General features: G+C 67.6%; 45 protein-coding genes and 1 riboswitch (1 of these 46 running past the window's edge). Of the genes, 15 read left to right on the top strand and 30 right to left on the bottom strand.

The genetic code is table 11. The features are described from left to right. The 7 genes from uvrD to AC5P99_RS12075 form a co-directional block, all read right to left on the bottom strand. On the bottom strand, window positions 1-393 hold the 5' end (the start) of the coding sequence (gene uvrD / locus AC5P99_RS12105; RefSeq protein WP_049448186.1) for a DNA helicase II. It extends 1,800 nt beyond the left edge of the window; the window shows 393 of its 2,193 coding nt (coding positions 1-393); its start codon is at window positions 391-393; its stop codon lies off the left edge, out of view. 9 nt (window positions 394-402) lie between these two features. Continuing rightward, window positions 403-1,824 (bottom strand): FAD/NAD(P)-binding protein, encoded by a 1,422-nt coding sequence (locus tag AC5P99_RS12100; protein ID WP_495213191.1) that lies wholly within the window; start codon window positions 1,822-1,824, stop codon window positions 403-405. Between the two features lie 45 nt (window positions 1,825-1,869). Next, complete coding sequence (gene cls, locus AC5P99_RS12095) at window positions 1,870-3,288, bottom strand: cardiolipin synthase (protein ID WP_049403632.1); 1,419 nt, start codon at window positions 3,286-3,288, stop codon at window positions 1,870-1,872. Between the two features lie 233 nt (window positions 3,289-3,521). Beyond that, the gene (rpmG, locus tag AC5P99_RS12090) at window positions 3,522-3,689 is read right to left on the bottom strand and encodes a 50S ribosomal protein L33 (RefSeq protein WP_169411268.1); all 168 of its coding nucleotides are present in this window, start codon (window positions 3,687-3,689) and stop codon (window positions 3,522-3,524) included. A 10-nt stretch (window positions 3,690-3,699) separates the two neighbouring features. Then, window positions 3,700-3,936 (bottom strand): 50S ribosomal protein L28, encoded by a 237-nt coding sequence (rpmB, locus tag AC5P99_RS12085; RefSeq protein ID WP_005411638.1) that lies wholly within the window; start codon window positions 3,934-3,936, stop codon window positions 3,700-3,702. Between the two features lie 223 nt (window positions 3,937-4,159). Continuing rightward, the gene (locus tag AC5P99_RS12080; RefSeq protein WP_014038960.1) at window positions 4,160-4,609 is read right to left on the bottom strand and encodes a hypothetical protein; all 450 of its coding nucleotides are present in this window, start codon (window positions 4,607-4,609) and stop codon (window positions 4,160-4,162) included. A gap of 66 nt (window positions 4,610-4,675) precedes the next feature. After that, window positions 4,676-5,593: a LysR family transcriptional regulator gene (locus tag AC5P99_RS12075; RefSeq protein ID WP_495213190.1), complete on the bottom strand. Its 918-nt coding sequence runs from the start codon at window positions 5,591-5,593 to the stop codon at window positions 4,676-4,678. 108 nt (window positions 5,594-5,701) lie between these two features. On the opposite strand from AC5P99_RS12075, the gene AC5P99_RS12070 reads away from it, so the two are divergent. From AC5P99_RS12070 to AC5P99_RS12050, 5 genes are all read left to right on the top strand, one after another. Next, window positions 5,702-6,100: a RidA family protein gene (locus AC5P99_RS12070; protein WP_012481624.1), complete on the top strand. Its 399-nt coding sequence runs from the start codon at window positions 5,702-5,704 to the stop codon at window positions 6,098-6,100. Between the two features lie 161 nt (window positions 6,101-6,261). Then, window positions 6,262-6,594: a hypothetical protein gene (locus AC5P99_RS12065; RefSeq protein ID WP_169449050.1), complete on the top strand. Its 333-nt coding sequence runs from the start codon at window positions 6,262-6,264 to the stop codon at window positions 6,592-6,594. A gap of 56 nt (window positions 6,595-6,650) precedes the next feature. After that, entirely contained in the window at window positions 6,651-7,904 is a 1,254-nt protein-coding gene (locus AC5P99_RS12060) for a TolC family protein (protein ID WP_108270106.1), read from the top strand. Beyond that, window positions 7,901-9,106, top strand: coding sequence for an efflux RND transporter periplasmic adaptor subunit (locus AC5P99_RS12055; protein WP_169449051.1), 1,206 nt, complete (start codon window positions 7,901-7,903; stop codon window positions 9,104-9,106). The genes AC5P99_RS12060 and AC5P99_RS12055 overlap by 4 nt, the downstream gene beginning before the upstream one ends. 10 nt (window positions 9,107-9,116) lie before the next feature. Further along, window positions 9,117-12,326, top strand: coding sequence for an efflux RND transporter permease subunit (locus AC5P99_RS12050; protein WP_495213189.1), 3,210 nt, complete (start codon window positions 9,117-9,119; stop codon window positions 12,324-12,326). A gap of 133 nt (window positions 12,327-12,459) precedes the next feature. Here the strand turns inward: AC5P99_RS12050 and AC5P99_RS12045 are convergent, their stop codons facing one another. From AC5P99_RS12045 to AC5P99_RS12005, 9 genes are all read right to left on the bottom strand, one after another. Continuing rightward, on the bottom strand, window positions 12,460-14,232 hold the full coding sequence (locus AC5P99_RS12045) for a DUF885 domain-containing protein (protein WP_005411647.1): 1,773 nt from the start codon (window positions 14,230-14,232) through the stop codon (window positions 12,460-12,462). 986 nt (window positions 14,233-15,218) lie between these two features. Then, window positions 15,219-15,566 carry a lipid-A-disaccharide synthase N-terminal domain-containing protein gene (locus tag AC5P99_RS12040; protein WP_005414908.1) on the bottom strand — a complete coding sequence of 116 codons (348 nt, stop codon included), beginning with the start codon at window positions 15,564-15,566 and terminating at the stop codon, window positions 15,219-15,221. Continuing rightward, a complete protein-coding gene (locus tag AC5P99_RS12035; protein WP_010482377.1) occupies window positions 15,566-16,288 on the bottom strand; it encodes a glycosyltransferase family 2 protein in 723 nt (240 codons plus the stop codon). Before AC5P99_RS12035 ends, AC5P99_RS12040 begins: the two co-directional genes overlap by 1 nt. Window positions 16,289-16,377: 89 nt before the next feature. Then, window positions 16,378-17,343 carry an NAD-dependent epimerase/dehydratase family protein gene (locus AC5P99_RS12030; RefSeq protein WP_049449876.1) on the bottom strand — a complete coding sequence of 322 codons (966 nt, stop codon included), beginning with the start codon at window positions 17,341-17,343 and terminating at the stop codon, window positions 16,378-16,380. 45 nt (window positions 17,344-17,388) lie between these two features. Further along, window positions 17,389-18,123, bottom strand: coding sequence for a suppressor of fused domain protein (locus AC5P99_RS12025; protein ID WP_285311710.1), 735 nt, complete (start codon window positions 18,121-18,123; stop codon window positions 17,389-17,391). Between the two features lie 125 nt (window positions 18,124-18,248). Continuing rightward, complete coding sequence (locus tag AC5P99_RS12020) at window positions 18,249-19,172, bottom strand: ParB/RepB/Spo0J family partition protein (RefSeq protein ID WP_005411652.1); 924 nt, start codon at window positions 19,170-19,172, stop codon at window positions 18,249-18,251. After that, on the bottom strand, window positions 19,172-19,969 hold the full coding sequence (locus AC5P99_RS12015; protein WP_005411653.1) for a ParA family protein: 798 nt from the start codon (window positions 19,967-19,969) through the stop codon (window positions 19,172-19,174). The genes AC5P99_RS12020 and AC5P99_RS12015 overlap by 1 nt, the downstream gene beginning before the upstream one ends. A gap of 113 nt (window positions 19,970-20,082) precedes the next feature. Beyond that, window positions 20,083-20,721: a 16S rRNA (guanine(527)-N(7))-methyltransferase RsmG gene (rsmG, locus tag AC5P99_RS12010; RefSeq protein WP_012481632.1), complete on the bottom strand. Its 639-nt coding sequence runs from the start codon at window positions 20,719-20,721 to the stop codon at window positions 20,083-20,085. A 39-nt stretch (window positions 20,722-20,760) separates the two neighbouring features. Next, on the bottom strand, window positions 20,761-21,360 hold the full coding sequence (locus tag AC5P99_RS12005) for a 4'-phosphopantetheinyl transferase family protein (protein WP_033835351.1): 600 nt from the start codon (window positions 21,358-21,360) through the stop codon (window positions 20,761-20,763). Window positions 21,361-21,444: 84 nt separating this feature from the next. Here AC5P99_RS12005 and AC5P99_RS12000 point away from each other — a divergent pair, with 84 nt between their 5' ends. Next, window positions 21,445-21,696, top strand: coding sequence for a GlsB/YeaQ/YmgE family stress response membrane protein (locus AC5P99_RS12000; protein WP_005411656.1), 252 nt, complete (start codon window positions 21,445-21,447; stop codon window positions 21,694-21,696). A gap of 72 nt (window positions 21,697-21,768) precedes the next feature. Here the strand turns inward: AC5P99_RS12000 and xth are convergent, their stop codons facing one another. The 4 genes from xth to AC5P99_RS11980 form a co-directional block, all read right to left on the bottom strand. After that, window positions 21,769-22,536 (bottom strand): exodeoxyribonuclease III, encoded by a 768-nt coding sequence (gene xth / locus AC5P99_RS11995; RefSeq protein ID WP_049449879.1) that lies wholly within the window; start codon window positions 22,534-22,536, stop codon window positions 21,769-21,771. A 161-nt stretch (window positions 22,537-22,697) separates the two neighbouring features. Then, complete coding sequence (locus AC5P99_RS11990) at window positions 22,698-24,107, bottom strand: coniferyl aldehyde dehydrogenase (protein WP_088437078.1); 1,410 nt, start codon at window positions 24,105-24,107, stop codon at window positions 22,698-22,700. 213 nt (window positions 24,108-24,320) lie between these two features. After that, complete coding sequence (locus AC5P99_RS11985) at window positions 24,321-25,982, bottom strand: MFS transporter (RefSeq protein WP_057494016.1); 1,662 nt, start codon at window positions 25,980-25,982, stop codon at window positions 24,321-24,323. A gap of 194 nt (window positions 25,983-26,176) precedes the next feature. Continuing rightward, window positions 26,177-27,604 carry a DcaP family trimeric outer membrane transporter gene (locus tag AC5P99_RS11980; RefSeq protein WP_005411660.1) on the bottom strand — a complete coding sequence of 476 codons (1,428 nt, stop codon included), beginning with the start codon at window positions 27,602-27,604 and terminating at the stop codon, window positions 26,177-26,179. 245 nt (window positions 27,605-27,849) lie between these two features. On the opposite strand from AC5P99_RS11980, the gene acs reads away from it, so the two are divergent. From acs to AC5P99_RS11965, 3 genes are all read left to right on the top strand, one after another. Further along, the gene (acs, locus tag AC5P99_RS11975) at window positions 27,850-29,793 is read left to right on the top strand and encodes an acetate--CoA ligase (RefSeq protein WP_495213188.1); all 1,944 of its coding nucleotides are present in this window, start codon (window positions 27,850-27,852) and stop codon (window positions 29,791-29,793) included. A gap of 79 nt (window positions 29,794-29,872) precedes the next feature. Beyond that, a complete protein-coding gene (locus AC5P99_RS11970) occupies window positions 29,873-30,538 on the top strand; it encodes a response regulator transcription factor (RefSeq protein WP_005411662.1) in 666 nt (221 codons plus the stop codon). Between the two features lie 233 nt (window positions 30,539-30,771). Then, a riboswitch (yybP-ykoY riboswitch) is annotated at window positions 30,772-30,861 on the top strand. A gap of 88 nt (window positions 30,862-30,949) precedes the next feature. Continuing rightward, the gene (locus tag AC5P99_RS11965; protein ID WP_049449888.1) at window positions 30,950-31,525 is read left to right on the top strand and encodes a manganese efflux pump MntP; all 576 of its coding nucleotides are present in this window, start codon (window positions 30,950-30,952) and stop codon (window positions 31,523-31,525) included. 156 nt (window positions 31,526-31,681) lie between these two features. Here the strand turns inward: AC5P99_RS11965 and AC5P99_RS11960 are convergent, their stop codons facing one another. From AC5P99_RS11960 to glyQ, 6 genes are all read right to left on the bottom strand, one after another. Beyond that, window positions 31,682-35,128 (bottom strand): hybrid sensor histidine kinase/response regulator, encoded by a 3,447-nt coding sequence (locus AC5P99_RS11960; RefSeq protein ID WP_033835356.1) that lies wholly within the window; start codon window positions 35,126-35,128, stop codon window positions 31,682-31,684. 207 nt (window positions 35,129-35,335) lie between these two features. Next, window positions 35,336-37,483 (bottom strand): S46 family peptidase, encoded by a 2,148-nt coding sequence (locus tag AC5P99_RS11955; protein ID WP_099605349.1) that lies wholly within the window; start codon window positions 37,481-37,483, stop codon window positions 35,336-35,338. A 185-nt stretch (window positions 37,484-37,668) separates the two neighbouring features. Then, the gene (locus tag AC5P99_RS11950; protein WP_495213187.1) at window positions 37,669-41,526 is read right to left on the bottom strand and encodes a translocation/assembly module TamB domain-containing protein; all 3,858 of its coding nucleotides are present in this window, start codon (window positions 41,524-41,526) and stop codon (window positions 37,669-37,671) included. Beyond that, window positions 41,523-43,319: an autotransporter assembly complex protein TamA gene (locus tag AC5P99_RS11945; protein ID WP_005414924.1), complete on the bottom strand. Its 1,797-nt coding sequence runs from the start codon at window positions 43,317-43,319 to the stop codon at window positions 41,523-41,525. Before AC5P99_RS11945 ends, AC5P99_RS11950 begins: the two co-directional genes overlap by 4 nt. A 256-nt stretch (window positions 43,320-43,575) precedes the next feature. Continuing rightward, window positions 43,576-45,651, bottom strand: coding sequence for a glycine--tRNA ligase subunit beta (glyS, locus tag AC5P99_RS11940; protein WP_049449891.1), 2,076 nt, complete (start codon window positions 45,649-45,651; stop codon window positions 43,576-43,578). Window positions 45,652-45,738: 87 nt separating this feature from the next. Continuing rightward, window positions 45,739-46,650 (bottom strand): glycine--tRNA ligase subunit alpha, encoded by a 912-nt coding sequence (gene glyQ / locus AC5P99_RS11935; RefSeq protein WP_005414927.1) that lies wholly within the window; start codon window positions 46,648-46,650, stop codon window positions 45,739-45,741. Between the two features lie 83 nt (window positions 46,651-46,733). Here glyQ and AC5P99_RS11930 point away from each other — a divergent pair, with 83 nt between their 5' ends. From AC5P99_RS11930 to AC5P99_RS11920, 3 genes are read left to right on the top strand one after another with little or no spacing between them, the layout of a single operon-like run. Beyond that, the gene (locus tag AC5P99_RS11930) at window positions 46,734-48,569 is read left to right on the top strand and encodes a GspE/PulE family protein (protein ID WP_049449893.1); all 1,836 of its coding nucleotides are present in this window, start codon (window positions 46,734-46,736) and stop codon (window positions 48,567-48,569) included. Further along, on the top strand, window positions 48,541-49,287 hold the full coding sequence (locus AC5P99_RS11925) for a glutamine amidotransferase (protein WP_012481650.1): 747 nt from the start codon (window positions 48,541-48,543) through the stop codon (window positions 49,285-49,287). The genes AC5P99_RS11930 and AC5P99_RS11925 overlap by 29 nt, the downstream gene beginning before the upstream one ends. Before the next feature lie 50 nt (window positions 49,288-49,337). Further along, a complete protein-coding gene (locus AC5P99_RS11920) occupies window positions 49,338-50,249 on the top strand; it encodes a BPSS1780 family membrane protein (RefSeq protein ID WP_005411674.1) in 912 nt (303 codons plus the stop codon). 107 nt (window positions 50,250-50,356) lie between these two features. Here AC5P99_RS11920 and tatC read toward each other — a convergent pair whose 3' ends face one another. The 4 genes from tatC to AC5P99_RS11900 all read right to left on the bottom strand — a co-directional run bounded on the left by tatC (window position 50,357) and on the right by AC5P99_RS11900 (window position 52,776). Continuing rightward, the gene (tatC, locus tag AC5P99_RS11915; RefSeq protein ID WP_005411675.1) at window positions 50,357-51,106 is read right to left on the bottom strand and encodes a twin-arginine translocase subunit TatC; all 750 of its coding nucleotides are present in this window, start codon (window positions 51,104-51,106) and stop codon (window positions 50,357-50,359) included. Then, window positions 51,103-51,564, bottom strand: coding sequence for a Sec-independent protein translocase protein TatB (gene tatB, locus AC5P99_RS11910; protein WP_088435999.1), 462 nt, complete (start codon window positions 51,562-51,564; stop codon window positions 51,103-51,105). The genes tatC and tatB overlap by 4 nt, the downstream gene beginning before the upstream one ends. A 15-nt stretch (window positions 51,565-51,579) precedes the next feature. After that, window positions 51,580-51,807: a Sec-independent protein translocase subunit TatA gene (tatA, locus tag AC5P99_RS11905; protein ID WP_005420453.1), complete on the bottom strand. Its 228-nt coding sequence runs from the start codon at window positions 51,805-51,807 to the stop codon at window positions 51,580-51,582. Between the two features lie 75 nt (window positions 51,808-51,882). After that, window positions 51,883-52,776, bottom strand: a complete 894-nt coding sequence (locus AC5P99_RS11900; protein WP_005411678.1) for a lipid-binding SYLF domain-containing protein — start codon at window positions 52,774-52,776, stop codon at window positions 51,883-51,885. A 165-nt stretch (window positions 52,777-52,941) separates the two neighbouring features. Here AC5P99_RS11900 and hemH point away from each other — a divergent pair, with 165 nt between their 5' ends. The 3 genes from hemH (at window position 52,942) to AC5P99_RS11885 (ending at window position 57,151) form a co-directional block, all read left to right on the top strand. After that, the gene (gene hemH / locus AC5P99_RS11895) at window positions 52,942-53,904 is read left to right on the top strand and encodes a ferrochelatase (RefSeq protein ID WP_012481653.1); all 963 of its coding nucleotides are present in this window, start codon (window positions 52,942-52,944) and stop codon (window positions 53,902-53,904) included. Beyond that, complete coding sequence (locus AC5P99_RS11890) at window positions 53,901-54,755, top strand: alpha/beta fold hydrolase (protein ID WP_164222691.1); 855 nt, start codon at window positions 53,901-53,903, stop codon at window positions 54,753-54,755. Before hemH ends, AC5P99_RS11890 begins: the two co-directional genes overlap by 4 nt. 290 nt (window positions 54,756-55,045) lie before the next feature. Then, a complete protein-coding gene (locus tag AC5P99_RS11885) occupies window positions 55,046-57,151 on the top strand; it encodes a methyl-accepting chemotaxis protein (protein WP_495213186.1) in 2,106 nt (701 codons plus the stop codon). The last annotated feature ends 520 nt before the right edge of the window (window positions 57,152-57,671 follow it).

Here is a 57,671-nt window from a genome sequence, read left to right as displayed (position 1 = left end):
CTCCAGCGCCTGCACCACACGCTTGACCAGCCGCAGCTGGTCGTCCGAATCCATCACCTGGAAGCCTTCGGGCAGCTTCGCGTCCTGCCAGTGCAGGCGCAGCAGGCGGTTGGCCAGGCCGTGGAAGGTACCGATCCACATGCCACGGCTGCCATGGGGCAGCTGGGCATCGATGCGGTGGCGCATCTCGCCGGCCGCCTTGTTGGTGAAGGTCACCGCGAAAATGCCGTGGGTCGGCACGCCGTCGACTTCATGCAGCCAGGCGATGCGGTGGGTGAGTACGCGGGTCTTGCCGGAACCGGCACCGGCCAGCACCAGGTGGTGGCCGGGGGGAGCGGAGACGGCTTCGCGCTGGGCCGGGTTCAGGCCATCAAGCAGGTGGGAGACATCCATGCCCCCATTTTACGGCATCGCCGTCGCGGCTCCTGCGACCACCTGGGTGGCCAGTGCCTGCGCCTGCTGACGCAGTTCAGGCACCGCCAGGCTTTCCCACAGGCTGCCGATGCGCAGGCTGCCAAGTACGCCCAGCCGTGCCTGCGACTGGCCACCGGCCGCACGCAGGCGGTCGCCCGGCACCGTGCTGTCCAGGCCCAGCCCATGCGGGCCGGGGCGGGCCAGGCCATCGGCCTGCAGCTGCTGCAGCAGCGGATTGCGCAGCGCGCTGGCGCGGGTTTCCACACCGGTGGCGTTGATCACCCCGCTGATCGTCCAGTGCTGTTCATTGCCGTTGGCATCGCGACCCGACAGCCGCAGGGCATCGCCTTCGCGGCCGACGGATTGCAGGCGGGACCGGTGAATGCGCAGTTGGCCGCTGTCCTGCAGGGACTGCAGCTGCGCGTCCACCTCTTCGGCGATGCGGTGGCGATGCACGTCCCAGTAGCGCACCACATGGCGCAGGAAACGACGCTGGTCGGCCTCATCGAGGCTGCACCACAGCGCCTGCCCGTGTGGACGGATGCGGTCCATCACGCCCTGCCACGGCAGGCCATCGGCCTGCGCCTGGCGTGCGAACCCGCGTAGCGCGCGCAGGCGCTGGCGCAGGTTCATCGGCAGCAGCGCAGCCGGGTCGAACGTGGGCAGGCCACCATGCGCATGCGGCAACGGCAGCAGGCCGTGGCGCGAGATCACATGCAGCGGGCCGGTGTGGCCGGCGGCGACCAATGCCAACACGCTGTCGGCCATGCTCAGGCCGGAGCCGACGATGGCCACAGCCTGCTCGCCGGCCAGGCTGCGTACGCCGTCGTAGTCCCAGGCCTCGATCACGTCATCGGCGGGCAGTGTCTCGGCACCGGCCACCGGCGGCGGCCGCATGCTGTTGCCGGTGGCCAGCACCGCCTGCGCGGCGTGCAGTGTGCTGCCATCGCCGAGTGTCAGCTGGTAGCCGTGGTCACCCGGCTGCAGGCCCAGCACCGGCTGCGCGATCACCTGCAGCTGTGCCGGGCTGGTCGCAGCGGCCTCCTGCAGGCACTGCTGCAGGTAGGCAGCAAAGTAGTGGCGGCACACGTAGCGCTCGCCCAGCGCCTCGCGCGCCTCGCCCGGGTAGGCATTGGCGGCCATCAGGTAGTCGAGGAAATCGCCGGGCTGGTCGGCAAACGCACTCATCTTCGCCGCCGGCACGTTCAGCAGGTGCTCCGGCCACGGCGTGGCATAGGCGATGCCCTGGGCCAGCTGCGAGGCGGGTTCGAAGATGGCCAGCGCCAGCGGCGCATTCGCCTGGCGCAATACCTGGATCGCCACCAGCACCCCGGCCGCACCACCACCGATGATCGCCAGGTCCAGTTCGCCATTACGCGGTGAATCAGTCATGTGCCAATTGTAGGCCATCGGCGATGACAGGCCGGATTGCCGGAATGGGCGGCCGGCATTGCCTCACATCAACGCATCGGCCAGCCGTGCAATACCCTCGCGGCTGCGCCGCCACGCAGGGCGGCTGCGCCACTGCTGCAGGTCCAGCTGCCGCGACTCGCGCAGGTAGCCATCCTCGATCGCGCACAGCTGCTGCACCAGCGCGCGGTCGTAGCAGATCAGGCCGATCTCGGCATTCAGCGCGAACGAGCGGATATCCATGTTGATGGAGCCGAGCACGGCGATGTCCTCATCCACGCTCATGTGCTTGGCGTGCAGGAACTGCGGCTCGTACAGCGCGATGCGCACGCCACAGCGCAGCAGTTCATCGTAGTAGGCCTCCTGCGCCCACGACGTCAGCCGCTGGTTGTTGCTGGCCGACAGGATCAGCTGCACCTGCACGCCGGACAATGCGGCGATACGCAGCGCACTCAGCGTGGCTTCGTCAGGCACGAAGTACGGGGTGACCATCACCAGCCGGCGCCGTGCGAGGTGGATCAGCGCGGCTACCGCGTCGCGCGCGTTGCTGTACGGGTAGGCCGGGCCGCTGGGCAGCAGCTGGGTGGCGATGTCGTCGCCGCATTCGGGCACATCGGTGATCACATCCAGGCGCTGGCCGGTCTCCATGTACCAGTCGCTGGCGAATACGGCTTCCAGATGCGCCACCGCCGGGCCGCGCACGCGCGCCACCAGCTCGCGGTTCGGGTGGCCCGGCACGAACTGCGGGCCCGCCAGATTCTGCGAACCGACATAGGCCACTTCGTTGTCGATCACCGCGATCTTGCGGTGGTTGCGCAGGTCCATGCGCCCGCTGCGGCGCCAGCGCAGGCCACCGGGCAGCATCGCGCGCACTTCGATGTCGCGCGCCTGCAGGCGCTTGCGATAGGCGCGCAGGCCACGCTTGGCGCCCACCGCATCGAGCAGCACGCGGCACTGCACGCCACGCGCGGCGGCACGCTGCAAGGCCTCGACAATGGCCTCGCCGACCGCGTCATCGAACATCAGGTAGTACAGCAGGTGCACGCGGTCTTCGGCCTGGTCGATGTCGGCGATCAGCGTGTGCAGCGACTCGTCGTAGTCGGTAAGCAGATCGACGGCGTTGCCGTGCACCGGCATGAAATCGCCCTGGCGCTGCACCAGCGGCACGATCTCGGCGCTGGCGGTGTCGGGCTGTGGGGTCCAGCGCAGGCGATGCTGCAGCGCCTGTTCCTCGCGGATGACCTGCGAGGCCTCGGCCTGGCGGCGGATGCGCTCGCGCGACAGCCACGGGTGGCCGAACAGCAGGTACAGCGGCAGGCCCAGCAGCGGTACGAAGCCGACCAGCAGCAGCCAGCTGCGCGCCGCGCCGGGCGTGGTGCGGGTGGGAATCCAGCACAGCGCGACCAGCCGGATCAGCCAGTCGATCAGCAGCAGGTAGGAACCCAGCAACCACTCGAACAGCATCGTGTCGCCCGTCGGGAGGTGATGGGCCATTCTGCCCACCGGCCTTTGTAGAGTCGAGCCGCGCTCGACTGCGTTGAAGCAGCGTGCCAACCAAGGTTGGCACCTACCGGGGGCGGGGAGGGAGTGTGCCGACCAACGGTCGGCACCCACAGGCACCCACCACGGGAACATCGGGCATGAAAAAACCCGCCACAAGGGCGGGTTTCTTCGCGGGGACCAGCAATCCTTGCGGATTACTTGATCTTGCCTTCCTTGTACAGGACGTGCTTGCGCACGACCGGATCGTACTTCAGGAATTCCATCTTCCCCGGGGTGTTCTTCTTGTTCTTGTCGGTCGTGTAGAAGTGGCCGGTACCGGCCGAGGAAATCATACGGACCTTATCGCGCTTGCCTGCCATGATGCTTTACTCCTCAGACCTTTTCGCCGCGCGCACGCAGCTCAGCCAGAACGGAATCGATGCCGTTCTTGTCGATGGTGCGCAGTGCATGCGCGGAAACACGAAGCTTGACCCAGCGGTTCTCGCTGGCCACCCAGAAACGGCGCTCGTGCAGATTCGGCAGGAAACGACGACGGGTCTTGTTGTTGGCGTGCGAGACGTTGTTACCCGTCTGCACTCGCTTGCCGGAAACCTGGCATACGCGGGACATTGCGCACCTCGATAGTAGTAGTTGTCAGCCCGTAGCCCGGGAGACGGCGGCCTCGATGGTTGCCCACCACACGTCAAGAGAATCAAAGGGTTACGCTGGCGTTGGGCGGCCGGGGACGTGCTCCCGGGGGCGCCGCCCGGTAGAAAACCGGACACAGCGAGCCGCGCATTATGCACGGGTTCAAGCACTTGCGCAAGTTACCCACAGGCTGGGGACGGACGATTCAGGCTTGGCCCTGGCTGAAGTCGAACTGCTGGCCAAACACCTGGCTGAACAGATCGGACTTCAGCTTCTCAAAGAACTGGTTGGTGGCAGTCAAACCGAAGCCCTTGGCCGACGTGCCGCCGGACTGCTTCTGCCACCACCATCGGTCGATCCCATCCAGATGCTCCCTCACAGGTGGGAAGTTGTCCGGCAGGGTCAGCGCCACCAGCGATAGGATGCGTTTGCGAAGACGTTGGCGTTCTTGCGGCGAGGCATCACTTTGATCTCGATAGGCGATGTGGACGTACGAGTCGATGGCTTCGATCAACTCCCTGGCGGTCTCGCGGCGCACCTTTTCCCGTTCGGCGCGCTGGTTCGCCTCAATCTGGTGACGGGCAACCTTGCTCGCGATCAGTCCACCGATAGCGGCGGCAATCAAGGTTGCTGTGATGTTCGGCCAGTCAATCATCGATATCCATTCCTACAACGTATCCTTGCCACGTTAGCGGCGTCGGCTCGGCGGTCTTTAGGCCCATCAGGCCAGATATGGCGCGTTCTCGTGCCCCAACGCCTCCACCACCCAATCAATGAACACCCGCAGCCGCTGGCTCATGTGCCGGTTCGGCGGGAACATCACATGCATCGGCATCGGCGGCAGCTGCCAGTCCTGCAACACCGGCAGCAGCTCGCCGCGCGCCATGTGCGGCTCGGCCATGTAGCTGGGCAGCGCCACCACGCCCAACCCCGCCAACGCAGCGGCCAGATAGGCGTTTCCATCATCGAAGCCGACCGTATAGCGGCCCTGCACCTCAACGCGCTCATCGCCGCGCTGTGCAACGAACACGCGTGCGCGGCCACTGCGCGGGCTGAGGAAGCCGACCATGTGGTGATCGGGGCCTTCCAGCGCGCGCGGATCGGTCGGCAGGCCGAAACGCTGCACATAGCCGGGGCTGGCGTGGAAGCCGATCGGCAGGGCGCCGAGCGGTCGCGCCACCAGTGCCGGGTCGGTCGGGGTGCCACCCCGGATCACGCAATCGACGTTGTCTGCGATGACGTCGACCTCGCGGTCGCTGACGCCGATGTCCAGCTGGATCTCCGGGTAGCGCGCCTGGAAGTCCGGCAGCGCCGGCACCAGCCGCAGTCGCGCGTAGGGTCCGGGCACATCCACGCGCAGCCGCCCGCGTGGCTGGTTGGCCGCGTCGCCCAGCCCGCCCTCCACTTCTTCCAGCTCGGCCAGCAGACGGGCGATGCGCGGGTAGTAGGCCGCGCCGTCGGCGGTGACGCTGACCCGGCGCGTGGTGCGGTTGAGCAGGCGCAGCCGCAGGTGTGCCTCCAGCTGCTGCACCAGCTGGGTGACCGTGGTTCGGCTGATCTGCAGCGTGTGCGCGGCGCGGGTGAAGCTTCCGGTTTCCACAACCCGGGCAAACGCCCGCATCGCCTCGAAACGGTCCATGGCGGGCCATGATTGTTTGGAATTGGCAATCAATCTAGGCTGATCATCGCGGTTTATCCAGACAGCACTGGCGCGGAGGATGGCGTTCTCTCCCACGGGATCTTCCCCATGTCACAGCGTGATGTCGTTTTCCCCGCCGGCCGCCAGGCCCTGTACGAGCGCAACCGCTACTCGCCGGCGATCCGATCCAATGGCTTCCTGTTCGTCTCCGGCCAGGTCGGCAGCCGCGAGGACGGCTCGCCCGAGCCGGATTTCGAAACCCAAGTGCGCCGCGCGTTCGAGAATCTCAATGCGGTGCTGGCTGCTGCGGGCTGCACGTTCGATGACGTGATCGACGTGACCGTGTTCCTGGTCGATCCGGAAACCAACTTCGAGAAGGCCTGGGCGATCGTGCCCGAGTACTGGGGCGAGGCGCCGCACCCGACCCTGACCGGCATCGGCGTGACCTGGCTGTACGGGTTCCAGTTCGAGATCAAGGTGATCGCGAAGCTGCCTGCAGACCGGTAGTGCCGGCCGCTGGCCGGCAGCAAGGTGTCGGGGTCAGAGCCCTTTCCGGCGGAAAGGGATCCGACCCCGCGCCCGGCCCACCTGAACGGGAGATTCCGACGTATTCCCGAAGCGGCCATTGATATTGTATCCGGCGAAAACCGCTTGCTAGCCTCCCTTCCATGCGCCGGATCTCCCGCCACCTTCGCTCGTACCTGCTGATGCTGCTGATGGCGGCATTCGTGGTCGTGCCGGTGGCCGACGCGCTGGCCTGCACGGTGGAACCGCACGCCAGCACGGTGCACGTGGAGTCCGCACCGGATTCCGATGGCGATACCGACGGCAAGCGTGTTGGTGCCTGTGGCCACAACCACTGCCACCACTCCAACCTGAGCCTGCCGGCCAGTACCCTCGCCGCCTTCGGTGCGCCACTGCCGGCGCGCTGGATGAATGCCGGCGACGCGGCGACCTATGCGGTCGCTCAGGATGAATTGACGCGTCCCCCCCGGGCGTGAGTTGAGCGCGTCCCGCGATTGCGGGCTCCCGTTTCACTCACAACCGGAATCCCCCTATGTCGATCCTGACACCTCGGTCGCCGCGCGCGGCCGGGCTGGTCGTCGCCGTGTTGCTGGGCCTGGCCCCGGCAATGCAGGCGTCGGCGCAAGCCGCCCCTTCCTACGACACCCTGCTTGAACGCCTGGACCAGCTGCCGGGTACCCGCGTGGGTACGGCACTGGCCGAGGCCGCCGATGCGCGCGCCGACCAGGCGCGTGCGTTGCCCAATCCTTCCCTCTCCTATTCCGCCGAAAACGCCTGGGGCACCGGCTCCTATGGCGGCATGGGCAAGGCCGATACCGTGCTCACTTTGTCCCAGCCGCTGGAGGTCTGGGGCCAGCGTGGCGCGCGCGTCCGTGCCGCCCGGGCCGAAGCACAGGCCGCCAACCTGCGTGGTGCCCAAAGCCGCAGCGACGTGGCCAGCCAGCTGGCGGTGGTCTACGCACAGGCGGAAAGTGCACTGCGCCGCTACACCCTGGCCGAAGAAGCACTGACCCTCACCCGCGCTGACGCCAACGCCGTCAACGCGTTGGTCAAGCAGGGCCGCGAACCGCAGCTGCGTGCGGTGCAGGCGCAGAGCGAGGTGGCCAACGCCAGCGCCGCGTTGGATGAAGCGCAGGCGTTCCGCGATGCCGCGCTGGCCCGCCTGGCCGGTGCTGCACTGCTGGATGCACCGGTGCAGTCGATCAACGACAGCCTGCTCGACCGTGCGCCGCCGCTACCGCGTGGCGCCACCGACGTGGCACTGGCGGTGCGCATCGCCGAAGCCGAAGCCGATGCGGCGGGCAAGCTGGTCGAGGTGGAGCGCAAGCGTGCCCTGCCCGACCTCAGTGTCACCGCCGCGCAGACCCGCTTCCGCGAAGGCGGCGAGCGTGCCTACAACCTCGGGGTCAGCCTCAGCATCCCGCTGTTCGACCGCAACCGCGGTGGCATCCGCGCCGCCAATGCCGACCAGCGCGCGGCCGAAGCGCGCCTGGACCAGCAGCGCCGCGACAGCGAGGCCGAGCGCCTCTCTGCGGTGGCCGGGTTGAAGGCCGCCAGCAGCCGTACCCGCGCCGCCGATGAAAGCGTGGTCGCCGCCGAAGAGGCGTATCGCCTGGCCCGCATTGGCTTCGACGCCGGACGCATCTCGCAGCTGGAACTGCGCAGCACGCGCAGCGCCCTCATCGCCGCCCGCGGCACCGCCGTGGATGCGCGCCTGTCGCGCGTCGCCGCGGAAATCGATCTTGCCCGCCTGGAAGGGCGCGCACCCTTTGTGGAGGCTCCATGACTCTCTCCCGTACTTTCCCGCTGATCGGCGGCGTACTGCTGACCGTCCTGCTGGCTGGCTGCGCCGGCAACGCGCAGACGCCTGCCAATGAAAACCCCGCTGCGGCCAAGGCCGGCACCGACGATGGCCACGGCCATGCCGCCGGCAGCAAGGAAGCCAAGGCAGAAACCGCGAAGGCACCTGCTGACGCCGACGAAGGCGTGGTGCAGCTGACCCCGGAGCAGATCAAGGCCTCCGGTATCGAAGTGGTCGCGATCGGTCGCGGTGGCGGTGGCTCCACGCGCCTGTCCGGCCGGGTCGAACCGTCGGTCGGTGCACGCGCCTCGGTGGCGTCGACCGTGACCGGCCGCGTCGAACGCGTTCTGGTCGCACCGGGCACCGCGGTGAAGCAGAACCAGGCACTGGCGATCGTGGTCAGCGGCGAAGCGGCGGTGTTCCGCGCCAATGCGCTGGCCGCAGCGGCCGAAGCCGAAGCCGCGCGGCTGGCCTATGGCCGCGACAAGGCGCTGGTCGACCAGGGCGTGGTCGCCCGCCAGGAGATGGAAGCCTCCCGTGCACGTTCGCTGGCGGCACAGGCCCAGGCTGCTGCCGCGCAGGCCCAGGCCGCCGCCAACGGTGCGCCCGATGCCAGCGGTCGCGTGCGCATCACCAGCCCGGTGGCCGGCATCGTCGGCAACGTGCAGGTCACCCCGGGCGGCGTGGTCGCCGCCGGCAGCGCGGTGGCCGACGTCGCCGACCCGACGATGAACGAGCTGGTGTTCACCGCACCGCCGGCGCTGGCCGCGCAGGTCACGCCGGGCATGAAGCTGGAAGTGAGCGTACCGGGTGGCAGCTTCACCGCCACCGTCACCGGTTCGGCCGCCGATGTGCGCCAGCAGGGCGGCGTCGCGGTCATCCGTGCCACGCCGGTGGATGCCTCGTTGCCGCCGGCAGGTTCGCCGGTATCGGCGGTGGTGGTCACCGAAGGCCAGGACGACTCGCTCAGCGTCCCGGCCGATGCAGTGCAGAACGTCGATGGCAGCAGCGCGGTGTTCGTCGCCGTCGAAGGCGGCTTCAAGGCGCAGCCGGTGCTGGCTGGGCGCCGTGCCGGTGACCGCATCGAGATCCTCGGTGGCCTGACCGGCAGCGAGCGCATCGTTGGCAGCAACGCCTTCCTGCTCAAGGCCGAACTGGCCAAGGGCGAAGCCGAGCACGGCCACTGAGGAAGCGACCATGTTCAAGCTGATCATTGAAACAGCGGTGCGCCACCGCTGGCTGGTGGTGTTCCTGGCGGCGCTGATTGCTGCGATGGGCCTGTTCCAGCTGGGCAAGCTGCCGATCGACGCGGTGCCGGACATCACCAACCGCCAGGTGCAGATCAACACGGTGGCACCGGCGCTGACACCGGAGCAGATCGAGCGGCAGGTGACCTATCCGCTGGAAACCGCGCTGGCCGGCATTCCCGGCCTGACCACCACGCGTTCACTGTCGCGCAATGGCTTCTCGCAGGTGACCGCGATCTTCACCGATGCGACCGACATCTACTTCGCCCGCCAGCAGGTGGCCGAACGCATGCGCGAGGCATCGGAAGACCTGCCCGATGGCGCGTCGCCGATGCTGTCGCCGGTCACCACCGGCCTCGGCGAAGTGCTGATGTGGACCGTGGACTTCACCGCGTTCGATCCGGCCAGCCTGGCCAAGCCGGGTGAAGCCGGCTGGCAGGCCGGCGAGGTCTACCGCACGCCGGAAGGCAATCTGCTGCGTACACCGGAAGAACGTGCGACCTACCTGCGCACCGTGCAGGACTGGATCATCGCGCCGCAGATGCGTTCCAGCCCGGGGCTGGCCGGCGTCGATACGGTCGGTGGCTACGTCAAGGAATATGGCGTGCATCCGGACAGCGCCCGGCTGGCCGCGCACGGCCTCGGCCTGGCCGATCTGGTCACCGCCCTGCAGCGTTCCAACGTGCAGGCCGGTGCCGGTTTCGTGCAGCGCGCCGGCGAAGGACTGGTGGTGCGTGCCGATGGCCTGGCGCTGACCACCGAGGATCTGGCACAGGCCCCGGTGGCGACCCGCAATGGCGTGGTGGTGCGCGTGGCCGATGTGGCCGAGGTCGAGCTGAGCCGCGCGCCGCGCCTGGGTGCGGCCAGCCGCAACGGCCATGAAGCCGTGCTGGGTACCGCGCTGATGATTGCCGGTGGCAACAGCCGCACCGTGGCGCAGGCCGCTGCGGCGCGCCTGGAACAGGTGAACAAATCGCTGCCGGCCGACATCGTGGCGGCACCGGTGCTGGACCGCAGCGTGCTGGTCAATTCCACCATCAAGACCGTGGCCAGGAACCTCACCGAGGGCGCGCTGCTGGTGGTGGTGGTGCTGTTCCTGCTGCTGGGCAACCTGCGTGCAGCGACGATCACCGCGCTGGTGATTCCGCTGTCGTTCCTGTTCGCAGTAATCGGCATGAACCGCTTCGGGATCAGCGGCAACCTGATGAGCCTGGGTGCGCTGGACTTTGGCATCCTGGTGGACGGTGCGGTGATCGTGGTCGAATCGACCCTGCTGATGCTGGGCCAGCGCCGCGCCGAACTGGGCCGTGCGTTGACCGCGATGGAGCGGCTGCGCGTGGCCGCCGATTCGGCGATGAAGATGGCGCGCCCTGCGGCCTTCGGCCAGCTGATCATCCTGCTGGTGTTCGCGCCGATCCTCACGCTGGAAGGTGTGGAGGGCAAGACGTTCCACCCGATGGCGGCGACCTTCATGCTGGCCCTGGTCGGTGCCTTCCTGTTCTCCTTCACCTTCGTTCCGGCGATGGCCGCGCTGCTGGTGCGCGAGCCAAAGGTAAAGGACGGCGATACGCATGCCGAAGGTGGCGAGCACGAGACGAAGCTGATCCGCGTGCTGCGTGCACGCATCGAACCGGTGGTGCGCAAGGCCGTGGCGCATCCGCGCACGGTGCTGGCCGGTGCGGTGATGATGGTGGTGGTGGGCATCGGCGCGTTCTCGCTGCTGGGCCGCGAGTTCATGCCGACGCTGGACGAAGGCAACGTGGCGATGCAGGCCCTGCGCGTGCCCTCGACCTCGCTGGAGCAGTCGCTGGCGATGCAGCTGGCTTTGGAAAAAGCAATTGCCAAGCAGCCGGAAGTGGAAACCGTATTCTCGCGTACCGGTACCGCCGAGGCGGCCATCGACCCGATGCCGACCAACATCTCCGACAGTGTGATCGTGCTGAAGCCGCGCAAGGACTGGCCCGATCCGAAGCTGGCCAAGGACGCACTGGTGGCGCGCTTCGAAAAGCTGGCCGGGCAGCAGCTGGGCAACAGCTTCGAGTTCAGCCAGCCGATCGAACTGCGCTTCAACGAGCTGATTTCCGGCGTGCGTACCGACCTGGCGGTGATGATCTTCGGCGATGACTTCAGCCAGCTGCAGAAGGTGGCCGACCAGGTGGCGCTGAAGCTGCGTGCGGTGAACGGCGCGGCCGACGTGCGGGTGGAACAGATCTCCGGCCTGCCTACGCTCAACGTGGCGATCGACCACGTGGCGGCGGCGCAGTACGGCATGACTGCCGCAGACGTCAGTGATGCACTGTCCACCGGCATTGGCGGCACGGCGGCCGGCAAGATCTTCGAAGGTGATCGCCGCTTCAACGTGGTGGTGCGCCTGGACGATGCCTCGCGCAACGATCCGGACCAGCTGGCCTCGCTGCCGATCGCCACGCCTTCGGGGCTGGTGATTCCGCTGTCGTCAGTGGCGCGCATCACGGTGAGCGAAGGGCCGAACCAGATCAGCCGCAACAACGGCAGCCGCCGCGTGGTGGTGCAGGCCAACGTGCGCGGTCGCGACCTGGGCGGCTTCGTCGGCGAGGCACAGGCCGCGGTGGCCGACGTGGCGCTGCCGCCGGGTGCCTACCTGACCTGGGGTGGCCAGTTCGAGAACCTGCAGCGCGCGGAGAAGCGGCTGGCGACGGTGGTGCCGGTGGTGTTCCTGCTGATCGGCAGCCTGCTGTTCATGGCCCTGCGCAGCGGCAAGGAAGCCATTCTGGTGTTCAGCTGCGTGCCGCTGGCGCTGGTCGGCGGCATCCTCGCGCTGCTGCTGCGTGGCATGCCGTTCTCGGTGTCAGCGGCGGTCGGCTTCATCGCCGTCTCCGGCGTGGCGACCTTGAACGGCCTGGTGCTGATGCAGGCGATCCGCGAACGCCTGGATGCCGGTGACCTGCCGCTGCAGGCAGCGATCAACGGTGCCTCCAGCCGCATCCGCGCGGTGCTGACCACGGCGCTGGTGGCGATCGTCGGCTTCATTCCGATGGCGATTGCCAGCGGTTCCGGTGCGGAAGTGCAGAAGCCGTTGGCGACGGTGGTGATCGGTGGCTTGATCACCGCCACCGTGCTGACCCTGCTGGTGCTGCCGACCTTCGCGGCTCGGGTAGCCAAGCCGCGGGCGGTGGGGTGAAAGACCACGGGGTCGGATCCTGTGATCCGACCCCGTTTCCCGGTCCGAGGTAGTGCCGGCCGCTGGCCGGCAATGTCGAACGATCGCGGTGCGTGCAGGTTGCCGGCCAGCGGCCGGCACTACCCGGTAGCGGTCAGGCCTTCTTGCGCTCGGCGATGTAGGCCTGGATCTGCTGTTCCAGCACCGGCAGCGGCACCGAGCCCTGCTTGAGCAGGGTGTCGTGGAAGCCCTTGATGTCGAACTTGTCGCCCAGTTCCTTCTCGGCCTGCGCGCGCAGGCGCACGATGGCGATCTCGCCCAGCTTGTAGCTCAGTGCCTGGCCCGGCCAGGAGATGTAGCGGTCCACTTCGGTGGTCACTTCATGCTCGCTCAGCGCGGTGTGGTCACGCAGGTAGGCCAGCGCCTGCTCGCGGGTCCAGCCCTTGCTGTGCACGCCGGTGTCGATCACCAGGCGCGCGGCGCGCCACATCTCATAGGTCAGGCGGCCGAAATCCTCGTACGGGGTTTCGTAGATGCCCATCTCCACGCCCAGCTTCTCGCAGTACAGCGCCCAGCCTTCGCCATAGGCGGAGATGTAGGCGTTGCGGCGGAACTCGGGCAGGTTCTTCTGTTCGGCGGCGATCGCGCCCTGCAGCGCGTGGCCCGGATCGGACTCATGCAGCGTCAGTGCTGGCAGGTTGTACAGCGGGCGCGACGGCAGGTTGTAGGTATTGAGCCAGTAGGTGCCCATGCCACCACGGCCGGCGGTCCAGAACGGCGCGATATCCGGCGGCACCGGCACGATGGTGAAGCGGGCGCGCGGCAGCGTCATGTACTTGCCGAGCTGGCCGTCCGCCCGCTTGGAGATCCACGCGGCACGCGACAGCAGCTCTTCCGGCGTCCTGGCATAGAACTGCGGATCGGTACGCAGGAAGGTCAGGAACTCGGCGAAGCTGCCCTTGAACTTCACCTGCTTGATGATGTCGTTCATTTCCTTCTGGATGCGTGCGACTTCATCCAGGCCGATGCGATGGATCTCGTCCGGCGACAGGTCCAGCGTGGTGTATTCGTGGATCTGCTGCTTGTAGTACGCCTTGCCATCAGGCATCGCTTCGGCGGCCAGGGTGGTGCGCGCCTGCGGCACGTACTCGTTGACGAAGAAGGTGCGCAGCTGCTGGAACGCCGGCACCACCTTGCCGCTGATCGCTTCACGCGCCTGCGCCTGCAGCCTGGCCTGCTCGGCGGCCGGAATGCTGTTGGGCAGTTTCTTGAACGGCGCGTACAGCGGCGACTCGGTGGGATCCATCAGCTCGGCGACGGTGGCGATGGAGACCTCGCGGCCATCGAGCACGGCACGCGGCACGCTGAAGCCACGCTTCAGGCCGGCACGCATGTTCTCGGTCTGCTGGCCGAAGTATCGCGGCACATCGTTCAGCCGTGCGATGTAGTTCTGGTAGTCCTGCACGGTCTTCATCTCGCGCCGGGCCATGAAGGACAGGTTGGACCAGAACGAGGAGTCGGCGTTGAAGGGCATCTCGTAGCCGCGCAGGCGCGTCTCTTCGGCCAGGTTGAACACCTGGTCGTGGTAGATCGCGTAGTTGACCTGGTTGTCGGGCGACAGGGTCTTCGGGTCGATCTTCTTCAGCGCGGCGAGGGTCTCGTCCCACACCTTCAGGCGCGCCTGCTGCGCGGCCGGGCCGACATCGGGCATGCGGGTGGCATTGGCCGGCGCGTCTTCGTCTTCGCTGGCCTCGCCGCCGCCCTGCTGGCGCCACTTCCATTCCTTCTCGTACAGCGCGCGGAAGGCGGCATCGGCGGGCGATTCGGTGGCCACGCTGGCCGGTGCGGCGGTGGCAGGCGGCACGGCAAGGGCCACGGCGGGCGCGGACAGGGCAATCAGCAGGGCAACGGCAAGACGGGTTTTCACGAGCACAGGTTCCCGGGAAGGCAGACCCCGATGATGGCACCGCCCACGGCCCGTGGCATGGGACGAAGGTCCTGCCTGCGCAGCAGGCAGGACCGGGCCCCGGCCGCAGGTCGGGGCCCCAGCGCCGAAGGCGCGTGGTAGAGCCGACTGTCAGTCGGCTGCTCTTCCGCCACATGCAGCAAACCCCGCGCTCCGCGCGAAAGTCGACTGACAGTCGACTCTACCCACAGCAGGCAGGACCGGGCCCCGGCCGCAGGTCGGGGCCCCAGCGCCGAAGGCGCGTGGTAGAGCCGACGGTCAGTCGGCTGCTCTTCCGCCACATGCAGCAAACCCCGCGCTCCGCGCGAAAGTCGACTGACAGTCGACTCTACCCACAGCAGGCAGGACCGGGCCCCGGCCGCAGGCCGGGGCCCCGGCGCCGAAGGCGCGTGGTAGAGCCGACTGTCAGTCGGCTGCTCTTCCGCCACATGCAGCAAACCCCGCGCTCCGCGCGAAAGTCGACTGACATTCGACTCTACCCACAGCAGGCAGGACCGGGAACCGGCCGCAGGCCGGGGCCCCAGCGCCGAAGGCGCGTGGTAGAGCCGACTGTCAGTCGGCTGCTCTTCCGCCATATGCAGCAAACCCCGCGCTCCGCGCGAAAGTCGACTGACAGTCGACTCTACCCACGGCAGGCAGGACCGGGCCCCGGCCGCAGGCCGGGGCCCCAGCGCCGAAGGCGCGTGGTAGAGCCGACTGTCAGTCGGTTGCTCTTCCGCCATATGCAGCAAACCCGCGCTCCGCGCGAAAGTCGACTGACAGTCGACTCTACCCACGGCAGGCAGGGCCGGGAACCAGCCGCAGGCCGGGGCCCCAACGCCGGAGGCGCGTGGTAGAGCCGACTGTCAGTCGGCTGCTCTTCCGCCATATGCAGCAAACCCCGCGCTCCGCGCGAAAGTCGACTGACAGTCGACTCTACCCACGGCAGACCGCATCCCGGCGCAGCCTCAATGGCTGGCCTTGTCCCGCTTCCAGCCCCGGTGCTTGATGTCCAGCTGCAGGCTGTACAGCGCGGTGAACGCCGGGAACAGGTTCTGCAGCACGCCCACCGAGTCCTGCTTGGCGGAGAACAGGAAGTAGCTCAGCGTCATCAGGCTGCCGACCACGCTCATGTACCAGAACAGGCGCGGGATCACAGGCTTGCCCGCACGCTTGGACGCGATGAACTGGACCAGCCAGCGGCCGCCGAACATCAGCGCGCCGGTGTAGCCGATCAGCTTCCAGCCGGTCACATGCAGGCCGGTCCAGTACAACCAGGTCAGCGGCTGGTCGAGCCAGTGCAGCTCCAGGTCCATCAACGCTCCTCCACTGCGGTGCGCTTGCTGCGGGTGATCAGCCACGCCACGCCGCGCAGGTCGCGGATGCCGACCAGTGCACGGCCCAGGTTGTTGTACTTGGACACGCCGGCGGTACGGTGGCGGTGGTTGACCGGCACGCTGGTGGTCTTCCAGCCGGCACGCTGCATCAGCGCGGGCAGATAGCGGTGCATGTGGTCGAAGTACGGCAGGTCGAGGAACGCGCTGCGCTCGAACAGCTTGATGCCGCAGCCGGTATCGGGCGTATCGTCGCGCAGCATGCGCGCGCGGATGGCGTTGGCCCACTTGCTGGCCCAGCGCTTGCTGCCGCTGTCCTGGCGGTTGACCCGCCAGCCGGCGAACAGCTTCACCTGCGCCTCGGCGGCATCGCGCGCGGCCAGCAGCTTGGGGATATCGGCCGGATCGTTCTGACCATCGCCATCCAGGGTGGCGATCCACGGCGCCCGCGCATGCTTGACACCGGTGCGCACGGCGGTGCTCTGCCCGCTCTGGTCCACGTGGTGCAGCACCCGCAGTTCCGGTGTGGTCGCCTTCAGGCCCTGCAGCACCGCCAGGGTGTCATCGCGCGAGTGATCATCGATGTAGACGATCTCGAACGGCAGCCGGCCACGCAGCGCAGCGGTGATTTCGGCAACCAGCGGGGCGACGTTGTCGCGCTCGTTGAACACCGGGACGACAACGGAAAGCTCGGGTTGGCTCATAAGGCACTCGGCCAAGGGGGGACAAAGACCGCGCATTCTCCGAAACCGAGGTTATCCGAAGATGAACCTGGTGGCGTGAGGATCCGTCCTCAGGCGCGGTCGCCAAAGTACTCGCGGCACCACTGCACGACAGGCGGCAGCCCTTCTTCGATCGGGGTCACCGCGTCGAAGCCGAATGCGTCATGGGCGCGCCGGGTATCGGCCATCGTGCGCACCATGTCACCGGGCTGCATGGGCTTGTAGACCTTCTGCGCGGGGCGGCCGGCGGCCTGCTCGATCACGCTGATGAAGCGCTCCAGCTCGACCGGCGTATGGTTGCCGAGGTTGAACACCCGGTGCGGCACCGGACCGTCGGCCGGATGCGCGAGGGCGCCGAGGATACCCGACACGATGTCGGAAACATGTGTGAAGTCGCGCTGCATGCGGCCTTCGTTGAATACGTCGATCGGCCGCCCGGCCAGCACCGCGCGCGAGAACAGCAGCGGTGCCATGTCCGGCCGGCCCCACGGGCCATACACGGTGAAGAAGCGCAGGCCGGTGGCATGCAGGCGATACAGCTGCGCGTAGGTGTAGGCCATCAGCTCGTTGGCCGCCTTGGTCGCCGCGTACAGCGAGCGCGGCTGGTCCACGCGCTGGTCCTCGGAGAACGGCGGCGTGGCCGAATCGCCGTAGACCGAGCTGCTGGAGGCATAGACCAGGTGCTGCACGCCACGGTGGCGGCACAGTTCGAGCATGTTGACGAAGCCGACCAGGTTGCTGTCGACGTAGGCGTGCGGGTTTTCCAGCGAATAGCGCACGCCGGCCTGCGCGGCCAGGTGGATCACCGCAGTCGGCTTCACCTCGTCGAACAGTGCCGCCAGGCCCTGCTGGTCGGTCAGGTCCAGGGTGCGCAGGTCCAGCGCCGGGCACAGCGCAGCCACGCGGTCGCGCTTGATCTGCGGGTCGTAGTAGTCGTTGAAGTTGTCCAGGCCGACCACGGGCTGGCCGGCCTCGAGCAGCGCGCGGGCGGTGTAGGCACCGATGAAGCCGGCAGCGCCGGTGAGCAGGATGGTCATGACAGGGGCCTGGAAACGAAGTTCAGGCCCCTGATGTTACCGGTCTCAGAACAAACCGAAACGCTTCTTCGCCACGTTGTTGCGGCCGGGTTCGATCACGTCCTGGATGTTCTTCGCATCGAAGCGGTCGAGCAGCGCCTCGGCGCCCTTCCTCAGCTTCAGGTCCATCTCTTCCGGGTACAGCGGAACCAGGCTCATGAAGCTGATGGTCCTGCCGTCCTCCAGCACCAGCGTGGCGAAGTCCTCCGGGGCGGTCACCGGCGACAGCACGATGGCACCATCGAAACCCACGCCCGGCGCGTAGGGCTCGCTGGGATGGCCGTTGGGAATGGTGTGGCCGAAGCCCAGCCAGGTGTCGTACTCGTGCGGCAACCGTGCCATGCCCTTCAGCAGGCGCACCGGCCAGTAATTGCGCTCGTCCTCGAAGGCGTCCTGGGAGATCGGCCAGTCGGCCGGCAGGGTCACCATCAGTTCCATGTAGCGCGGCACGTCCGCGTCCACCTCGGCGGGCACGGTCATCGGCAGGTCGCTCATGCCGGAGGTGACCAGGCGCAGGTACGGGCAGTGGTCATTGGCCGGCACCACGTGCACGTCGATGTGCACCAGGTCGGAGATGATCTCGTGGAAGACACCGGACACCGGGCCCAGATGGCGTTCGAGGTGGGCGCTGATCGCCTCGATGTGCTGTTCTTCGCCGATGGCGGGCACGAAGTCCTTTTCGCGGCGATGTACCAGTATCTGGGTGCCGTCCGGGCTGACGTCCTCGTATTCGTTGCTCATGTCCTGTTCCCTGGATGAGGCCACGGACCGGAGAGCAGTGCATCCCCGGCACGCGCGGCGGTGCGTTCCCTGTCATCTGCAGGACGCGGCGGGAACAGGCCGCACCCCCTGGCGCTGCGCCGGGCTCAGCCCTGGCGCGTACGCAGCTTTTCCAGCACGCCGTCCAGGGTATCCAGGTCGGTGTAGTGGATGATCAGCTTGCCCTTGCCGCCCCGGCCGTGGTTGATCGCCACCTTGGCACCCAGTGCTTCGGACAGTTCGGTTTCCAGCGAGGCGATGTCGGCCTGCTGCACCTTCGGCGTCGCCACCGGGCGGTTGCTCGGCACCTTGCCGGCCGCGAAGGCCTGCGCACGGCGCTCGACCTCGCGCACCGACCAGCCTTCATCGGCCGCTTCCTGCGCCAGCTTGCCAGCCAGCTCGGGAGCCAGGGTCAGCAGCGCGCGGGCGTGGCCCATTTCCAGGCGGCGGGTTTCCAGCAGCAGGCGGATCGCCACCGGCAGCTCCAGCAGGCGCAGCAGGTTGGACACCGCCGCGCGCGAGCGGCCGACGGCCTCGGCGGCCTCGGCATGGGTCAGGGTGAACTCGCTGATCAGGCGCTGCAGCGCCTCGGCTTCTTCCAGCGGGTTGAGGTCTTCGCGCTGGATGTTCTCGATCAGCGCCATCGCGATGACCGTGCGGTCTTCCAGCTCGCGCACCACCACCGGCACTTCGTCCAGGCCGGCCAGCTGCGATGCGCGCCAGCGGCGCTCACCGGCGACGATTTCGTAGTTGCCTGCCGGCAGCTGGCGCACCAGGATCGGTTGGATCACGCCCTGCGACTTGATCGAGTCGGCCAGCTCGGAGAGCTTGCCCTCGTCCATCTCGCGGCGCGGCTGGTACTTGCCCGGCTGCAGCTGGCCGACCGGCAACTTGCGCAGCACTTCACCCGGCAGCGGTTCGATCACCGCAGTGGTGGCCTGCACCTGGCTGACCGCGCCTTTCGGGCCCAGCAGCGCGTCCAGGCCACGGCCGAGGCCTCGCTTCTTGGCTGCCGGCTTGCTGCTGGTCATCAGACGGTCTCCACGGCCTTGGCGGCCTTGTTGCGTTCGTTGTTGCGGCGGATGATCTCGCCGGCCAGGCCCAGGTAGGCCACGCCACCGCGCGAGGCGCGGTCGTAGCCGACGATGCTCTGGCCATGGCTGGGTGCCTCCGCCAGGCGCACGTTGCGCGGCACGATGGTGCGGAACACGCGGTCGCCGAAGTGCTCGGTGAGCTCGGCCGACACTGCGTTGGCCAGGTTGTTGCGCACGTCGAACATGGTGCGCAGCACGCCTTCGATCTCCAGCGCCGGGTTCAGGCTGGTGCGCAGGGCTTCGATGGTTTCCACCAGCGCACTCAGGCCTTCCAGTGCGTAGTACTCGCACTGCATCGGCACGATCACCGAATCGGCGGCGGCCAGCGCGTTGAGCGTCAGCAGCGACAACGCCGGCGGGCAATCGATCAGGATGTAGTCGTACTCGTCGCGGATCGGCGCCAATGCGCGCTTCAGGCGCTGCTCGCGCTCGCTCTGGCCCATCAGCTGGATCTCGGCGGCGGTCAGGTCGATGTTGCCCGGCAGCAGGTCGTAGCCTTCGGCGGTCTGCACGCGCACATCGGCGGCGCTGTTCTCGCCCAGCAGCAGATCGCAGGTGGAGGCCGCCAGCTCACGCTTGTCCACGCCGCTGCCCATGGTCGCGTTGCCCTGCGAGTCCAGGTCGACCAACAGCACGCGCTTGGGTGCGTTGGCCAGGGAAGCGGCCAGGTTGACGGCGGTCGTGGTCTTGCCGACGCCACCCTTCTGGTTGGCGATGGCGATGATGCGGGCCATGCGGGTGTGCCTCGTCGACGGATGGTTGGGACCGGTCATTATGCGTACAACCGGCCCCTTGCGGAAATCGTGGATCGCCAACCCGTTGTTCCACAAAGGGCTGGCGGCGAAAATCAGGGACCTGTAACGGTGACCAGGTGGCGTTCGCCGGCCAGGCCGGGCACGCTCAGCGGGGTCACCTCACGCACCTGCCAGCCAGCCGGCAGTTCCGCGATCTCCTCATGCGGGTAGACGCCCTTCATGGCCAGCAGCACGCCACCGGGGCGCAGCAGATGGCCGCCGACGCGGACGATGCCAGCCAGGGTATCCATTGCGCGCGCGGTCAGCTGGTCGTAACGACCGGCCTCGTCCAGCGCTTCGGCCCGCGATTCGGCCACGCGGGCGTTGCCCAGGCCGAGCTGGCGCACGGCCTCGCGCATGAAGCGCGCCTTCTTGCCGTTGCTCTCCACCAGGGTGACCTGCAGGCCCGGGCAGGCGATCGCCAGCGGGATGCCGGGCAACCCGGGACCGGTACCGAGGTCGGCCAGGCTGCCATCAGCCACGAACGGCTGCATCGCCAGCGAATCGAGCAGGTGGCGGGTAACCATCTCCTGCGGGTCGCGGATGGCGGTGAGGTTGTAGGTGCCGTTCCAGCGGTGCAGCAGGGCCAGGTAGCGCAGCAGCGGCGGCGCCAGCGCGGCGTCCAGGCCCATGCTGGCCAGGCCCTGTTCCAGCGTGGCAGCCACGCTGGCGGGAAGTGGGTGTTCGCTCATGTCGACATTATCGCCGGTTTTGCGCGCTGATTCCCCGCTTCAGTGCGGATACCAGGCCAACGCCGCACGGAACTGGCCGGTGGCCTGCCATTCGTGCAGGTGCCAGCGCGCGGCCTCGCCCAGTTCCGGGTCGCACCAGCGCAGGTGCAGGGCGCCATCGGCCCCCGGCGCCAGCTGCAGGCGGTGCAGGCCGAACGAGATGCCCTGGCCGTGCGCCTTCAGGATGGCTTCCTTGACGCACCACACGCGGAAGAACCAGTGCTCGCGGTCGGCCTCGTCCAGGCGTTCCAGCCAGGCCACCTCCTGCGGGTGGAAGAAGCGCCGCACGATTTCCAGAAGACGCGGCCGCGGCCGCAGCAGTTCCAGGTCTACGCCCAGCCGCACGCCTTCGCCCAGCGCCACCAGCAGCACCTCACCGCTGTGGCTCCAGCCGGTCCCGTAGTGGGCCAACGGGCCGCTCAGCTCCGGCCGGCCCTTGTCGTCACGGACCAGGGGCAGCGTCTGCGGATCGGTGCCCAGCGCCTGCGCCAGTACCTGCCGGGCCTGCGGTTCACCGCGCTGGCCCGGCACGTGCGGACGCCGCCAGACCGTTACCGGACCGAAGCGCCACGGGCCGTCGAGGGTGGCTGGCAGGCTCATCCGCACGCGCCCATCACGCAATTGCACGACGGGTTCACGGCCGTGCGCGTCAACTGGTCACAGTTTCCCACCGGAGGTTCGATCATGGGCATCATCATCTGGCTGATCGTCGGCGGCATCGTAGGCTGGCTGGCCAGCATCATCATGAAGCGCGATGCCCAGCAGGGCATCATCCTCAACATCGTGGTCGGCATCGTCGGCGCGCTGATTTCCGGCTGGCTGTTCGGCGGCGGCATCAACGAAGCGATCACCATCCGCACCTTCCTGTTCTCGCTGATCGGCGCGGTGATCCTGCTGGCGATCGTCAACCTGTTCACCCGCAAGAGCATACGGTGATCCGAGGGTAGCGTCGGCCACTGGCCGGCAGATGTTCCAGAACGGGCCCGGCAATCGTCGGGCCCTGTTCGTTCAACCGATCTGCACCCAGGCCGGCGCATGGTCGCTCGGGCGTTCCCAGGTGCGCGGCGCGCGGTCGATGCCCGAGGCCACCGCGCTGCCCTTCAACGCATCGGAGACCAGGGTCAGGTCGATGCGCAGGCCCAGGTTGCGGCGGAAGCCGGCGGCACGGTAATCCCACCAGCTGAAGGTGCCCGCCTCGTCGTTGTGCAGGCGGAAGCCATCGTGCAGACCCAGCTGCAGCAGCTTGTTGAGCGCGCCGCGCTCGGCGGTGGAGGTCAGGATGTGGTTGTCGTTCCACACCTCCGGGTCGTGCACATCGCGCGCGTCCGGGGCGATGTTGAAGTCACCCATCACGATCAGCTTCGGATGCCGCTGCAGTTCTTCGGCGATCCAGGCATGCACCGCCTCGAGCCAGCGCAGCTTGTAGTCGTACTTGTCGGTGCCGATGTCCTGGCCATTGACCACGTACAGGTTGATTACCCGCAGGTCGCCGAAGGTACCGGCAATGACGCGCTTCTGTTCGTCCTCGAAGCCGGGAATGCCGATCTGCACGTCCTGCGCCGGCTCACGCGACAGCAGCGCCACGCCGTTGTAGGTCTTCTGGCCGGCGAACACGCTGCGGTAGCCGGCGGCGATCAGCGCAGAATCGGGGAACTTGTGGTCCTCCAGCTTGGTTTCCTGGATACCGACGATGTCCGGGCCGAACTCCCTGAGCCACTGCTCCAGGTGCGGCAGGCGGACATTGAGCGAATTGACGTTCCACGAGGCGATCTTCATGCAGGCATTCTACCCGGGCCAGCTTTGGTAGACGCCAGCCTTGGTTGGCGCACGGCCCCCGCGTGCCAACCAAGGCTGGCACCCACCGGTAGTGCCGGTCGCTGGCCGGCAACTGCAGGGTCTTGCCGACGGTCCATGCGGTTGCCGGCCAGCGGCCGGCACTACCGAAGCAGCAGCTTCAACAACCCCGCAATCTTCGAATACGGCGGCCGCAGCCGGTCGCTGGCCGCCCAGCGCGACTGCCACAGCACCGGCAGCCGCTTGCTCATCGCATCGAACCCGGCCCGGCCGTGGTACGCGCCCATGCCGCTGGCCCCTACCCCGCCAAACGGCAGGCCATCGGCGGCGAAGTGCAGCAGCGTGTCATTCACCGTCACCCCGCCGGCCACCACCTGGCCGAGGATGCGCTCCACCGCCGCGCGGTCGTGGCTGAAGGGATAGAGCGCCAGCGGCCGGTCGCGGGACAGCACGTCCGCCAGCGCCGCCTCCAGATCCGGGTAGGCCCGCACCGGAAGGATCGGGCCGAAGACCTCCTCGCGCATCAGGTCCAGGTCGTCCGGCGGGTCCAGCACCACGGTCGGCACCAGCAGGCGCTCGCGGTCGGCGCGCGCGTCATCCACCTGCGCCAACGGAATCACCGGCACCCCGCGTTGCCGCGCCTGTGCCAGATAGCCCTGCAGGCGCCGGTACTGACCTTCATTGATGATGCGGGTGTAGTCGTCGGCATCGCTGAAGTCGCCATAGCGCTCGCGCACCTGCTGCTGCAGCGCCTGTACGAATTCGCGCTGGCGAACGGTATCGATCAGCACGTAATCCGGCGCGATGCAGGTCTGGCCCGCGTTGAACCACTTGCCGGTGGCCAGCCGCGCAGCGGCTTTGTCCAGCGGGAAATCGCGACAGACAATCGCCGGCGACTTGCCGCCCAGCTCCAGCGTGACCGGTACCAGATGCTCAGCCGCGGCGGCCATCACCTTGCGGCCGACCGCCGTCGAACCGGTGAACAACAGATGGTCCAGCGGCAGCGAGGACACCGCCGCCGCCACATCCGCCCCGCCCTGCACCACCGCCACGCGATCGGGCGGGAACACACTGGCCAGCAGATCGGCCAGGAATGCACTGGTGCGTGGTGTGTGTTCCGAAGGCTTCAGCAGTACGTGGTTGCCCGCAGCGATGGCGGTGGCCAAAGGCACCAATGCCAGCGTGACCGGGTAGTTCCAGGGCGAGATCACCCCGACCACGCCCAGCGGCGTCGGCCGCAGCTGCGCGCGCGCTGGCCACAACTTCCATCCCGCCGATGCCCGCTGCGGCTTCGACCAGCGCCGCAGGTGGCGACGCAGGTGGTCGATGGCCGACAGCACGCTCATGCCATCGGCCAGTTTCGATTCAACGCGGGCGCGATGGCCGAAGTCTTCGGCGATGGCCTGGGCCATTTCGTCCAGGCGTGGCTTCAGCGCCTCGCGCAGGCGGCGCAGGTCAGCTTCGCGCTGGTCCAGCGACGGGCGCTGCGACTGCCAGGCGCTGCGCAGGGTGTGCAGGAGGGCGGGGAGGTCTTCCGGCGTAGTGGTGGTCATGGGCCGACTATACGGGGTGCTGCGCAACCCAATGGTAGTGCCGGCCGCTGGCCGGCAACCTCATGAATCTCCGCGGACATAAAGCCGTTCCCGGCCAGCGGCCGGCACTACCGGAATGCGAGCCGAGTGGGCACACCCCACAAACAGAAAGGCCGCGGTCTGCACCGCGGCCCCTGAAACCCGGTGAGTGCCGACCGTTGGTCGGCACACCGGTTACTTGGTGATATCCACGTCCTTGGTCTCACGCAGGAACAGGCCGCCGATCACCACCGACATCAGCGCAATGATGATGGGGTACCACAGGCCGTAGTACAGGTTGCCGGTACCGGCCACCAGCGCGAACGAGATCGCCGGCAGGAAGCCACCGAACCAGCCGTTGCCGATGTGGTACGGCAGCGACATCGAGGTGTAGCGGATGCGGGTCGGGAACAGTTCGACCAGATAAGCGGCAATCGGGCCGTAGACCATGGTCACGTAAAGCACCAGCAGCCACAGCATGAAGATGGTGCCGGCGATGTTGATGCGGGCGCCATCAGCCTTGGCCGGGTAGCCGGCGGTGGTCAGGGCGGTCTTCAGTTCCGCACCGAATGCATCGGCCTTGGCCTTGCCTTCTTCCTTGGTCAGGCCAGCGGCCTCATACGAGGTGACGCTGGCACTGCCCACGTTCACCATCGCCAGCGAACCGGCGGCAGCGGGCTGTACGTCGTACGGCACACCAGCCTTGGTCAGCGCGGCGGTAGCCACGTCGCAGGAGCTGGTGAACTTGCGCAGGCCCACCGGATCGAACTGGAATGAACAGGTGTTCGGATCGGCGACGACCAGGGCCGGCGAACTGCTGCGGGCTTCTTCGATGGCCGGGTTGGCGAAGTGGGTCAGGCCCTTGAAGATCGGGATGTAGGTAACAGCCGCCAGCAGGCAGCCGGCCAGGATGATCTTCTTGCGGCCGATACGGTCGGACAGCCAGCCGAAGAAGATGAAGAACGGCACGCCCAGCGCCAGCGCGGCGGCGATCAGCAGGTAGGAGGTGGTGGCATCGACCTTCAGCATGCTGCTGAGGAAGAACAGCGCGTAGAACTGGCCGCCGTACCAGACCACGGCCTGGCCGGCTGCAGCGCCGAGCAGGACCAGCAGCATCAGCTTCAGGTTGCCGCCCTTCAGGCTGTCACGGAACGGGGTCTTGGAGCCCTTGCCCTCGGACTTCATCTGCTGGAACAGCGGCGACTCGCTCAGCTGCAGGCGGATCCATACGGACACGCCCAGCAGCAGGATCGAGACCAGGAACGGAATGCGCCAGCCCCAGGCTTCGAAGGCCTCATTGCCCAGGAAGTAGCGGCAGGCCAGGATGATCAGCAGCGACATGAACAGGCCGAGCGTGGCGGTGCACTGGATGAAGCTGGTGTACAGGCCGCGCTTGTCATCCGGCGCATGCTCGGCCACGTAGGTGGCGGCACCGCCGTACTCGCCACCCATCGCCAGGCCCTGGGCCAGGCGCAGAATGATCAGGATCACCGGTGCGGCGAAGCCGATCGAGGCGTAGTTGGGCAGCACGCCAACCAGGAAGGTCGAGATGCCCATGATCAGGATGGTGACCAGGAAGGTGTACTTGCGGCCGATGCGGTCGCCGAGGCTGCCGAAGAAGGCCGCGCCGAACGGACGCACGAAGAAGCCGGCGGCAAACGCCAGCAGGGCGAAGATCATGCCCGTGGTTTCATTGACGCCGCTGAAGAACTGCTTGGCGATGATGGCCGCGAGCGAGCCGTACAGGAAGAAGTCATACCACTCGAAGACCGTGCCGAGGCTCGAGGCGAAGATGACCTTCTTGTGGCCCTTGGTCAGGGTGCCCGCTTTATGTGCGGTGCTGGGTGTACTGGACATGGGACGCTTCCCCTCCGAAGCAATCGTTGTTGGTGGGTGCCGACCGTTGGTCGGCACCCCATCTCGGTAGATGCCGACCTTGGCCGGCACTCCATCTCGGTAGGTGCCGACCTTGGCCGGCACCCCATCTCGGTAGATGCCGACCTTGGCCGGCACCCCATCTCGGTAGGTGCCGGCCGCTGGCCGGCACGCTCTTAGAAGCTGTACTTCGTGGTGAACTGCAATCGGGTGATGTCACCCTTGTTGCCGTTCTCCACTTCGCGACGGCCGTACATCAGTTCGGCGCCGATATCGACCTTGGGCAGCGGCGAATAGAAGATGTTGCCGCGGATGCTCTGCACGCTCTTGGTCACCAGCGGGCCGAGGATGCTGTCGTTGTCGTAGTCGCTGCGCGCATAGATCAGGTTGGTGCGCAGCTTCGGTGAGAACGCATGCCGCCAGCCCACGTAGCCGGCCAGCACGCCGGTCGGGTTGAGCTCGTCGCGGGCCACGTCGTAGGCACTGTCGGCGGTGATGCCCAGACCGATGTAGCGGGCGATGCCTTCGCCGCCGGTCAGCTGGTAGTGCAGCGAATCGCTGTCGCCCATCACCCATTTGCCGCCCAGGGTCAGGCCGCCAGCCACCTTGTCGGCCTTGGCGCCGGTGGCCTGGTTGTCGACCTTCAGCTGACGGACGATGCCGCCGACACCGAAGGTGCCCCAGTCACCCTTCCAGCCATAGCGCAGGGTCAGGTCAGGCAGGCTGCCACGGTCGGAGTTGGCGCTGGTGTTGGTCCAGGCGCCGGTGACCGGGTTGCGGGTACCGGTAAGGGTGGTGGTTTCCGGGTTTTCCAGCGCGACGCTGAAGCCACCCTGGGTGTAGCGCACCTGGGCCTGGCGCACGAAGATCACGCCGTCGGTGGGCCCGACGAAGTCGACCGCTTCGGGCAGCGCGGCCGCGTCCATGAAGTTGGACCAGGTCTGGCCGGCCATCCAGTTGTTCCAGTACATGTAGGCATGACGCAGGGTCACGCCGTAGGTATTGGTGGCGGTCTGGTTGCCCAGCGAGTTGCCGAAGAAGTCCATCTCGAAGAACGCACCGGCCTTGTTGCCCGATTCGCTCACGTTGTCGATGCCCAGGTTGAAGCGCGAGAACTTGGCATGGGCGTTGAAGTCGGTGCCCGAACGCTTGCCGCTGCCGCCGGCGCCTTCCACCGGGGTCTGGCCCGGCAGGTATAGCGAGCGGCCGGTGGCGTCGTCGGCCAGCTGACCATCGCTGGTCTGGGTGGCCAGGAAGTCGGCCTTGATGAAGCCACCGATCTTGACCGTGGTGCCCGGCGCCGCGCCCGGGGTGATGGTGGTGACCTGGATCGGCTGCTTGCCGGCCGGCACCGAGGCGACCGGCTTCTGCCCGGCCTGCACCGTGCGCACTTCGGTCACCGCCTGCTGGGTCTGGCTGATCTGGGTCTGTTGTTGTTGCTGCGAAGACAGCAGCAGCTGGACCTGGCGTTCCAGTTCGGCAACGCGTGCTTCCAGCGCTTTCTCTTTGGCGGTCTCAGCGAACGCCATGCCCGGTGCGACCAGGGCGACCAACAGGCAGGCCGCCAAAGGTGTGCGCACGGCTTTCAACGTACGGTGGCTCATGTTGCCCTCTCTCCCAAGTGGCAAGGTGATGCCGCGCGTGGGGCACGGTCGAGCCGAGACTGCGGGGCGATTATGTATAGCGGCTATTCGCCATTGGTCGAACCCGGCCCTGCTGGGCGCTCACTTTCGACCATGGTCTAACCAGAGTGGTGACGCGGCCGGGGGTGGATGGGGCAAACTGAAGGGGATCGGTCGCTGCGATGCTGCGACCGCACATACAAAGTCAACGTGCAAGTGAGGGTGCCATGGCTGATATCTACCCCGTCGATCCGCAATTCGCCGCCAAGGCACGCATCGACAAGACGTCGTACGAACAGCAGTACCAGGCTTCGGTGACCGACCCGGATGGTTTCTGGGGCAAGGCCGCCGAGCGCCTGCAGTGGATGCGCAAGCCGACCAGGATCAAGAACGTCAGCTACGACCTGTCCGACTTCCACATCAAGTGGTTCGAAGATGGCGAGCTCAATGCCAGCGTGAACTGCCTGGACCGCCAGCTGGAAACGCGCGGCGACAAGACCGCCCTGCTGTTCGAGCCGGACGGCCCGGATGCACCGGCCCGGCATGTGACCTATCGCGAGCTGTACGGGCGCACCTGCCGCCTCGGCAACGCGCTGCGCAACCTCGGGGTCAAGAAGGGCGACCGCGTCACCATCTACCTGCCGATGATCGTCGACGCCGCGGTGGCCATGCTGGCCTGCGCGCGCATCGGTGCGATCCACTCGGTGGTGTTCGGTGGCTTCGCACCGAACTCGATCGCCGACCGCGTCAGCGACTGCCAGAGCAAGCTGATCATCACCGCCGACGAGGGCCTGCGTGGTGGTCGAAAGATTCCACTGAAGGCCAACGTCGATGCCGCGCTGAAGCTGCCGGGCACGAACACGGTTGAAACCGTGCTGGTGGTGCGCCACACCGGCGGCGCGGTGGACATGCAGGCCCCGCGCGACCGCTGGTTCCACGATGTGGTGGACAGCCAGCCGTCCACCTGCGAACCGGAACGCATGAACGCGGAAGACCCGCTGTTCATCCTCTACACCTCCGGTTCCACTGGCAAGCCGAAGGGCGTGCTGCACACCACCGGCGGTTACCTGCTGTACGCGGCCTACACCCATGAAGCGGTGTTCGACCTGCGCGAGGACGACATCTACTGGTGCACCGCCGACGTCGGCTGGGTCACCGGCCACAGCTACATCGTGTACGGGCCGCTGGCCAACGGCGCGACCTCGCTGATGTTCGAAGGCGTGCCGAATTACCCGGACACCTCGCGCTTCTGGAACGTCATCGACAAGCACAAGGTCAGCATCTTCTACACCGCCCCGACCGCCATCCGTGCGCTGATGCGCGAGGGCGACGAGCCGGTGAAGAAGACCTCGCGCGCCTCGCTGCGCCTGCTCGGCAGCGTCGGCGAGCCGATCAACCCGGAAGCCTGGCGCTGGTACTACGAGGTGGTTGGCGGCAGCCGCTGCCCGATCGTCGATACCTGGTGGCAGACCGAAACCGGCGGCATCCTGATCTCGCCGCTGGCCGGCGCGATGGATCTCAAGCCGGGATCGGCCACCCTGCCCTTCTTCGGCGTGCAGCCGGCGCTGGTCAATGCCGATGGCGAGATCCAGGACGGCCCGACCGAGGGCAACCTGATCATCCGTGATTCCTGGCCGGGCCAGATGCGCACGGTGTACGGCGACCACCAGCGTTTCATCGATACCTATTTCCGCACCTACCCGGGCAGCTACTTCACCGGTGACGGTTGCCGCCGCGAAGAGGACGGCTATTACTGGATCACCGGCCGCGTCGACGACGTGATCAACGTGTCTGGCCACCGCATCGGCACCGCTGAAGTGGAAAGCGCGCTGGTTTCGCACCCGAAGGTGGCCGAGGCGGCCGTGGTCGGCTTCCCGCACGACGTGAAGGGCCAGGGCATCTACGCCTACGTCACCCTGGTGGCCGAAGAGGCACCGAGCGACGAGCTGCACAAGGAGCTGATCGCCTGGGTGCGCAAGGAGATCGGCCCGATCGCCACGCCCGACCACCTGCAGTGGGCGCCGGGCCTGCCGAAGACCCGTTCGGGCAAGATCATGCGCCGCATCCTGCGCAAGATCGCCGAGAACGCGCCGGACCAGCTCGGCGACACCTCGACCCTGGCTGATCCGTCGGTGGTGGCGTCACTGGTGGACGAGCGCAAGGTGCGCTGATGTACGACCGGGGTCGGATCCCTTTCCGCAATGAAAGGGCTCTGACCCCATCTGCTTTCCCCCACGGTTCCCCCCGACCATGACCACCCTCCTGATTGCCGATGACCACCCGCTGTTCCGCGAAGCCCTGCGCGGCGCCGTGCAGCGGGTCATCCCCGGCGTGCAGCTGTTCGAGGCAGACAGCGTGGAAGCGCTGTATGCGCTGGCCGACCAGCACAACGACGCCGACCTGGTCCTGATGGACCTCAACATGCCTGGCGCACAGGGTTTCAACGCGCTGGTGCACATGCGTTCGCTGCACCCGCACCTGCCGGTGGTGGTGGTGTCCGCGCGCGAAGAAGCCACGGTGATGCGCCGCGCGCTCGACCACGGCGCGCTGGGCTTCATTCCGAAGTCTGCGGATTCGGACACCATCGGCCACGCACTGGGCACCATCCTCGATGGCGAGACCTGGGCGCCGCCGGAAGCGCACAACGTGCCGCCCACCGAGCGCGAGGAACGCGAAGTCGGCCAGCGACTGCGCGAGCTCACCCCGCAGCAGTTCCGCGTGCTGCAGATGCTGGGCGCCGGCCGCTTGAACAAGCAGATCGCCTACGACCTCAATGTCTCCGAAGCGACGATCAAGGCCCACGTCACCGCCATCCTGCGCAAGCTGGGCGTGACCAACCGCACCCAGGCCGTGCTGATGGCCGGCAAGCTGGCGATCGACGACGACGCCATCGTGCTGCCGCCGGAAGAAGATTGAGGTAGTGCCGGCCGCTGGCCGGCAATCGCCTTCAGCCCCTGAAATCACCCGAAACCGCTTCGGTAGGTGCAAAGCTTGCTTTGGCACGCTCTCGCCGTTGCGCATGCCGGCCAGCGGCCGGCACTACCCGGCACCGCTGCGCTCGCGATATAGCCATCGCTATACAAACCAGCCCTGCCTGCGCGTTTCGCTGGAAATGCGCCACGCGCGAATCGCGATGCTAAGCTTCGCGTCCCCTTGGGGAGTAGCCGGATTCCTTCGCAGGAATCGTCCACGTCAACATACTCGGCCAGTGCGCCGTGGCGTGGACAACCATGATGGTTGGCGAGACCAGCGGCCCGCGCGCGCAACGTCAGGTTGGGCGCGAGCGCGAGCCGTGCGTCCGTCCTTGCCCGACCTCAGCCGCTGTCCATGTCCCCCATTTCGATCCTCCTGATCGGCTTTGCCATGTCCACCGATGCCTTTGCCGCCGCGATCGGCAAGGGTGCGGCCATGCGCAAGCCGGTGTTCCGCGATGCACTGCGTGCCGGCATCATCTTCGGCGTCATCGAGGCGATCACGCCCATCATCGGCTGGCTGCTCGGCCGCGCCGCGCTGCAGTACGTCGAAGCCTTCGACCACTGGATCGCCTTCGGCCTGCTCGGCGCGCTGGGCATCCACATGATCTACAACGGCCTGCGCCCGGACAGTGCTGACGAAGACGAAGACCCCTCGCAGCACCACGGCTTCTGGAAGCTGGCGTTGACCGGTTTCGCCACCAGCATCGATGCGATGGCGGTGGGCATCGGCCTGGCCTTCATGGACGTGCATATCGGCGTGATGGCCGCGGTCATCGGCCTGTGCACGCTGACCATGGTCACCGCCGGCATCATGCTCGGCCGCGTGCTGGGCAGCATGGTGGGTAAGCGTGCCGAGATCATCGGTGGCGTGATCCTGGTGATCATCGGCGCGACGATCCTGTACGAGCACCTGCACGGCGTGGGGTAACGCTTCCGCGATTACGTGGTTGCCGGCCAGCGGCCGGCACTACCTGACGTCACATCCACGCATGGCGTGGATCTACTGCCAGGCCGATGAAGCTTGGGTAGATGCCAGGCTTGCCTGGCATGGTTTCACGTCGTGGTTGCCGGCCAGCGGCCGGCACTACTGCGCGTCGCGCAGCGCGCCGAGGAAGGCGCGCAGCGAGGCCGGCTTGATCGGCTTGGTCAGCACGCGATAGCCACGCTCGCGCGCCATCCGCTTCAGCTCGTCGCGACCATCGGCGGTCAGCAGCGCACCCGGCAGCGGGTAACCGGCGGCTTCGCGCAGGGCCACCAGCGCGTCCAGGCCATCCATGCGGTCGTGCAGGTGGTAGTCGACCAGCATCACCTGTGGTCGTTCGGCCACCTTCTCCAACGCCTGATCCACCGTCGATGCCGTGATCACCTGCACCTGCCAACGGCCGAGCAGTGCGCGCATGCCGTCGAGGATCTCCTCGTCGTTGTCCACGCACAGCACGCGCAGGCCCGCCAGCGAATCGCTGCGCACCGGCGCGGCGACGGCCTGTACCGGCGCGGCCAGTTCGGTGTAGCCCGGCAACGGTGCGACCCGCGGCAGGATGATCGAGAACATCGATCCCTTGCCGACCCGGCTGCGCGCATTGAGGCGATGGTCAAGCAGGCGCGAGATGCGCTGGCAGATCGACAGGCCCAGCCCCAACCCCTGCTCACCCCAATCGAACGGTTGCTGGTAGCGGTGGAACTCGTCGAAGATCTGCCGCATGTGGTGCTCGGGAATACCGGGGCCGGTATCCCACACCTGCAGTTCCACCTCGTCGCCACGCTGGCGCACGGCCAGCACGATGCGGCCCTGGCGCGTGTAGCGCAGCGCATTGGCCAGGAAGTTCTGCAGCACGCGGCGCAGCAGGCGGCGATCACTGCGCACCCATGCCGGTCGCGCGAACAGGTCCAGGCGCAGGCCACGGCCGGCGGCGACCGGGGTGTACTGCGCGGCCAGCTCACGCATCAACGCACTCACGTCGAACTCGCCGATCACCGGGTGCAGGCCACCGGCATCCAGCCGAGACACATCCAGCAGGCCATCGAGCAGCTCTTCGGCCGCACGCAACGACGCATCCACACGCTCGGCCAGGTGCTTCTGCTCATCGCTCACGTGATCGCTGTCGCGCAGCGCGGAAGCGAACAGGCGTGCGGCGTTCAGTGGCTGCAGCACGTCATGGCTGATCGCCGCCAGGAAGCGGGTCTTCGACTGCTGCGCGACCTCGGCCTCATGCGAACGCTCGGCCACGCGCTGTTCCAGCGTTTCGTTGGCTTCCAGCAGGGCCTTTTCCGCGTGCTTGTAGTCGGTGATGTCGTTGTAGCTGGTCACGTAACCGCCGCCGGGCAGCGCCTGGCCACGCATCTCGATCACCTTGCCATCGCTGCGGGTGCGCTCGAACACGTGCGGTGACCCCGCGCGCATGTAGCCGATGCGTCGGTTGATCTGCACTTCGATATCACCCTCGCCCAGCTCGCCGCGCTCGGCGTTGTAGCGGATCAGGTCGGCCACAGGGCGACCTACGTAGAGCATGCCGTCGGGGTAGCCGAACATGTCCTGGTAACGACGATTCCATGCGGTCAGCCGCATGTCCGGATCGACCACGCTGACCCCGGCGCTGATGTTCTCCAGCGTGGTCGACAGGATCTCGCGGTTGAAGCGCAGTTCCTGCCCGGCTTCGTCCAGCACCGCCACCACTTCGCCCAGGTCCATGCCCGAGCCGCGCAGCAGGCTGGTCAGCAGCAGGCGCGCCGAGGCCGCACCAATCGACGCGGCCAGCAGGCGTTCGGTGAACTGCACCCACGGCCGGTCGGCCGGCGCCGAGGATTGCAGCTCGCGGCCCAGCGACTGTGCCTGCTCGAAGAACGAACGCCGCGCATGGCGCTCGCCGACCACGCGCGAGGCAAGTGCCAGCAGGTCGCCCACGTGCACATGACCGGGCCAGCCACCGGCCACCGACGGGCGCTCGGCATACGGGTCGAGGAACGGCGCGGCGCGCAGCCGCTCGTCCACACCGGGCCGCCAGCGCGCGGACACCAGCATCATCGTCGCCGCATTGACCAGCAGCGACCAGAACGTGCCATGGGTCAGCGGGTCCCAGCCGGTCATGCCGAACAGCTGCTGCGGGCGCAGCCACTCGATGCCGAACGGGCCGTGCTGCACCCAGCCAGCATCGACCCAGCCGGCCATGGTCATCGCCGGCAGCAGCAGCGTGTACAGCCAGGTGGCGAAGCCCAGCAGCATGCCCACCTCGACACCACGCCGGCTCGCGCCGCGCCAGTACAGGCCGCCGATCAGCCCCGGTGCGAACTGCGCCACCGCTGCGAACGCCATCAGGCCATACGAGGCCAGCGTGCTGTCGTTGCTGCTGGTGCGGTAGTAGCTGTAGGCCATCAGCGCCAGCAGCAGGATCGCCAGGCGGCGGATCCACAGCACGCGCGAGGCGACGTCGGCGGCCTCCTGATGGTCGCCACTGCGACGCAGCAGCACCGGCATCACCAGATCGTTGCTGACCATGGTGGCCAGCGCGATGGACGAGACGATGACCATGCCGGTGGCGGCGGAGAAGCCGCCCACATAGGCGATCAGCGCCAGCGCGTTGCGGCCTTCGGCCAGCGGCAGGGCCAGCACCATCGAGTCGTCGGCGACGCTGCCGCCGGTGCCGAACAGGGTCACGCCGGCGGTGGCGATCGGCAGCACCATGCCCGAGATCAGTACCAGGTAGCCACCGAACATCCAGCGCGCGCGGCGTACGTCGCGCACGTCACCGCACTCGACCACGGCCACGTGGAACTGGCGTGGCAGGCAGATGATGGCCAGGAAGCTGAGCAGGGTCTGCGAGATGAAGCCCACCGGCGGCAGGCCGGTGAACAGCGTATGCACCGACTCGACGACCGCGTCGGTGCGGTTGCTCAGCCACAGGTAGGCGAACACGCCCACGGCCAGCATCGCCAGCAGCTTGATCACCGATTCGAAGGCGATCGCCAGCATCATGCCGTGGTGGTGCTCGGTGGCGTCGACCTGGCGGGTGCCGAACAGGGTGGCGAACAGCGCCATCAGCAGCGCCACGTACAGCGCCGGATCGGTGAAGAAGCCGGTCGGGCCGCTGTTGCCGGTCAGCACCTGCAGGCTCATCGCCACCGCTTTGTACTGCAGGGCCAGGTACGGGATGATGCCGATCAGGGCGATGATCGCCACCAGCGCCGCCAGCCGCCGCGAGCGGCCGAAGCGCGAGGAGATGAAATCGGCGATGGAGACCACGTTCTGGCTGCGGGCGATCAGCGCCAGGCGTTCGATGATGCGCCAGCCGAACAAAAGCAGCAGCAACGGACCGATATAGATCGGCAGGTAGCCGATGCCGTTGCGCACGGCCGTACCCACCGCGCCGTAGAAGGTCCACGACGAGCAGTAAACGGCCAGCGCCAGGCTGTACACCACCGGCCGCAGCCACGGCCGATCGGGATACATCGGCCGGCGGTCACCCCACCACGCCACGCCGAACAGCAGCGCGGCATAGGCAACCGAGACCAGCAGCAGGATCCAGCTGGAGACCACGCGTGCATTTCCGTCGGAACAGGGGCCAGTAGATCACGACCGTTGGTCGTGAGGGTAGGTCATGGTGGTGGGTCACGACCGTTGGTCCGTCTGGTGGGTCACGACCGTTGGTCGTGACGGGGACATCCGTGCCCACTGACAGTGGGCACCTACCGGGAATCAATGGGCACCCACCAGGAAGCGGTGGGCACCTGCCAGGTACCGGCGTTATTGGGCCGGCACGCCCATTTCCTTCAGCAGCTCGGGCGCCGGGTAGACCTTGGCCAGCAGCCAGCGCAGGTAGCGCATGTCCACGTGCACGGCGCGCTTGTAGCGCGGGTCGAACCACCAGCTGGCGCTGACCGATTCCCAGTTGCTGTCGAAGTTCAGGCCGATCAGTTCGCCATTGGCGTTGAGCACCGGCGAGCCGGAGTTGCCGCCGGTGGTATCCAGGTTGGTCAGGAAGTTGACCGTCTGGGTCTTCAGCGCCGGGTCGCCGGTGCTGCCGAAGTCACCCTTGGCAATCGCCGCCAGCAGCGGCTTGGGTGCATCGAACGGATAGGCGTTGGTGTTCTTCTCGACAATGCCGGCCACGGTGGTCACCGGCGAGTAGGTCACGCCGTCGCGCGGGTGCAGCGCCTCCACCTTGCCGTAGCTGATGCGCAGGGTGCGGTTGGCATCCGGGTACACGGCGCGGCCCTGCTTGGCACGCCAGGCGAACAGCGCCTGCATGTAGGCCGGGCGCAGGCGCAGCTGCTCGCCTTCGCGGGTCTTGCTCTCGTTCTCGATGCGCAGCTGCGCGGCCACCAGCGGGCCGGCCACGGCGATCAGCGGATCGGCGGCCAGCGCCTTGCCTTCGCGTGCGGCAGCGAAGCGCGACAGGCGCTGCGCCTCGTCACCCAGCTGGGTGCCCGCATACAGGGTATCCAGCGCCTTGGCCAGCTGCTGCGGGGTACGGCCAAAGGCCGCGTCGAACTCGGCCACGCGCTGCGCGTCCGGCAGCTGCTGGTAGCGGGTCAGCAGGGTGGTCAGCAGCGCCTTCTCGACCTCCGGTGCGTAACGGCGCTGGACCTGCTTGAGCACGCCTTCGATCATCGCCTGGTCGCGCTGCTGGTAGCCGCTTTCGCGCTGCGCGTCCGGCTTGGCCGATTCGATGCGCAGGCGCTCCAGCAGCAACGCCGAACGCAGCAGCTGGCTCTGCGCGGCCATCTGCTCCAGCAGCAGGTCACGCTCGCCCACCGCCGCGCCCTGCGACAGGTTGGCCAGCAAGGCCTTGATGTCGCCCTGGTACCTGCGGTCGGTGGCAGCGAGCATCGCCGTCTCGTCGGCGGCACGCTGGGCCTTGGCGTCGCTGCGCAGCAGGCCTTCCAGCTCACCGGCAGCGCGCTTGCGGTTGTTCTTCAACGACTGCAGCTGCGAGGCGTAGCGGGTGCGCGCCTGTGCATCCTTCGCGCTGGCGGCCTCGATGGTGTCGATCATCTGCTGGAACACCGATACGCGGCGCGGCAGCACGGTATCGATCTGGCCAGCGAATTCGGCCGCGGTACGATGGCGGTAGGTGATGCCCGGGTAACCGGCCAGCATCGCGTAGTCGCCTTCCTTCGGGCCTTCCACCGACATCTGCAGGTGTGCCGGGGCCTGGTAGGGCACGTTGTCCTTGCTGTAGGCGGCCGGCTTGCCGTCCTTGCCCACGTAGGCGCGCAGCAGGGTGAAGTCGCCGGTGTGGCGCGGCCACATGAAGTTGTCGATCTCGTCGCCGTAATTGCCGATCGCACGCGGCGGCGCGTACACCAGGCGCACGTCGCTCAGTTCCAGCTGGGCGATCCGGTAGAAGTCGGTGCCGTAGTACATGTTGGCCACCGAGCAGCGCACGCTGCCGTCCTTCTCGCACTCGGCCACGATCTGCTTGCTGGCCGCATCGACGGCATCGAAGTAGGCGCGGCCGGTCTTGCCACGCGCCTGCGCCAGCACCTGGTCGGTCACCTTGTCGAAGCCGACGGTGACCAGCACGCGGAAGTCCGGGTTGGCCGGGCGCTCGTCGGCACGGCCGTTGGCGATGAAGCCACCAGTGATCAGGTCGTGCTCGGGCGAGCTGTTGTACTGGATCACGCCCATCGCCACGTGGTGGTTGGTCAGCAGCAGGCCGTCGGCGGACACGAACGAACCGGTACCACCACCGGCGCGCACCACGGCGCTCAGCGGCGGCGCGGTGACATTGGCCAGGTCGGCCGGATTGCCCTTGAAACCTGCGGCCTGCAGCGGCTTGGCCAGCTCCGGCAGCTGCGTCGGCATCCACATGCCTTCATCGGCGTGGGCACCGGCGGCGAGGGTCAGGCCCAGGGCCAGGGCGGTGGGAAGGGCTTTGCGTGGTGACATGAGGCAATCCGGTACGACTGAACAGCCCGGGACCATAGCCCGTGGGGCCGGATGGGGCAACGGCCGATGGTTGGGGCGACGCGCACGGTAGTGCTGGCCGCTGGCCGGCAATCCACGTAACTCAGGAGATACGGTGCAGCTGCCGGCCAGCGGCCGGCACTACCGCAGCGACGCATGGCGTGGCTCTACTTCTCCCGCCGCCAGTTGATCGAACCCCGGTTTTCCACCGTGCTCGACTCCACTTCCACGTCGAAGCCGCGACGCAGCAGGTACTTCAGCGTGATCACCGAACCGGCACCGACCAGCGACACGCCGTAGCCGACGTACAGCTTGGGCGAGATGTACTTGCCGACCCCGATCACCGAGCCGCCCAGCGCGCGCGACTGGCTCACGCCGGCATCGTCCAGGCCCAGCTTGGCGCCCAGCTGCGACGCCAGCAGGCCGCTGCCAGCCGAGAGCGCCGCCGAGGCCGCGTTGACCTGCTGGGCCTGGTCGCTGCTGGCACCGGTCAGGCTGCGCCCCAGCACCAGGTAGGCCAGTGCCTCGGACTGCGACATCGCCGGCTCGGACCAAACGTCCGCGCGCGGCTGCTGTGCACGCCCGGTCACGTCGATGCCGGCGGTGACATCACCGATCCGGCGCTCGGCACGGATGTTGATGCGCGGGTCCGACACCGCGTTGTAGTTCCAGGTGAGGTTGCCACGGGTGATGGTCAGGTCCTGCCCATACGCCTTGTAGCGTCCACTCACTTCCAGCCCGCCATTGGCGGTCATTTCGCGACCAGGTTTGGCCCAGACCTGCATCTTGCCGGTCAGTGCGCCCTTCAGGCCGAAGCCGGTCATCTTCACCTTGTCACCGAGGCTGACGGTCAGGTCCATGTCCAGCGGCGAGGTGCGCGACTCTTCCGGATCGGCCGGATCGAGCACCACCACGTCCTCGGACACCGAGGTGCCGCGGTCCAGGCGCTCCAGGTCGATGTCGGCCTCGGGCACGTGCACGGTGCCACGCAGCTCCATCGCCGCCTTGGCCAGGGTGAAGTCGAGGTTGGGGTTGGCGACGATGCGCAGCTCGCTGGTGTTGGACAGCAGCACGTTCTCGCCGTGGATCTTCAGCTGCAGCGGCTGTGCATCGCCGAACCACGACAGGCCACCATCGACATAAAGCGTGCCCTGGCCCGAGTTGGCCTGCGCGGTGATCTTTGCCGAACCGTCGGGCTGGGCCACGAAGCTGCCCTTGCCCTGGTCGAAGGTCAGGCCCAGCGCGGGGAATTCGCCCTTGAAGTTGCTCAGCTGGGCGTCACCGCCCAGCGATGGCTGGCCGCGCGTACCGCGCAGGCTGACGTGGCCCTCGATCAGGCCGGTCGGGCGCACGATGTCCGGCGAGAACAGCTCCAGCCAGTACAGCCGCGACATGTTGAGGTAGAGCTCGCCGTTCAGCGGCGCACTGGCCTCCCAGCCGGTCTGCATCCTGGCATCGACGAAGCCGTTGCCCTGGAAGCCCATGCCCAGGTAGCCCTTGATGCTGGCCGGGGTCATGTCGAGCTTGAGCGAGAACTGGTCATAACGCACCAGCTCGCCGCGGGTGGTATCCCCCACGGTGTTGCGGTTCTCGCCCAGGCGCACGCCGCCTTCCTTCGAGCGCACCTCTACATGGCCTTCCCAGGCATTGCCGCGCGGGCGGATCTGCGCGTCCAGGCTGACATCGCCACGCAGGTAGATGCGGCGGCCGGACTGCGGCGGCAGCCACGGCTGCACCAGCGCCAGCGGCAGCGCATCACTGCGCACCACCAGGCCCTCACGCGGCCAGTTGGCCTGTGCGCACAGCGCGCCGCTGCTGGCCGCGGCCAGGCAGGCTTCGGACAGGGTGTAGGTGCTGCCGTTGATCGCGAACGCCGCCGGTGCACGCAACGACCAGGCATCGCCCTTCACCGGTGCGATACGCAGCGACGCCAGTTCGCCGCGCCACTGCGCGCCCTGTTGGCGGACGCTGCCCTGCAGCTCGATCGCACCCATCTCGTTGCGGGTCTGCGCGGCCAGGCGCAGGTTGGAGACACTGCCCTGCGCATCCACGTTCAAGCGTTCCAGCAGCATGCCGGCGTTGACCTGCTGGCCCTGCACCGCCAGCGTGCCGCTGTCGCCGCGCCATGGCAGGTGGCCCTTGATGCTCACGCTCTCGGCGCCGTAGCCGTCCCAGTTGAGGTTGTTGCCGACCAGGTCGGCGGTGATGTCCGGCGCATCGCGCGGGCCCTTCACCTGTACCTGTCCACGCAGGCCGCCATCGGCGCCGGGCAGCAGATCGCTCAGCTGCAGCGGTTCGAAACGCGCGTCGATGTCGAGGCGGTCGCCGACCTTGCCCGACGCGGTCACCCGGCTGCTGCCCAGCGACAGCTTCAGGTCGCCCTGGCCCTGCGCGCCCTGCAGCGCGAACTTGCCCTGTGCGTCGAGATTGCGCTGGCGGAGGATGCCCTTCAGCGAGGGCAGGTCGACGGTGGCTTCCAGCGTGCCGGCGGTGCCCGGCGGCGCGTTTGCCGGCGGCGGCAGCTGGCGGCCCTTGGAGGCCAGGTTGCCGGACAGGCGGCCGTTCCAGCCCGGCACGAAATAGCCGGGGTCGAAGTCCTTCAGCGTGGCCTTGGCATCCCAGTCCAGCTGCGGTGCCCACGCCACCTGGCCTTCCACCTGCAGCTGCCCACCCGGCGTCTGTGCCTGCAGCTGGTGGATCGACGCGGCCTGGTCATTGCCGCGTACGTCGAACTGCAGCTGTGCCTTCTGCTTTTCGCGTTCGACATCGGCACGGCCGGTTGCGGCCCACGCCTTCAAGGTACCGGCCAGGCCGAAGCGCGCTTCCTTCAGGGTGACCGGCACCGGTGCGCTGCCGGCCGTGTTCGGATCGGGCGCCGGCACGTAGGTCAGGTCATGGGCGACCACCGAGAAATTGAGTTTCTGCTGGTCTTCCTGGCTGAAGTCGGCGGTGCCTTCCAGCCGTGCCTCACCGCCAAGCCCTTTCACCAGCAGGGGCGACACCTTCAGCACCTGGTCCTGCAGCGACACCACCGACGGTGCCAGCTCCAGCTCCTGATCACCCTGCTTCACCTTGCCACGCAGGTTGGCGTTGCCGCCCTTGCCAGCCGCGGTGAAGTCCAGTGCGAGTGGTGCGATCGCCGAGCTGGCCAGTGCCGGCGACAGCAGCGCCAGATCCAGTTCGTCGCTGCGGATGCTGGCGCTCCAGCTCGGATCGGTGCGGCCATCGAACACCAGCATCGCGTGCAGCGGCTTCGGCGCGCGCCCGGCTACGGCCACTTCCATGTGCGCCAGGTCACCGCGTGCCACCAGCCCCACCGTCGCTGCGGTACGGCCACGCGGGGCCGGCAACACTGCGGTGACGGTCACGTCGGTGTCGTAGTCCTTGGCCGGGATGTAGCGGCCCTGGGCGGTGAAGTTGCCCATGTCGCTGTCCACGACCAGTTTGTGCGCCTGGAACTCGCCATTGGCGATCTCGATGCCACCTCGCACACGGCTGATGTCGATCACCGGCTCGTTGGCCTGGCTGATGCGGAAGCCGTCGATGGCAATGGCATCGGCCTGGATCGCCAGCGGCATTTCGATCTGCGGCAGCGAATCGGGCCACGACGGCAGCTTGAACGGCTCGTCACTCTTGGCCAGGTTCAGCGTCGCGTTGGTCAGCTCCAGCTTGTCCAGCAGCAGCTTGCGGCCCAGAAGCGGGCGCAGGTCCGGCTCCAGGTGCGCGCGCTCGGCGTGGAAATGGATGTCGTCGTAGCGGAAGTCGACGTTGTACAGGGTCAGCGGACCGGCCACCGGGCCGTCCACCTTGTCCCAGGTGAAGCTGGCGTCCACCGGCAGCCGCGCCACCACCTGTGCCAGCAGCACATCGCGGCCGGCCACGGTCTGCAGCAGCCAGTACACCGCCAGCAACGCCAGCAGCACCAGGCCGATCACGCCCACGCCGGACCACGCCCAGAAGCGGCGGCGGCGGTAGAAACGCACGCGCGGCGGCGGCGTGTTCGGGGTGGGTGCGGGCGTGCTCACAGGTCCGCTCCGATGTTGAGGTAAAGCTGGAACTGCGAATCCGGGTTGTTCAGGCCATGCGCGATATCCACGCGCACCGGGCCCACCGGCGATTTCCAGCGCACGCCGAAGCCGACGCCGGTGTGCAGATCAATGGTGTTGTCGAATGCGCTGCCGGTATCGACGAACACCGCCGCGCCCCACGGGCCGCCATTGAAGTAGTGCTCGTACTCGGCCGAGCCGATCACCAGGTTCTTGGCGCCCAGCGCGTATTTGTCGGGTTTGGGTGTGCGCGGGCCGACTTCGCGGTAGGCGTAACCGCGGATGCTGCGGTCACCGCCCGCGAAGTAGCGCAGGCTCGGCGGCATCGCCACCAGATCGCTGGTCCAGGTGGTACCCCCCTCGCCGCGCAGGATCAGGCGGTTGCTTTCACCCACCGGGATGTACCAGCGCAGCACGGCGTTGGCCTGCACGAAGCTGGTGTCCGAGCCGGCACCTTCAACGCCGGCACGCATCGTCGCAGTACCGCTGATGCCCTTGCGCGGGAACATCTCGTCGTCGACGTTGACGTAGTCGGCAACCATCTGCGGGTACACCAGCGTCGAGGTGTTGTAGACGGCATCGGTGAATTCAGTGCCGGAGGCATAGCGCCAACGCTCGCGCAGTGCGTTGATCGAGGCGATCGCGGTCCAGTGCTCGTTGATCTCGCCGCTGCGGCTGGCGATCAGCTTGAAGTTGCGCAGGTCGATGTAATCGGTCTGCTCGTCATACGCACTGGCGGCGAAGGTGTACCAGCCGTCAAGCCAGTTGAAGGCGGGGATGCGGTAGCTGGTCACCAGGCTCTTGCGCTTCTGCGCATAGTCCAGCTGCGTGTTCATCTTGTGCCCGCGGTTGTTCAGGAACCGCCGCTCGATGCCGCCGCGCACACCCGGGCCACTCTCGCTGCCGTAGCTCAGACCCGCGGTATAGATGGTGCGCTTGGCGCGGGTCAGCTTCACATCCACCGGCACTTCGCCGTTGGCATCGGCCTGGTCGGGCCGTGGCTGGATGTCGATCACGCTGAAGTAGTCCAGCTTGGTCAGCGACTCGCGCAGCCGGTCCAGCTTGCCCTCGTGGAAGTAGCTGCCCTGTTCCCAGTACACCAGCGGGTCGAACAGCTTGTCGACGAAGTAATCCTGCTCGAAACGCACCGGCCCCATGTTGTAGCGGCGGCCGCTGTCCCAGGTCAGGTCGATGTCGGCTGCGTTGTCGGCGCGGGTGATCTGCACCTGGCGCTGGGTGTAGTCGGCATCGAAGTAGCCACGCTCGGCCAGGCGACGGGTGATGGTGATCTTGCTGGCTTCGTACTGCGTGTGCTCGAAGCGCTGGCCCTTGCGGGGCTTGAACGCGGCCAGGTCGTCCTGCAGGTACTGGTCATACATCGCCGGCCCGGTGATGTCGATGTGCTCACGGCGCACGGTCACCGGGGTGCCCTTGTCGACATGGATCAGCACCCGCACATGCTCGTCCTCGCGCGGCGCCTCGACCTTGATCACCGGGTTGTAGTACCCGAAGGGTTCCAGTGCCTGGCGGGTCTGCCGCTCGGCCTGCGACAGCAGGTACTCCAGGCGCGATTCGCCCTGTTCCTTGCCGATCGTGTCGTACAGCGACAGCGATTCCTGGATGTTCTCGATGATTGCGGCGTCGTCGCCCTTGTCCAATCCCTTGATGTCCACCTTGTCGATGGTGCCGCGCGCGTGGGCCACGGAGGTGGCGGCCAGCGACAGGACCATCAGCGGCAGGGCGTATTTCTTTGGCTGCATGCGGCACAGCATACCGACCGAAGGTGACGATGCGAAATGCATCACGTCATTCGGGATCGGTTGTTAAGTGGCGGTCAAAATACGCGCCTTTGTGGCGATCCTCGTGATCGCAGCCGAGGATGCCGGCATCGTGCGCGATGCCGGCGATGACCCCGATGGACATCCGCCGACGGTGTTCCGGTAGTGCCGACCGCTGGCCGGCAATCCACAGGTCGATGCGATGCGCGGTGGCAATGCCGGCCAGCGGCCGGCACTACCGATACGGGCATCAGCTCGACAGATGCTCGATCGCTGCCACCTTGCCCAGGCGCTCGCCCAGCATCGTCAGCAGCGCCAGGCGGTTGCCACGCAGCGCCGGATCTTCCGCATTGACCATCACGCCATCGAAGAACGCGTCGACCTGCGGGCGCAGGCGGGCCAGGCGCGCCAGCACCGCCACGTAATCCTTCTGATGCAGGCTGGCGCCGGTGTCGTCGATGGCCGCAGTGACCGCTTCAGCCAGCGCGCGCTCGGCGTCTTCCTGCAGCAGCGCCGGGTCGATCTGGGCCGGAATGTCGGCTTCAGCCTTGCGGAGGATGTTGCGGATGCGCTTGTTGGCCGCAGCCAGCGCCTCGGCTTCCGGCAGCGCGGCGAAGGTGCCGATCGCGTCCAGACGGCGGTCGAAGTCATACAGCGAGACAGGCTTCAGTTCGGCCACCGCATTGAAGTGCGTGGCTGGCACGTTCTTGTCGCCGTAATAACCCTTCAGGCGGTCGAGGATGAAGTCGTACAGCTCGCCGACGTCGGCCTGCACGTTGCGTGCGGCCAGGCCGGCGTTGGCGCTGGCCAGCAGCGCGCGCAGGTCCAGCTCGAAGCCGCTTTCGATGATCGTGCGGGCCAGGCCCAGCGCATTGCGGCGCAGCGCGAACGGATCCTTGTTGCCGGTCGGCTTCAGGCCTGCGGCGAAGCCGCCGGCCAGCGTGTCCACGCGTTCGGCAATGGCCAGTACCTTGCCCAGCGGCGACAGCGCGATGTCATCACCACCGAAGCGCGGCTGATAAGCCTCGTCGATGGCCAGCGCCACCTCGGCCGATTCGCCACCGGCCACGGCGTAGTGGCGGCCGGCGATGCCCTGCAGCTCCGGGAACTCGTTGACCATGCGCGACTGCAGGTCGTTCTTGGCCAGTTCGGCAGCCCGCCTGGCCTGCGCGGCATCGGCACCGACCTGGGGTGCGATCACTTCGGCCAGTGCCGCCACGCGCGCCACCTTGTCGGCCACGCTGCCCAGCTTGGCCTGGTAGGTCACCGTCTTCAGCCCCTCCCCCATCGACACCAGGCCCTGCTTCAGGTCCTCGTCGAAGAAGAACTTGGCATCGGCGAAACGCGGACGGATCACCCGCTCGTAGCCCTTGGCCACTTCGGCCACGTTCTTCGATTCGATGTTGGCGATGCCGATGAACTTCTCGGTCAGCGTGCCTGCGGCATCCAGCACCGGGAAGAACTTCTGGTTGATCTCCATCGTCTCGATCAGCGCTTCCTGCGGCACCGCCAGGAACGCGGGCTCGAAGCTGCACAGCACCGCCGATGGCCATTCGACCAGGTTCACCACCTGCTCCAGGTTGTCGTCGGTGATGCGGGCGCTGCCACCGGCCTTGGCCGCAGCGGCCTCGACCTCGGCGACGATGCGCGCGCGGCGCTCGCTCGGGTCGACCAGCACGAACGCGGCGCGCAGCGCTTCAACGTAGTCCTGCGGCTGCGCCAGCGACACCGCCTGGTCATGGTGGAAGCGATGGCCACGGCTGACGCGGCCGGCCTGCAGGCCGAACAGTTCGGCCTCGACCACGTTGGCGCCGTGCAGCAGCACCAGCCAGTGCACCGGGCGCGCGAAGCCCCAGGCGTGGTCGCCCCAGCGCATCGGCTTGGGAATCGGCATCGCAGCGATCGCCTCGCGCAGGATCTCCGGCAGCAGGCTGGCGGTGCTCGCGCCCGGGGTCACCGCGCGGTGCACGAAGCGCTCACCCTTGTTGTCGGTGGTCTTCTCCAGCGCGGTCCAGTCGATCCCGGCCTTGGCGGCGAAGCCCTGCAACGCCTTGGTCGGCTGGCCTTCGGCGTCCAGCGCAATGTTCAGGTACGGGCCCAGCACTTCGCTGTGCTGCTCCGGCTGTTCCAGGCCGACGCCCGGCAGCAGCACGGCCAGTCGGCGCGGGGTCGACAGCGGGCGCGCATCGCCCAGTTCCAGCGCGACGCCGCGCTTGCGCAGGCCTTCGACGACACCGTCGAAGAACGCCTGGGCCAGGCCCGGCAGCGCCTTGACCGGCAGTTCCTCGGTGCCCAGTTCGATCAGCAGGGGGGACAGTTGGCTCATCGGTTCGATCCTGTGGTGGGGGCGCAGCGCGCAACGCGTCCGGCGCCCCGGGTAGTTGATGAAAAGCGGGTCGGTGCGGGAGGGCCGTCAGGCCTTCTTCGCGCCCGGGAAGCCCAGCTTCTCGCGCTGTTCGTAGTACGCCTTGGCCACCGCCTGGGCCAGCGCGCGCACGCGCAGGATGTAGCGCTGGCGCTCGGTCACGCTGATCGCACGGCGCGCATCCAGCAGGTTGAAGGTGTGGCTGGCCTTCATCACCTGCTCGTAGGCCGGCAGCGGCAGGTTCACTTCCACCAGCTTCTGCGCCTCACGCTCGCAGGCGTCGAAACGGTGGAACATTTCTTCCACGTCGGCGTATTCGAAGTTGTAGGTGCTCTGCTCCACCTCGTTCTGGTGGTAGACGTCACCGTAGGTCACCGGCTGGCCGTCCGGGCCGTAGGTCCAGACCAGGTCGTAGACGTTGTCGCAGTTCTGCAGGTACATGCACAGGCGCTCGAGACCGTAGGTGATCTCGCCCAGCACCGGGCGGCATTCCAGGCCACCGGCCTGCTGGAAGTAGGTGAACTGAGTCACTTCCATGCCGTTGAGCCAGACTTCCCAGCCCAGGCCCCACGCGCCCAGCGTCGGCGATTCCCAGTTGTCCTCGACGAAGCGCAGGTCGTGCACCAGCGGGTCGATGCCCAGTGCCTTCAGCGAATCCAGGTACAGCTGCTGGATGTTGTCCGGCGCGGGCTTCATCGCCACCTGGTACTGGTAGTAGCGCTGCAGGCGGTTCGGGTTCTCACCGTAACGGCCATCGGTCGGGCGCCGCGACGGCTGCACGTAGGCCGCATTCCAGCCTTCCGGACCGATCGCACGCAGGAAGGTGGCCGGGTGGAAGGTACCGGCGCCCACCTCCAGGTCGAGCGGCTGGATGAGCACGCAGCCCTGCTGGGCCCAGAACTGGTTCAGGGTCTGGATCAGGCCCTGGAAAGTGATCGGAACGGTCGGGGTCGCGGACATGCGTACGAGTCTTGGCCGGCAAGGGGGTGCGCTAGTATAACGGCCGACCTGCGGGGCATTCCGTACCCGGGAGGAGCAGGCAGATGGAACATCGGCTGCCGGCAGGCACGCCCGGCGAGGCGGACGGCGTCCCACTGCCCTGGGGACGGCTGCATTTCGAGCAGATTGCCTCGGCCCTGACCGCCGATGGGCTCGTGGCCGAGCAGGACCGCGAGCGCATGCGGTTTTCCGCACAGGGCGCGCGCAACGCCAGTGAAGTGCATCCGCTGGTACTGCTGTCCAACCTCAAGCTGGCCGCCACCGGCGGCGGCGAACTGACCCTGGAACGCCTGACCGAGTGGCTGGCGCAGCGCACCGGCAGCCGTTACCTGCGCATCGACCCAACCCGGGTGGACGTCGCTGCGGTGACCGCGCTGGTGTCGCATGCCTACGCCCGCCGCCATCGCTTCCTGCCGCTGGCGGTGGATGCCGAGCGCGTGCTGGTAGCCACCAGCGAGCCGCTGGTGCAGGAATGGCGTCGTGACCTGCAGCACCTGACCCGCCGCCGCATCGAGCTGGCGGTGGTCAACCCGCTGGACCTGCACCGCTACACCATGGAGTTCTACGGGGTGACCCGCTCGGTGCGCGGCGCCCGTGGCGATGTGCGCGGCGAGGCCAGCACCACCCTGCCCAGCTTCGAGCAGCTGGTGGAGCTGGGCCGCACCGGCGACGTCAATGCCGACGACCAGCACATCGTGCACATCGTCGACTGGCTGCTGCAGTACGCCTACGAACAGCGCGCCTCGGACATCCACCTGGAGCCGCGCCGCGAGATGGGGCGCATGCGCTTCCGCATCGACGGCGTGCTGCACAAGGTGTTCGAAGTACCGCCGGCGGTGATGACCGCGGTGGTCAGCCGTATCAAGGTGCTCGGCCGCATGGACCTGGCCGAGCGTCGGCGCCCGCAGGATGGCCGCATCAAGACCCGCTCGCCGGGTGGCCGCGAGGTCGAGATGCGCCTGTCGACCATGCCCACCGCCTTCGGCGAGAAGTGCGTGATGCGCATCTTCGACCCGGATGCCGCATTCAAGAGCATCGACCAGCTCGGTTTCAGCCCGCAGGAGGCCGCCGGCTGGAATGCGCTGGTCGAGCGCCCGCACGGCATCGTGCTGGTCACCGGCCCGACCGGCTCGGGCAAGACCACCACCCTGTATTCCACGCTGAAGCGGCTGGCCACGCCGGACGTGAACGTGTGCACGGTGGAGGACCCGATCGAGATGATCGCGCCCGAGTTCAACCAGATGCAGGTGCAGGCCAACATCGACCTGGACTTCGCCAGCGGCGTGCGCACCCTGCTGCGGCAGGACCCGGACATCATCATGATCGGCGAGATCCGCGACCTGGAGACCGCACAGATGGCGGTGCAGGCCTCGCTGACCGGCCACCTGGTGCTGTCCACCCTGCATACCAACGACGCGCCCTCGGCGGTCACCCGCCTGCTCGACCTGGGCGTGCCGCATTACCTGCTGGCCAGCACCCTCAACGGCATCCTCGCCCAGCGCCTGGTGCGCACGCTGTGCCCGCACTGCAAGCAGCCGCACAGCCTCGGCGCGGCCGATTGGGCGGTGCTGGCTGATAGCCATGCTGCATATCCAGATGCCGCCACGCCCTGTCGGCCGGTCGGTTGCCTGGAATGCCGGCGCACCGGATTCCTCGGCCGCATCGGCCTGTATGAGTTGCTGCCATTGGGTTCGCGGCTGCGCGGGCAGATCCGCGCCGACATGGACCTGGCCGGTTTCACCCGTGCCGCGCGGGCTGAAGGGCTGCGAACCCTGCGCCAGGCCGGGCTTGAAAAGGTGGCGCAGGGGCTGACTACAATCGAGGAAGTCCTGTCAGTGCTGCCGCCCCCGGATGAACCCAGCCCCGTTCCTGATCCTTGAAACCGGCCGACCGGTGCCGTCATTGCGCCGCTACGGGCGCTTTCCGCACTGGATCCGCGTCGCCGCCGGGCTGGAAGAACACGAGACGGTGGTGGTCGATGTCGAGCACGGTGGCGCCCTGCCCGACCCTCATGCCTTCGCCGGCGTGCTGGTGACCGGCTCGGCCGCCTTCGTCACCGACCATGCCGACTGGAGCGAGCGCAGCGCCGCGTGGCTGCGCCAGACCGCCCACGACGACCTGCCGGTATTCGGCATCTGCTACGGCCACCAGCTGCTGGCACATGCGCTGGGTGGCGAGGTGGCCTACAACCCGGCCGGCCGCGAGTCCGGCACGATCGAACTGGAACTGCAGCCGCAGGCCGCGCAGGACCCGCTGTTCCAGGGCCTGCCGCAGCACTTTGCCGCCCATGCCACCCATCTGCAGACCGTGCTGCGCGCGCCCGATGGTGCCGAGGTGCTGGCCCGTTCACCGCTGGATGGCTGCCATGCCTTCCGCTGGGGCCGCCAGGCCTGGGGCGTGCAGTTCCATCCGGAGTTCGCCACCCACCACATGCGTGGCTACGTGCGTGCCCGCGCCGACTGCATCGGCCGCCACGGCGGCTGCGCCCGCAGCATCGAGCGCGCGGTCAGCGCCGCGCCGCTGGCCCGCCAGCTGTTGCGGCGCTTCGTCCGCCAGGCACGGCTGTCTTCAGCCCAGCCGGTGGCAAAACAGGGATAATCGGCGGCACGGGCAGCCGCCCGGCCCCCTCCTGTCCTTCCCGGATGTCCATGAAAGAGATTCGCAAGCTGCCGGCTTCGGCGGGCGCCCAGTGGTTGCTGGATACGTTCTCCCTGTACCGGCGTGCGCCGCTGCAGCTGGCCCGGATCGGCCTGACCTGGCTGCTAGTGAGCTGGGTGGTCACCTTGTTGTCGACGCTGATTCCCGGCGCCGCCGGCATGGCCGTGCAGCTTATGACGCTGGCCATTTCGCCGATCATGTTCGGCGGCATGCTGTATGCCGTGGGCGAGATCGATGAAGGCCGCCCGGGCCTGGCCTCGCACCTGCTGCAGCCGATCCGCGACCACCGCGTCAGCCACCTGCTGGTGCCGCTGGCGATCCAGGTGCTGGCGGTGCTGCTGCTGGGCGCGCTGCTGTTCCTGATGATCGGCCGCGAGGGCTTCACCGCCTTCAGCGAGGTCATGACCAAGATGGAAGAGATCAGCCGCAGTGGCCAGCAGATCAAGCCGGATGACGCGGCCGCGCTGGTCGCCAACCTGCCGGCCAAGCGCATCGCGCTGTGGATGCTGCTGGTGTTCCTGAGTGCGGTCGCGCTGTCGCTGGCGATGTTCACCCAGCCGGCACTGGTGGTGTTCGACAAGCAGAGCGGCATGCACGCGCTGCGCCTGAGCCTGCAGGGCTGCATCGAGAACATCGGCGCGATGATCGTGTTCGCCGCGCTCGGCCTGATCGCCGCGTTCTGCATGTACATCCTGTTCGTGATCGTGATCCAGATCGCGATGCTGATCGGCGGCCCGCTGGCCGCCGCCTTCATCGCCCAGCTGGTGCTGACCACGGTGCTGATGCCGCTGTATGTCGGCGCGGTCTACGCCGCGTGGAAGCAGATGTTCGTGCACCGTGGCAGCCGCGCGGCGCCGCCGATCCCGACCACGCCGACCTCCAGCGACGTGTTCCACGCCTGACCAGAACGCAGGTAGATCCACGCCATGCGTGGATAGAAAAGGGGACGGATGGGATTAAGTCGTTAAAGGCAAAAACGACTTAATCCCCTCCGTCCCCTTTTTGTCTTTCAGGCGGCGGGCTTCTTCACTACCGACGACGGCACCAGCCAGCGTGCGGCGTGGATACCCAGCTCGTACAGCAGGCACATCGGAATCGCCAGCATCAGCTGCGATACCACGTCCGGCGGGGTCAGCACCGCCGCCAGCACGAAGATGCCGACGATCGCGTAGCCGCGGCCTTCCTTGAACTGCTGCGGCGTCACCCAGCCCAGCAGCACCAGGATCACCATCGCCACCGGCAGTTCGAAACTGCCACCAAAGGCGAAGAAGATCGCCAGCACGAAGTCCAGATAGGCATTCGCATCCGGTGTGATTGCGATCACGTCCGGGCTGAAGGTGGTGAGGAAGTGGAACACCGCCGGCAGCACCAGGAAATACGCAAAGGCGCAACCGGTGTAGAACAGCAGCACCGATGACACCAGCAGCGGCACCGCCAGGCGCTTCTCGCGTGCATACAGACCGGGCGCGACGAACGCCCACAGCTGGTACAGCAGCCACGGTACCGCCACGAACAACGCGACGAAGAAGGTCAGCTTCAGCGGTGCGAAGAAGGCACCGGCCGGGTTGGTGGCGATCATCGTCTGCCCGTTCGGCAGCTGCGAGACCAGCGGTTCGGCCAGCGCGTTGTAGAGCTTCTGGGTGAACGGCAGCAGCGCCAGCAGCACCACGCCCAGGCCCAGCAATGCGCGCACCAGCCGGCCGCGCAGTTCCACCAGGTGTTCTACCAGCGAGCTCTCGCCGAAATCCTGTTCACTCATGGGTGGCGCTCCGGGCTCTGCGCCGGCGGCGGCGTACCAGCTTCAGCGGGCGTGGCCGAAACCGTCTCGGCGGCACCACCGTCCTGCGCTGGTTCAACGGCATCGGGCGCGGCGCTCATGTGCGGCGGCAGATCCGCGGGCGCCGGTGCACGGACTTGCTGCACCAGGTCATCGCCCTGCTGCTGCGCCTGCTGGGCTTCGCGACGGATCGCTTCACCGCTGGCGCGCAGCTGGTTCTCGGTGTCCTGCATGCCCTGGCGCACATCCTGCATCTGCCGCTTGATGTCCTCGGCCTGCAGTTCGCGCTCCAGTTCCTGTTTCACCGAATCCCATTGATTGCGGGCGCGACGCACCCACAGGCCGGCGAAGCGGGCCGCCTTGGGCAGGCGCTCGGGACCGAGCACCACCAGGGCGACCACTGCAATCACCAGCAGTTCGCTGAAGCCGATATCGAACACCGCAACCGCTCCGGATCAGCGAGCGTTACGGTCGTGCTCGTCCTGCGCGGTGCGCGACGCGTCCTGGCTGCGCGACTCATCGCCCAGCTGCGCGTTCGGCTTGTCCTCGTCGCGCATACCCTTCTTGAATTCCTTGACCGCCGAACCGAGGTCCTTGGCGCCGCTGGTCAGGCGCTTGGTGCCGAACACCAGCAGGACGATGGCCAGCACGACCAACCAATGCCAGATGCTGAAACTGCCCATAAAGACGCTCGTTACGTTAGTGATCAGGCTGTCGAGCATAGCGCACCGGCTGTCAGCCGGCGCGCGTGACGAAAGTCAGTTTCCGCCCAGCGTTTCCGTACGGATCTCGCCGTCATTCACCGGCTGGAAGCCCTGCTGCTGCGGCGGCGGGGTCTGCGGCACGTTCTGCAGCGGCGCGGTGGTGGCCTCAGCCGGCGCAGCCGGTGCTGCCTGAACAGGCGCCGGGGCAGCGGCCGGGGCGGCAGCCGGGCGCGGCGCGCTGCCGCCGTTGCCGCTGCGGTTGTTGCGCGCCGCGTAGGTGGCCTCTTCCAGGCGATCGCGGAAGGCGACCACATCCATCGACGGCGAACCGGCGGCGCGGCCTTCGAAGATCATCCGCGGCGTGGTGTTGCTGCCGTAGGCGTCCAGATTGGCAGCATCGTCGATCTGCAGCACCGCGCCATCCAGGGCGACGCCGGCAAACAGGCCGCGGGCGCGCGACCAGGACCAGATCTCGGCCTTCAGCTGGCCGTCGGTGGCCGCGGCGGCGTTGCGGCCCACCGGACCGGCGGCGACGCCAGCGTCGGCACCCAGCGTGAACTTGCCGTTGACCAGGTTGTCCAGGCTGCGGTCGTTGCGGAACACCAGCACCACATCGGAGGACTGCACGCCGGCCTGGAAGCCGATGCTGCCGCCGGTGAGCTTCACGAACACCGGGTTGGACCAGGCGCCGTTGGGCATGCGCACCGACATCAGGCCGTGGCCACGACGACCGCCAATGACCAGACCGGCCTTGATCGTGTCGGGAATGACGATGACCGCGCGGCCTTCGTCCAGCAATTTATCCGGAATGCCCTGTTCAGGGATTTCCTGGATTTCAGCCAGCACGCGCACGGCATTGCGCGCACGCTGGTCTTCCTGCGGCCCGGCCATGGCCTGGCTGGACAGCAGGCTGGCGGCGATCAGCAGGGCTTGGATCGGGCGACGCATGGCAGGCTCCAGAAGTCAGTCCATAGGAAGATATAGCAAGTGACTGAAATTAGTAGCGTTGTCATGAATCCCCAATGAGCGTTCCCTGCTCACATTGATGCGCGCTATGCCTGCAATCCGAACCCTGCATCCCGGCGCGACACCGGATCGGCGACAATACCGCCCATGCTCGACGCACCCGATACCGCCGTGCTGGCGGTCAACCTAGGCACGCCCGAAACGCCGACGGCCCCCGCCGTACGCCGTTACCTGGCTGAATTCCTGTCCGACCGCCGCGTGGTCGCGATCCCGCCACTGCTGTGGCAGCCGCTGCTGCGCGGACTGATCCTGCCCCTGCGCAGCAGTCGTTCGGCGGCCAAGTACGCCCAGGTCTGGCTGCCCGACGGCTCACCGCTGATGGTGCATACGCGCCAGCTGGCGCAGGCCATGCAGGCCCTGTTGCCGACCCTGACAGTGCGCCATGCGATGCGTTACGGCGAACCGGCGCTGGCCAGCGAGCTCGACCGCCTGGCAGCCGACGGTGCGCGCCGCATCGTGGTGCTGCCGCTGTATCCGCAGTACTCCACCACCACCACTGCCTCGGTTGAAGACCGCGTCGATGCCTGGCAGCGCCGCAATCCTGGCGTGACCGTCAGCCTGGTGCGCGACTATTCGGTCGATCCGGGCTGGGTCGAGGCCGTGGCCGGCTCGATCCGCCGCTACTGGGAACAGCACGGTCGCGGCCAGATGCTGATGTTCTCCTTCCATGGCATCCCGCAGCGCCTGGCCGATGCCGGCGATCCGTATCCGCAGCGCTGCGAGGCCAGCGCACAGGCCATCGCCAAGGCGCTGGAACTGGGCAGGGACGAGTGGCAGATGGGTTACCAGTCGCGTTTCGGCCGCGAGCGCTGGCTGCAGCCGTATGCCGAGCCCAGCCTGTGGGCGCTGGCCGAATCCGGCGTGAAGCAGATCGACGTGGTGTGCCCCGGCTTCGCCACCGACTGCCTGGAGACGCTGGAAGAAGTCGCGCTGGGGTTCACCGAAACACTGGCCGAGCGCGGCGCGACGATGCGCTACATCCCCTGCCTCAACGCCGAACCGGAGCACGCACGCGCGCTTGCGCGGTTGGCCGTGGCCTCGCTGGCATGAGTCTGCAACCGTTTGAACTGGAGGTCGGTGGCGCGCGCGTCGCCGGCCTGCGCAACCACGGCGATGGCCCGCGCGTGCTGGCCCTGCACGGCTGGCTCGACAACGCGGCCAGCTTCGTGCCGCTGGCGCCGCATCTGTCGTCGCTGCAGCTGGTTGCCATCGACCTGCCCGGTCATGGCCACAGCGCGCATCTGCCGGCCGGTGCCAGCTACACCACGGCCGCCGCGATCTGCCACGTGCTCGACGTCGCCGATGCACTGGGCTGGGACCGCTTCAACCTGCTCGGCCATTCGATGGGTGCCGGCATCGCCAGCCTCACCGCCTCGGTCAGTGATCGCGTCGAGCGCCTGGTGGCGATCGAAGCGCTCGGCGGCCTGCGCGGCCCCGAGGAAGAAACCGCCAATCGCCTGCGCGAGCATGTGAATGCCACGCGCGCACTGGCACGCAAGCAGCTGCGCGTGTTCCCCGACCTCGCCGCGCCGATCCGCGCACGGATGATGACCAACCAGCTCAGCGAGCACTGTGCACGGCTGCTGGTCGAGCGCGGCGTGGAACCGGTCGAGGGTGGCTACCGCTGGTGCAGCGATCCGCGCCTGATGCTGCCCACTGCGATCCGTCTCAGCGAAGGCCAGATCGACAACCTGCTGCAGGCCATCGCCTGCCCGACGCAGGTGATCTATGCCGCGCCAGCGCAGTCCTACTACCCCGAGCCGATGCGCAGCGATCGCCTGCAGCACCTGCACGATGGGCGGTTGGCGGTGTTTCCCGGCAACCATCACCTGCACATGGAAGATCCGGAACAGATCGCAGGCGTGATCCTGCGCTTCTTCAGCAACGACAACGCGGGCTGAGCAAAGGTATCCGCGCGCTTCACTCTGCGCGTCTGCGGCCGATACATCAGTTGCGGGCCCCTGCGTCCGCAGCACGCAGGTCCGGTCGGGCCTGCGGCGTGTGTCTGGTTCTGCAAGGAAGTCCGCATGCCTGCTCCATTGCACCGTCACCCACAGGATGTGGCCGCGGTGTCCCGTCTCCGCGTCGCTGATCGCGTCGCATTCCCCGAATTCCCGGCTCGCGCCCTGGTCGCGCACTCCTGCGTGCGCCGCGGCGTGGCCGTTGTCGTCTGCTGATCCAGGAGTCGCCGATGTCCGTTGCATCCTCCCGTCCCCCCGATACCGCCCGCCTGCCGCACCTGCAGCAGCTCGCGCACCGCGCTGACCGCCGCCTGCTGATCGGCAGCGCGGTACTGGCCTTGGCTGGCCTGGCGCTGGCCCTGCGCGGCCCGCAGGTGCAGGCCGCCGCGTTGGCGGCCGTCGCCGTGCTGCCAGCCGCGTGGTTGGGCGGGGCCCAGGCGGGCCGGGCCGTCGCCCGCAACGGTCTGGCGTTGCTGTTGTCGCTGCAGCTGGCCGTGTTGTGCGCGATCATCAGCCTGTCACCGGCATTGCCGATGGCCCAGCTGCTGGGCGTGCTGCTGGGCCATCGCGATCGCCTTCCGGTGTGGCTGGCCGGTGGCGTCGGTACGCTCGCCCTGCTGGCACCGCTACAGGGCGGTGCCGCGCTGTGGCCGACGCTGCTGCAGGCCGGCATGCTCGCGGGCCTGACCCTGTTCCTCGGCCAGGTCGCACTGCGCCTTCGGCAGCAGACCGAGGCCCTTGGCCACGGCCCGCGTCGGCTTGCCGCGCTGGCACGCGATATCGCCACCGGTGCCGATCTTGGTGCACATGCCGACACCAGCGCCTATGCACCGGGTTCACTGGCCCACGCCCTGGCCGACACTGCACGCCACGTGCAGGCCCAGCGTGGACGCGAGGCGGCGGCGCATGCCGAGAACGCACAGATCCGCCAGGCGTTGGATGCCTCGCGCACCGCGATGATGATCGCCGACAACGACCATGTGATCCGCTACGTGAACCGCTCGGTGGTGGCACTGCTGCGCAACCAGCAGGCGACGTTGCGACAGGCCTTCCCCGATTTCGACGCCGAGCGCCTGGTCGGCAGCAGCATCCATCGTTTCCACGCCAACCCGGACCGCATCCGCGCGATCCTCAACGGCCTGCAGGTAGCCCACAACGGCAAGGTGCAGATCGGCCCGGTGCACTTCGCGCAGGTGGTCACACCGGTGTTCGACGCGCAGGGCGTGCGCCTGGGCTTCGCCGTGGAATGGCATGACCGCACGCATGAGCTCGCACTGGAGAATGCCGTGGCCGGCATCGTCGCAGCGGCGGCGGCCGGTGACCTCGACCAGCGCCTGCGGGCCACTGAAGGCGCCAGCTTCCTCGATGGCCTGACCGGTGGCATCAACCAGCTGCTCGATACGCTCGGCAGCACCGTCAACGAAGTGCGGCAGATGCTCTCGGCACTGGCCAACGGCGATCTGGATCGGCGCATGCACGGCGAGTATCACGGCGCCTTCGCTGCCATCCAGCGCGATGCCAATGCCACGGCCGGGCAGTTGGCACGCATGGTCGGCCGCATCCAGGAATGCGCGGCGTCGATCAGTACCGCCGCCAGCGAGATTGCCGCCGGCAACGGCGCATTGTCCGAGCGCAGCGAGCGCCAGGCAGCGCACCTGCAGGAGACCGCAGCATCGATGGAGGAACTGACCGCCACCGTGCGCCAGAACGCCGCCCATGCGCGTGAGGCCAGTGCGTTGGCCGCCTCCACGCAGAACGCTGCCAGTGACGGCAACACGGCCATGCAGCGGGTGGTGGATACCATGCAGGCCATCGAAGGTGCCTCGAAGCGGATCGGCGACATCACCGGCGTCATCGACGGCATTGCCTTCCAGACCAATATCCTGGCGTTGAACGCAGCGGTGGAGGCGGCACGCGCCGGCGAGCAGGGCCGAGGCTTTGCCGTGGTGGCCAGCGAGGTGCGCGTGCTGGCGCAGCGTTCGGCGGCGGCCGCACAGGAGATCAAGAAGCTGATCGACGAAGCAGGCCGGCAGGTGGGTGAAGGTGCCCAGCTGGTGGCCGACGCCGGCCAGCGCATGCAGGGCATTGTCGGCGGCGTGGAGGATGTCAGCCACCTGATGCGTGAGATTTCTGCAGCGTCGCAGGAGCAGTCGATCGGTATCGAGCAGATCAACCAGACCGTGGTGCAGATGGATCAGGCCACGCAGCAGAACGCGGCGCTGGTGGAAGAAGCCACCGCTGCCGCACGTGAGCTGCAGTCGCAGGCGGGAACGCTGACCGAAGCAGTCTCGGTATTCCGCCAGCAGGAACCGCTCGAGGTCTCGCGGGTCGCCTGACCCTGGCCTTCCATTCGAGTTTGATCAGGACGGCGCCCGCAGGGCGCCGTCTTTTTATGCGTGACCTGCCCCTGCTAGTGCCGGCCGCTGGCCGGCAACCGATTGCTGTGTGGGCCTGCTGTTGGTAGCGGCCAACCTTGGTTGGCACCGTGGTTCCTGACGGAGGGCATGCACGCATGGCGTGGATCTACCGGGCGATGTAATGCCATCGGGTTGCCGGCCAGCGGCCGGCACTACCCGGTGTTTACCGCGCACAAAGTTGCCGGCCGCTGGCCGGCAAACGACCGCTGTGTGCGCCTGCTGTTGGTAGCGGCCAACCTGGGTTGGCGCCTTGGCTCCTCGCAGAGGGCATCCACGCATGGCGTGGATCTACCGGGTGATGTAATGCCATCGGGTTGCCGGCCAGCGGCCGGCACGACCCGCATTTACTGCGCACAAAGAAAAACCCCGCTGCGTGAGCAGCGGGGTTTTGGGTGTAAACCCTGGCGATGACCTACTCTCGCATGGCTTGAGCCACACT

The sequence above is a fragment of the Stenotrophomonas sp. YJH_SMC_80 genome, assembly GCF_059372495.1.
This window is presented reverse-complemented; position numbering and strand designations above follow the sequence as displayed.

Excerpts from the sequence above, each read along its gene's own strand:
- AC5P99_RS12100 (WP_495213191.1), bottom strand. The coding sequence starts at position 1,824 with ATGGCCTACAATTGGCACATGACTGATTCACCGCGTAATGGCGAACTG.
- cls (WP_049403632.1), bottom strand. The coding sequence starts at position 3,288 with ATGCTGTTCGAGTGGTTGCTGGGTTCCTACCTGCTGCTGATCGACTGG.
- rpmB (WP_005411638.1), bottom strand. The coding sequence starts at position 3,936 with ATGTCCCGCGTATGCCAGGTTTCCGGCAAGCGAGTGCAGACGGGTAAC.
- AC5P99_RS12080 (WP_014038960.1), bottom strand. The coding sequence starts at position 4,609 with ATGATTGACTGGCCGAACATCACAGCAACCTTGATTGCCGCCGCTATC.
- AC5P99_RS12075 (WP_495213190.1), bottom strand. The coding sequence starts at position 5,593 with ATGGACCGTTTCGAGGCGATGCGGGCGTTTGCCCGGGTTGTGGAAACC.
- AC5P99_RS12070 (WP_012481624.1), top strand. The coding sequence starts at position 5,702 with ATGTCACAGCGTGATGTCGTTTTCCCCGCCGGCCGCCAGGCCCTGTAC.
- AC5P99_RS12065 (WP_169449050.1), top strand. The coding sequence starts at position 6,262 with ATGCGCCGGATCTCCCGCCACCTTCGCTCGTACCTGCTGATGCTGCTG.
- AC5P99_RS12060 (WP_108270106.1), top strand. The coding sequence starts at position 6,651 with ATGTCGATCCTGACACCTCGGTCGCCGCGCGCGGCCGGGCTGGTCGTC.
- AC5P99_RS12055 (WP_169449051.1), top strand. The coding sequence starts at position 7,901 with ATGACTCTCTCCCGTACTTTCCCGCTGATCGGCGGCGTACTGCTGACC.
- AC5P99_RS12050 (WP_495213189.1), top strand. The coding sequence starts at position 9,117 with ATGTTCAAGCTGATCATTGAAACAGCGGTGCGCCACCGCTGGCTGGTG.
- AC5P99_RS12040 (WP_005414908.1), bottom strand. The coding sequence starts at position 15,566 with ATGGACCTGGAGCTGCACTGGCTCGACCAGCCGCTGACCTGGTTGTAC.
- AC5P99_RS12035 (WP_010482377.1), bottom strand. The coding sequence starts at position 16,288 with ATGAGCCAACCCGAGCTTTCCGTTGTCGTCCCGGTGTTCAACGAGCGC.
- AC5P99_RS12030 (WP_049449876.1), bottom strand. The coding sequence starts at position 17,343 with ATGACCATCCTGCTCACCGGCGCTGCCGGCTTCATCGGTGCCTACACC.
- AC5P99_RS12025 (WP_285311710.1), bottom strand. The coding sequence starts at position 18,123 with ATGAGCAACGAATACGAGGACGTCAGCCCGGACGGCACCCAGATACTG.
- AC5P99_RS12020 (WP_005411652.1), bottom strand. The coding sequence starts at position 19,172 with ATGACCAGCAGCAAGCCGGCAGCCAAGAAGCGAGGCCTCGGCCGTGGC.
- AC5P99_RS12015 (WP_005411653.1), bottom strand. The coding sequence starts at position 19,969 with ATGGCCCGCATCATCGCCATCGCCAACCAGAAGGGTGGCGTCGGCAAG.
- rsmG (WP_012481632.1), bottom strand. The coding sequence starts at position 20,721 with ATGAGCGAACACCCACTTCCCGCCAGCGTGGCTGCCACGCTGGAACAG.
- AC5P99_RS12005 (WP_033835351.1), bottom strand. The coding sequence starts at position 21,360 with ATGAGCCTGCCAGCCACCCTCGACGGCCCGTGGCGCTTCGGTCCGGTA.
- AC5P99_RS12000 (WP_005411656.1), top strand. The coding sequence starts at position 21,445 with ATGGGCATCATCATCTGGCTGATCGTCGGCGGCATCGTAGGCTGGCTG.
- xth (WP_049449879.1), bottom strand. The coding sequence starts at position 22,536 with ATGAAGATCGCCTCGTGGAACGTCAATTCGCTCAATGTCCGCCTGCCG.
- AC5P99_RS11990 (WP_088437078.1), bottom strand. The coding sequence starts at position 24,107 with ATGACCACCACTACGCCGGAAGACCTCCCCGCCCTCCTGCACACCCTG.
- AC5P99_RS11985 (WP_057494016.1), bottom strand. The coding sequence starts at position 25,982 with ATGTCCAGTACACCCAGCACCGCACATAAAGCGGGCACCCTGACCAAG.
- AC5P99_RS11980 (WP_005411660.1), bottom strand. The coding sequence starts at position 27,604 with ATGAGCCACCGTACGTTGAAAGCCGTGCGCACACCTTTGGCGGCCTGC.
- acs (WP_495213188.1), top strand. The coding sequence starts at position 27,850 with ATGGCTGATATCTACCCCGTCGATCCGCAATTCGCCGCCAAGGCACGC.
- AC5P99_RS11970 (WP_005411662.1), top strand. The coding sequence starts at position 29,873 with ATGACCACCCTCCTGATTGCCGATGACCACCCGCTGTTCCGCGAAGCC.
- AC5P99_RS11965 (WP_049449888.1), top strand. The coding sequence starts at position 30,950 with ATGTCCCCCATTTCGATCCTCCTGATCGGCTTTGCCATGTCCACCGAT.
- AC5P99_RS11955 (WP_099605349.1), bottom strand. The coding sequence starts at position 37,483 with ATGTCACCACGCAAAGCCCTTCCCACCGCCCTGGCCCTGGGCCTGACC.
- AC5P99_RS11945 (WP_005414924.1), bottom strand. The coding sequence starts at position 43,319 with ATGCTGTGCCGCATGCAGCCAAAGAAATACGCCCTGCCGCTGATGGTC.
- glyS (WP_049449891.1), bottom strand. The coding sequence starts at position 45,651 with ATGAGCCAACTGTCCCCCCTGCTGATCGAACTGGGCACCGAGGAACTG.
- glyQ (WP_005414927.1), bottom strand. The coding sequence starts at position 46,650 with ATGTCCGCGACCCCGACCGTTCCGATCACTTTCCAGGGCCTGATCCAG.
- AC5P99_RS11930 (WP_049449893.1), top strand. The coding sequence starts at position 46,734 with ATGGAACATCGGCTGCCGGCAGGCACGCCCGGCGAGGCGGACGGCGTC.
- AC5P99_RS11925 (WP_012481650.1), top strand. The coding sequence starts at position 48,541 with ATGAACCCAGCCCCGTTCCTGATCCTTGAAACCGGCCGACCGGTGCCG.
- AC5P99_RS11920 (WP_005411674.1), top strand. The coding sequence starts at position 49,338 with ATGAAAGAGATTCGCAAGCTGCCGGCTTCGGCGGGCGCCCAGTGGTTG.
- tatC (WP_005411675.1), bottom strand. The coding sequence starts at position 51,106 with ATGAGTGAACAGGATTTCGGCGAGAGCTCGCTGGTAGAACACCTGGTG.
- tatA (WP_005420453.1), bottom strand. The coding sequence starts at position 51,807 with ATGGGCAGTTTCAGCATCTGGCATTGGTTGGTCGTGCTGGCCATCGTC.
- AC5P99_RS11900 (WP_005411678.1), bottom strand. The coding sequence starts at position 52,776 with ATGCGTCGCCCGATCCAAGCCCTGCTGATCGCCGCCAGCCTGCTGTCC.
- hemH (WP_012481653.1), top strand. The coding sequence starts at position 52,942 with ATGCTCGACGCACCCGATACCGCCGTGCTGGCGGTCAACCTAGGCACG.
- AC5P99_RS11890 (WP_164222691.1), top strand. The coding sequence starts at position 53,901 with ATGAGTCTGCAACCGTTTGAACTGGAGGTCGGTGGCGCGCGCGTCGCC.
- AC5P99_RS11885 (WP_495213186.1), top strand. The coding sequence starts at position 55,046 with ATGTCCGTTGCATCCTCCCGTCCCCCCGATACCGCCCGCCTGCCGCAC.